The following is a 57,671-nucleotide window of genomic DNA, read 5'->3' on the forward strand; positions in this document are numbered from 1 at the left end:
CTTGCCGCGCCCGCCGTTGCGGTCGAGGTCGCCGCGCCGCCCGCGCCACCGGCACCGCCGGTGCCGCTGCCGGCTCCGCCGGTCGCGCCTGCAGCTGCCGTTCCGGCACCGCCCGCACCGCCACTCGCGGTACCTGCGCCGCCCGAACCGGTGCCTGCGCCAGCCGTGTTGGTACCGGCCGCTGCGCCGCCTGCGCCGCCTGCGCCGCCAGTGGTAGTGTCGCCACCCGCACCGTTGGCATTGCCGCTGCTACCACCTGAGCCGCCGGCCGAACCTGCCAAGCCGCCCAGGGCGCCGCTGGCACCCAGGCCACCACCGCCGATCGCGCCGGCACTGCCGCCGCGGCCGCCGGCGCCGAGCGATGCGCTCAGAGCGCCGCCGCCCTTGCCATAAGCATCGCCGCCGCTGCCGCCCTTGCTGCCCGCTGCGGAGAGTGCGCTGCCGCCATATGCCTTGCCGTCACCGCCACTGCCGGCCCAGCCAATCGCCTTGCCGCCGGCACCGCCATTACCAGCGTTGGCGCTGCCGTTGGTGGCGTCGCCATTGGTGGCGCTACCGTTGGTAGCGCTGCCACCGGAGCCGCCGCTGCCGCCGTTACCGCCGTTGCCGCCGTTGCCGCCGCGCCCGCCTTCGCCGGTACCGCCAAAGCCATTGCCGCCCCGGCCACCGGCTGCACCATTCGCGTTACCCCAGTTGGTGGCGTAATTGCCGATCGGGCCAATGCTGTTGTTGGAAACCGTGCCATTCAGCTTGCTGATCGCCAGTGCCTTGCTGGTGTTGAAGGCGTTGCTTACGCTGGAGGTTGCGCTGCCACCGTTGGAGCCCGCGTTGCCTACGCCATGGTCAAAGTCGATCCTGCTCCTGTTGTTCGAGTTGGTCGTGGTCTTAGTCTTGTTGACGCCAACCGTGGTGGTTCTGGTGTTGGTGCTGCTGTCATTGGCCTGGACTGCGGTCGAATATTCGTTTGCCGCCGCGCCGCTGCCACTCTGCGTCGAGGTCGCTGTGGCGGTTTGCGTGTTGTCGCCGCCACCTCTTACCACGTCGTTGTTATTGGTCGGATTTGCCCAGGCCTGTCCCGCAAATGCCATGGCGATAGCCGACGCCAGTAAGGTCTTTTTCATACGAAGCTCCCAGGAGAATTGCACAGTGTCACAGCGGCTCAGCCTCCGGCCGGCGCTCTTGCGAGGAACGACGGCTGGAGGTTCAGGTTCGGCACCCAGCCAAACCAGACTCCCCTTGCGCATAATCGGTGCCAGCTGCGCCACCTGCGGCGCCAACTCCTTGTATTACAAGGCCCGCCCGGCACTCTGGCGGGGACTTTCCGCGGCTTTGCGCGACGCTTGCCGCCCTCGCCGCTGTGCACGGCAGACGACATGTCACACCGCTGTGACACGGCCACTCCCGGCCCACCTGGGGGGGTTCCGGGGTGGTCGGAAAACGCCTTATTTTTCAGGGTCTTATGCAGGCAGCCAGAATTTGCCCGAGGCGCGACCTTACGTATCGGGACTGAAACACGGCATCGAGGGTGCCGTCGTCGCCGCCCGTGTGGGGCATCTCCACATTGCTGCGGCGGCGCCCCGATGTCCTGTTCTCGCCGCACGGCACAACCCGCTCCACCGCACCGGCGTTGTCCATCCCAGCAAGGCATGCAGCGGCGCCAGACCGACTTCACCCGCGCTGGCGCAGCCAGCCAAGGGTCTCGGCGCAGACGAGATGCATCGCTGCAACACCGCGCCGGCGCAGTTGTCCCGCAAGCGCCACTGCGGCTATCCATGCTAGGCTCTATGTCTGATTTAAAGTACATTAGAGGCATTACAGACTTGTCATCTCTCCGCAAGGGAAACCATGAGTGAAGCCGTCGTTCCCCTGTATCACCAGATTTACGTGGTATTGCGCCAGCAGATCGTGGAAGGCCGCTTCGGCCAGGGCCCCTTGCCGGGCGAGATCGACCTGGCCAAGCAGTTCCACGCCTCGCGCGTGACCATGCGGCGCGTGTTCGACCGCCTGGTGCAAGAAGGCCTGGTGCGCCGCCACCGCGGGCTTGGCACCTTCGTCAACCCGCATCCGGTGCGCCCGGCGACGGCGGCTGGCGAGGAACGCGGCACCAGCCTGCTCGACAACATCATCGACATGGGCCAGAAGACGTCGGTGAAGGTGATCTCGATCGACGAAGTCCATGCCACGCCCGATGTGGCCGAATCGCTGCAGATCGAGCCGGGCGATCCGGTGGTGAAGATCGTGCGCGTGCGCCACTACCGCAACCGCCCGCTGTCGCATATCACGGTCTACCTGCCCGCCGACCTGGGCCGGCCGATCACGCGCCAGTCCCTGGAAGAGCGGCCGGTGCTGCGGCTGCTGGAGGCCGGCGGCGTGAAGCTGGGCCGTGCCAGCCAGGTGCTGTCCGCGCGCCTGGCCGACGTGGTGGTGGCGCCGCTGCTGGACGTGCCGGTAGGCGGCGCGCTGCTGGCGGTGCGCCGCGTGGTCAAGGACGCGGCCGGACGCCCGGTCCAGTTGCTGCTCGGCCAGTACCGCCCGGACCGCTATGAATACCGCATGGAGTTGTCGCCGGCCGGCGTCGACAGCGCCAACGTCTGGGTGGAAAGCGAAACCCGCCCGGGCCTGCGCGACTGACCCCGCGGACCGCCGCCGACTTCCCGCAGGCGGCGCAGCCAGGGATGCGCCACGTAACGTTCCGGGCGATACTGCGCATCTCTGATCACATCAAGCGAGGAGCCGTCGCCATGCCCGTGTTCTGCCTGGTCCCGTCCAGCCCGACCCGTCTGCCTTCGATCCCCCGCCGCGCCGCGGTGCAGCGCCTGGCCATGGCCAGCCTGGCCGCGTGCGCGCTGGCCCTGCCGCTGTCCGCCGCGGCCCAGGGGCAACCCCAGGTGGCCGGCGGCAAGCCGATCCGGATCCTGGTGGGCGCGCCCGCCGGCGGCACCACCGACACGCTGGCGCGCACCATCGCCCAGGAAATGTCCCAGGAGCTCGGCCAGCCGGTGGTGGTCGAGAACCGCCCCGGCGCCGGCGGCAATATCGCCGCCGACCTGGTCGCCAAGAGCGCGCCGGACGGCAGCACGCTGCTGATGAGCTTCACCAGCCACACCATCAACGCCACCCTGTACAAGAAGCTGCCGTTCGACCCGGTGCAGGACTTCACCCCGATCACGCTGGTGGCCACCGTGCCGAGCGTGCTGGTGGCCACGCCTAAGCTGGCGGCCAGCAATGTGCCCGAGCTGATCCGCCTGGCGCGTTCCGAACCGGGCAAGCTGAACTTTGCCATCGGCTCGGTGGGGTCGTCGCTGCATATGGCCGGCGACATGTTCAAGATGATGACCGGCACCTATATCGTCAACATTCCGTACAAGGGCACCTCGCCCGCGCTCACCGACGTGCTGGCGGGCCAGTGCGACCTGATGTTCGCCAGCACCATCAACGTGCTGCCGCATGTGCGCGCGGGCAAGCTCAAGGTGCTGGGCGTGACCAGCCCCGCGGCCCTGCCGCAGTTCCCGGGCGCGGCGCCGATCGGCGCCACCGTGAAGGGCTTTGAATCGAGCGCGTGGTTCGGCCTGTTCGGTCCGGCCGGCATGCCGCACGAAGTCACGCAGGCGCTGTACCAGGCCGCGCGCAAGGGGCTGGAAACGCCCGCGGTGCGCAAGCGCCTGGAGAACGACGGGGCGCAGCCGATGGGCACGCCGCCCGACGCCTTCGCCGCCTTCGTGAAGCAGGACGTCAGGCGCTGGGCCGCCGTGGTCAAGTATTCGGGAGCCTCGCCGGAATGAGCCACACTCCCGCCACGCTGGCGCAGAAACTGGTGGCGCGCGCCGCCGGGCTGGCGCATGCGGAGATCGGCACGGTGGTGATCTGCCGGGTCGACCTGGCGATGTCGCACGACTCCAGCGGCCCGCGCCGCGTGGCGCCGCTGTTGGAAGAGCTTGGCACCGGGGTCTGGGACCCGTCGCGCTATGTGGTGGTGACCGACCATTTCGTGCCGGGCGGCGATGCCCAGGCCGAGTCGATCCTGCGCTTCACGCGCGACTGGACGCGCCAGTCCGGCGCCCACTTCATCGACGCCGAAGGCATCTGCCATGTGGTGCTGCCCGAGCGCGGCCATGTGCTGCCGGGCCGCCTGATTGTCGGCGGCGACAGCCACAGCCCCACCGGCGGTGCCTTCGGCGCCTATATGTTCGGCGTGGGCGCGACTGAGATGGCCGGGGTGCTGGCCACCGGCGAGATCTGGCTGCGCGTGCCCAATACCATCCGGCTGCAATGGGACGGCCAGCTTGCAGCGGGCGTCTGCGCCAAGGACATGATGCTGTTCCTGTGCGCGACGCTCGGCATGGGCGGCGGCCGCTATGAGGCGCTGGAGTACACCGGCAGCGCCGTCGCCGCGCTGCCGATGCAGGAGCGCATGACGCTGGCCAACATGAGCGCCGAGCTGGGCGCGCAGACCGGCCTGGTGGCGCCCGACGCGGCCACGCTCGGCTGGCTGGCCGAGGCCGGCGTGCCGGCGCAGACGCTGGCCGCAATCGACCTGGCCCACTGGCGCACGGACCCCGATGCGCCGGTGCTGGCCACACACCGCTTCGACGCCGCGGCACTGGTGCCGCAGGTGGCGGCGCCGCACTCTCCGGCCAACAGCGCGCCGGTAGACCAGGCCGCCGGCGAGCCCGTGCAGATCGCCTACCTGGGTGCCTGCACTGGCGCCAAGCTGGAAGACCTGCGCATGGCCGCGCGCGTGCTGCGCAGGCGCCGCGTGGCAGCGGGCGTGACCCTGCAGGTGGCGCCGGCCTCGCGCCGCGACCAGCTGCTGGCCGAGCAGGAGGGCACGCTTGGCATCCTGACCGACGCCGGTGCCACGCTGCTGCCCAACGCCTGCGGCGCCTGCGCCGGCTATGGCGCGGCGCGCTTCCCGGCGGGCAGCCGCGCGATTGCGTCGACGGCGCGCAACTTCTCCGGGCGCATGGGCGATGCCGGCAGCGCGGTGTGGCTGGGCTCGCCGATGACCGTGGCCGCCAGCGCCGTCACCGGCCGCATTACCGATCCGCGCACCCTGCTGGAGTAACGCTGCGGACCTGACTTCGTGCCCGCCTGGCGGGACAGACTTCTTGCATGACCCCTGCTATCGCCCCCGACCCCACTGGCCGCCTCTGGCGCTTCGGCGACAACATCGACACCGATGCCATGGCCCCCGCCGTGCTGATGAAATCGCCGCTGCCCGTGCTGGCCCGGCATTGCCTGGCCTCGCTGCGCCCGGAGTTCCCCGGCAGCGTGCGCCCCGGCGACGTGCTGGTGGCGGGTGCCAACTTCGGCATCGGCTCCTCGCGCGAGCAGGCGCCGCAGGCGCTGCGCGCGCTCGGCGTGGGCGCCGTGGTGGCGCAGTCCTTCGGCGGGCTGTTCTATCGCAATGCCATCAACCTGGGCCTGCCGGTGCTGGTCTGCGCCGACACCTGCCGCCTGGCCGACGGCGCGCACGCGGTGCTGGACCTGGCGACGGCACAGCTGCGCCTGGACGACGGCAGCCTGGTCGCGTGCGAACCCATCCCCGACTTCCTGCGCGCGATCCTGGCCGCCGGCGGGCTGGTGCCGCACCTGAAGGCGCGCCTGGGCAAGGGCTGAGCGAACCTCAGCGCGCAGGCGGCGGCGCCGCCGCGCGCAGCAGGGCCAGCGCCTCTTCATCGCTGGTCTGGGAGAAATCCAGGTAGAAGGCGCCAACCGCGCCGAAGCTGGGGGGCGTGTTCAGGCAGATCACCTCGTCGGCCGCGGCCAACAGGCTGGCCAGCCCCTGCTCCGACCCCACCGGCGTGGCCGCCACCACCCGCGCCGCCCCGGCCATGCGCACGCCTTCAAGCGCGGCGCGCATGGTGGCGCCGGTGGCCACGCCGTCATCGACCACGATCACCGTGCGCCCGGCGCGCTCCGGCACCGGCGCACCGCCGCGATAGCGCCGCTGGCGCCGCGCGATCTCGTCGAGCTGGCGGCCGCGCTCGGCATCGAAGCTGCCGCTTTCCACGGCGCGGCGCGCCCAGGGATCGTCATTGACCACCGTGTGCGGGCCGCCGCCGCCGGCATCGCCCTCCACCACCGCGCCCAGCGCCAGCTCGGGATAGCCGGCAGCGCCGATCTTGCGCACCAGCAGCACGTCCAGCTGCGCGTCGAGCGCGCGCGCCACCTCGAACGCCACCGGCACCCCGCCGCGCGGCAGCGCCAGCACCAGCGCGGGCTGGCCCAGTTGTGCGGCGCCAAAACCCAGTTCGGCCAGGCGGCGGCCCAGGTACTGGCCAGCCTCGCGGCGATCGGTAAAGCATGGAGGCAACGACATGGCACGCTCCGGAAGGTCAGCGGCACTCAGGCCCGCGCTGCCCGCAAAGCAAGCGGCGCAGGCAACCCTCAGCCAATATAGACCCTGCCGCGGACGGCGTTGGCGCAAGTCGCCGGCGGCAGCCAGGCGCTCGCAACGCCGGGCAAGTCGCCCCGATTGGGCGCGATTGCGCAACAGTGTGTTCAGGCTGGGGTGGCTGACTGCGCCGCGCTGCAGCATTAGGATGGCTGCACGCGTTGACAACGCCGATCCGCAGTTGCCGGGTGCAGTGCCCGACCCTTGAGAATGAGCCTGACATGACTTCGCCATCCAACACCCGCGCCGAGCTTGCGCGCCCCGACCATCAGTCCGCCCCCGAAGCCGGCCCCCTGGCCGCGCCCGACATCCCGTTCGGCTCGCTGGAAGCCGCGGCAATGGCCGAGCTGCCATACACCTTCCGCCCGGCCGGCACCTGCACCCGCTACTACAACGAGTTCTTCGGCTGATCCGCGGGCGGCGCGCCCGACCCCATCACGGTCTCGCATAGCGCGGCCAGCCGCGCGGCCATGTCGCGCGCCGCGGCCGGCAGGTCCGGCTGCGCGTGCAGGCTGAGCTCGACGTCGGGCACCGCGGCGGGCCAGCCGCCGTCCTCCAGCACCTGGTGCTGAGCCGTGGCCAGGCGCCGCGGCAGCAGGGTGACGCCCAGGCCGTCGGCCACCGCGGCCAGGATGCTGGCCAGGCTGGCACTGACAAAGGCCACACGCCAGCGCCGTCCGCCGGCGTCGAGCGCGTGCGTCATCTCGCCGCGGTACAGCCCGCCCACCGGAAACGCCACCAGCGGCACCGGGTCGCGCGCCACCGCCGGACGGCTGCGGCTGTCGATCCAGCACAGCGGCTCGGGCCAGCTGGCCAGCCCCGGCGCCTGCCCGACCCGCTGCTTGACCAGCACCAGGTCCAGTTCCCGGTCCTGGAAGCGCTGCCACAGCTCATGGCTCATGCCACTGGTCACCTCCAGCCGCATGCCAGGCCAGTCATCGGCAAACCCGGCCAGCACCGGCGTCAGCGGCCGCGCGGCAAAGTCCTCGGGCACGCCGATGCGGATCTCGCCCTGGCCGGCGCTCTGGCGCAGCTGCCCCACCGCCTCGGCCATCAGCTGCTGCAGGCGGCGCGCGTAGCCCAGCAGGCGCTCGCCCTCGGGCGTGGTGGTGACATAACGGCCGCCGCGGTCCAGCAGCACGCAGCCGAGCTGGTCTTCCAGCCGGCGCACCTGCTGGCTGACCGTTGACTGAGTCAGGTGCACGCGCTGCGCGGCGCGGGTAAAACTGCCGCTTTCCGCCACGGCGACAAAGCTCTGCAGCAGTACGGGATCGAGGCGAGGGTCCTGCATGGCCGGTTATCCATTAGTTTCTCCACTGCCGGCGATTTCATCATTTAATTTTCCAATTACCAAGCCCCGGCGTACAGTTGCACGCTGCCCCGGCCCGCGTCCCACAACTGCCGGGCAAGCCCCACGAAGACCCATGCTGCCCGACTCGCGAGCATGCACTCACTTCTTTGCCAACCATGACCACTCACCAGGAATTCATGCGCGAGGCGGTTCGCCTTGCCGCGGCCAACCGTGACCGTGGCGCGCGCCCTTTCGGTGCCGTGCTGGTGCTCGACGGCGAGGCCGTCGCCACCGGCGTCAACGACATCGTCCACAGCCACGACCCCACCACCCATGCCGAGATGGAGGCGGTGCGCGCCGCCGCGCGCAAGCTGGGCCGCCCCGACCTGCGCGGCAGCGTGGTCTATGCCAGCGGCCACCCCTGCCCGATGTGCCTGGCGGCGATGACCATGGCCGGCGTGCAGGCGGTCTACTACGCCTTCGACAACCACGATGCCGCGCCCTACGGCATGTCGAGCGAGGCCGCCTACCAGGCACTGCGCCTGTCGCTGAACCCGCCGCCGCTGCCGCTCACGCGGGTGGCGGTCGACCTCTCTGCGGCGCAGCTCTACGGCCCGCGCGCGCCCCGTGGCTGAGGGCGCGCGCGGCACCACCCCGCGCTGGCTGGTGCTGGCCGCGGTCGCGGGCATCGGCCTGAACCTGCGGCCGTTCCTGACCGCGGTGGGGCCACTGGCCCCGGCCATCCGCAGCGGCACCGGCCTGAGCTACCAGGGCATGGCCTGGCTGACCTTGCTGCCGATGCTGCTGATGGGCGCGGGCGCGTTCTTCGGGCCGGCCATCCGCGAGCGGCTGGGTGCGCGCACCGCGGTGCTGGGCGCGCTGGCCTTGCTCGGTGCCGGCTGCGCGCTGCGGCTGGGCGTGGCGGACGGCACCTGGCTGATCGCCTCGGCCGCGCTGTGCGGGCTGGGCGTGGCCGTGGTGCAGGCCGCCTGCCCGGGCCTGGTCAAGCAGGAATTCCCGGGGCGCGTGGCGCCGGTGATGGGGCTGTACTCCGCCGCGCTGATGGGCGGCGGCGCGCTCGGCGCGCAGCTGTCGCCCTACGTGACAGCATTGGCCGGCAGCTGGCGCGATGCGCTGGCGCTGTGGGCCGTGCCTGCGCTGGCAGCATTGGCGCTGGCCTGGGTGGCATTGCCGCGCACCGCGGCGCGCGGCCCCGCGGTGCCGGCAAGCCGCCCGGCGAGGGCAACGCGCGCGCTGTTGCGGCGTCCGCGCACCTGGCTGCTGATGGCCTGCTTTGGCGTGATGAACGGCGGCTATGCGTCGCTGGTGGCGTGGCTCGCACCGTTCTACCAGGACCACGGCTGGAGCGCTTCGGCGAGCGGGTCGCTGGTGGCGCTGATGGCGGTGGCGCAGGCCGCCGCGGCGCTGCTGCTGCCGGTGCTGGCCGCGCGCAGCCTGGACCGCCGCGCCTGGATGGCGCTGGCACTGGCCATGCAGGTGGCGGGCTTCGGTGGACTAGCGCTGTGGCCCGACGCCGCGCCGCACGCGTGGGCCGTGATCGGCGGCGCCGGCCTCGGTGGCTGCTTTGCCTTATACCTGGTGGTGGCACTGGACCACCTGCCGGACCCCGACAGCGCCGGCGCGCTGAGCGCCCTGATGCAAGGCGGCGGCTTCCTGCTGGCGTCGCTGGCGCCCTGGATCACCGCCATGCTGCACGAACGCACCGGCGGCTTCGCCGCCGGCTGGTGGTACCACCTGGCCTGCGCCGCGCTGGTGGGCGTGCTGACCATGCGCCTCGATCCGGCGCGCTATGGCGTGTCGCTTGCGCTGCCGCCCGTGCGCGCGGTCGCCCATCAGTAAGTCTTGTAGGGCAGGAACTTGCCCGACATCTCGATGCGCACCCGGTCCCCGTTGGGATCGGGCTCGCGCTGCAGGTCCATGCGGAAGTCGATCGCGCTCATGATGCCGTCGCCAAACTCTTCATGGATCAGCGCCTTGAACGTGGTGCCGTACACGCTGATGAGTTCGTAGAAGCGGTAGATCAGCGGATCGGCCGGCACCTGCGTCGGCAGCGAGCCCTTGTACGGCACCTCGCGCAGCCAGGGCTCGGCCTCGGGCGGCAGCCCGAACAGCTCCATCACCGCGCGCGCGCCGGCGGCGTCGAATGCCATCTGCCCCAGGCACGCCGCGGTTGTCCATTCCTTGCTGCGGCCGACGCGTTCGGCCACCTGCGCCCAGGCAATGCCGCGGGTGACCTTGGCTTCGATGATGAGGTCGGTGACGTCGCTGCGGTTCATGCTGACTCCATGACAGGGGTAGGTTGGATGGAACCACTCGGACTGCCACGGCGGCAGGGTAGTCATACCACCCCGGCGTCAGCCCATGTCAGCGTGTCAGCGCGGGTTCGACGATGGCCGCGGCATCCGCGGGCGCCATCTCCTGCGGCAGCGCGAACAACGCCGCGGCGGGCGGCGACAGCCCCTGCAGCCATTGCAGGGCAAGCACGATGAGCATGACCGGCATGACGCCTCCTTCAAGCACACGAGGCCACTTCCGACTGGTATAGCCCATGGCGCAAGCTTCATGCCATTTCCGCCCCACCGATTTGCGCGACTGAACGCACCGTGATGGCGCCGCGACGCCACCAGTGCGCCCCCAACCGGGCCATGCCGAGGCATCGCGCACCGTTGCAGCGTACCCGTTTCTGCGTGCCCGGCCAGGCCGCCCACAAAGGGTGCGGCGCCTGCTCCGGGATCCGTTGCCTTGCGAGAATCATTTCCCGTGTAACGTCACATTACCTCCAACCCGGCACGCGCAGGCCACGCCATGGGCCTGCCGCCATGCGCGCAACGCCTTGATACGCAAGGGCTTCCGGGATGCCGCGCGCCCGGTGCGGGGCTGCGCCCGCTGCAAAACCCCTTGTGAGACAGCCTTACAAGTGCAAGCACGCGCAGCGGGGCTGGCTCGCTACATTGAAGCCATGTCCAACGCGAACCCGCCAGGAGCCCATATGAAACGCGCCCTCTCGCTGCTGGTGCTGCTGTCCACCACGGCCGCACTGCTGTCCGCCTGCATCGTAGTGCCACCGCGCGGCGGCCCGCCGCCGCGCCACCACCACTACGACCGCTATTGACCGAGCCAGCGGCTTCGAACCGCTTCCAACCGCCCCAAGGAGAATCCACATGAAACGCCAGCTCCTGATTGCCGCAGCCGTCCTCGCCACGGTCGGCACCTTCGGACTGACCGCCCCCGCCGAGGCTCATCCGGTGGCGGTCGCCCACGGCTATGACCGTCCGCCCCCGCCGCCGCGCTATGAACCGCACCCCGCCGCGCGCCGCGGCCAGGTCTGGGTGCCGGGCCACTGGACCGCCACCGGCGGGCGCTACGACTGGCGCGCCGGCTACTGGAAGGCGCAGCGTCCAGGCTACCGTTATGTGCCCGAGCGCTGGGTGCGCGGTCCGCACGGCTGGGTCATGCGTCCCGGCCACTGGGCCCGCTGACGCCTGCGCGGACGAACCTGCCGGCCGGCCCCGGGCCCGCCACCCTGTCCTCCCGGCAGGCGGTGGCAAGTCCGGCGCAGGTCGGTGCAGCCGGCGCCGCAGCGCTCATCCCGAGGTGGGAGACGTCTCTCATCCAGAAGCACTAGGCCATGCGCCCGACCTGCCTGAAAATCAGGCAGGCCTATTTCGAAAACACATATGAAAGCGGCGTTTCATGATTGGAGCAATCCGCCGCAGATATATTACCGATACCCCACGATGGGGTTAAGAATACTACTTTCAGGGGGTACAGATAATGCTATCTGTTTCAATGCTGCAACCAAATTAAATCCCGATGTCACATCCGTGAAACCTCCTGGACCCCGCATCAGCGCGGCGTTTGCGGAACCTGGACCGGTGCGTTCGGATGATTTTTGAAAGGATTATGTATGTCCTTTCATTCCCACCCACACTCGTACCAGACCGGCTCGCTTGCATTCCATTCAACCAGCCCATAAGATGAATTTAAGCCGATTTAGGAGCGAGAATCTTTCGGGTTCGGGTTCGGGTCAACCTTCCAGCCACCGACAAGTTCCATCCAGAAAAACGGGACTGCCGGAGCATGGAAGCATGGGGGTCAGACAAGCAGCCAGTCGCCGCAGGTGACTGCTGTCCTGCAATGCCCTCCATACGCAAAGCGCCCCGCATTCCGCCCCCGAGTAACGGGGAGTGAAGTCAATGAACGCGTTGCTGATCGAGGAGCATCCACTGCTCCGGCTCGGGCTGTTGCAGATGCTCGAGAACATCCAGGAGTCTGCCCAGGTTGCCGCCATTGCGCCCGCGGACATCGCCAGGCTGGACACCCGGCACCACAACGCAGACCTGCTCGTATTCGGCATGCCCGCCGATGTGGGGTCTGGCTGGCCGCAGCTCGAACAGGCCCGCGAAGCACTGTCGCCGCAACGCATCCTGATCCTGGCAGACATCTTGCCATTGCATGTGCCCAACGCGGACAGCGCCCGCGGCGTCTGCGGCTGCCTGCCGAAATCCGCTTCGCTGGCGGTGATCGAGGCGGCCATCCGGCTGGCGGTGTCAGGCGTGCAGGGGCTGCTGTTCTCGGCCGAAACCGGCTCGATGCCGTCGGCGTCGCGTTCGGCCATGCCGGCCGTGCAGTCGCTGGCCTCGGCCGCGCCGCTTCCGCTGAACCCTGCGCACGCGCTCACAGGCGAGCAACTGTCGCTGGTGGCATGCGCCGGCACGCCCGGTGCCGCACGCACCACCGTGGCGGTGCGCGACCTCACCGGCCTCCGGCCGGGGCAGCCGCTGTCGGCCCCGGCTGCCACCAATGCAGCCCCGCTGGTCGAGGAAGAGCCCAGCTACGACGAAGCCGAAATGCTGAAGATCACGCCGCGCCAGTACGAGGTGCTGGTGCTGCTGGCACGCGGCTACCCGATCAAGACCGTCAGCCGCATGCTCAATATCTCGGTGGCAACTGTCAAGAGTCACGCCTGCACGCTGTACCAGCGCCTGAAGGTACGCAACAAGGGCGAGGCCGTCTATGCCGCCCTGCAACGTGGCGCGACGCTCGAGTGGGTCAGCGGCGATGAACGCTTCACGCGCGGCAGCACCGCGCGCCCTGTGGTTGCGTCCCGCACCGGCGAAGCCGCGCTCCAGGCCGCCAGCCCGGTGCTGTAGTTCAGGACCTTGCGCCGCGCCCGCACCAGACGGGCCGGCGCAGGTGTCTGCCATCTGCCGAACATTGGAGGGGTCACCATGCCGGCAAGCTCGTTCCTGCCCACCGTTTCGGTGTGCATCTACACGTGCGACCATCCCGAGCAGCTGCGGCACACGCTGCAATCGGTCGCTGATTCCACCATGCCGGCGCACCAGCTCATCGTCACGGATGACAGCAGCGGCTACGACACGCGCGAGATGATGCGCCGGGACTATCCGGACATCACCTATCTGGAAGGCCCGCGCCGCTCCAGGGCCGCCAACCGCAACCGCGCCCTGCGCGCGGCCACCGGCTCGCACGTACTGTTCCTGGATGACCAGACGCTGCTGGGCGCAACCTTCCTGCAGCAGATGACCGAGTCCGTTGCCGACGACCATCTCCGGCGGGCCACGGCCGGCTGCGCGACGCCGCTCATCCTGACCGGGACCGAGGTCTGCCAGGGGCGGCGCGGCGTTCCGCGCAAGCCGGCGTTCCTGGGCCACCCGACGCTGGACTACCGCCGCGGCGAGCGCCTGTGCTCGGTGCTGTTGCACAGCGCGGTGTTCCCGCGCGAGCTGTTCGAGAACCTGTCGTTCGACGAGCACCTTGCCGTCGGCTACGACGACCTGGAACTGGCCGGACGCGCGGTGCAGGAATTCGGCTACCGCATCGAGATGGTCCCGAGCGCAGTCAACCAGCGCTTGCCGTCGGTGTCGGCCGACCGGCCATGCTCCGCCAGCGACGCCTCACGACTGTATGTGGCCTGCCGGCGCTATGACCATGGCCCGCAGCACCCACTGAAGACGGCAGTGTTCCTGCTGTTGGCCCTGCCGCACGACCTTGCGCACCATCTGCGCGCAGCGGGTCTGCGCGGCGCCGGCACCTTCTATGACACGGCGACTTGCCTGTGGCAGCTGCTGCGCGGCCCGCGAGCCGCCGGGCGCCAGGGTGCCGCCGGTCTCGGCGCACCGCTGCCGCGCGACTGACAAGCGCACAGGCCCGGGGAGCGTACCCATTTCTGCGCTGCCCGCCCATGCGCGGCGGCGCACCTACTCGAGGGGTGAGGCGGCCAGCGCCGCGCTGGAATGGTTCAGGGTAGACGAATGCACGACACGCAGCGTGCGCTTCCGCGGAGGCAACCCCGCACGGCGCGAGGCGGTCAGCGGCCTGCCAAACGGCCGGCGCGGCGTTCTGCCCCGGGCACGGCAGGCGCCAGCCCGATACGGCCCCTTGCATATGCGGCCTACCTCATCTCTACCTGATTTTCGTCGGTGCAAAATACCAGATAATTAATGATACTAATGTGCAACCTGTTCTGCCCCACATCACCGCTGTTGTTAGGAATAAAACTGCCATTTTCTGTTTTTAAACTGATGATGAGAGTGCCCAATCATGTAGTTTGCGTCGAGAGCAAGCTTGGTGTCCGGGTAGATGTTCCTGTTTTCGATGGTGTGAGTAAACGCGGCGCCTGCCGGCCCCGCTTCGACAGGCACGACCGCTTGCGCACGGTGATGCGGGTCTCGCCCGTCACCGGATCGGCGTCGATCTGCCGGTAATGCCGCACTGTGCCGTCCTGCCACGGTGCCGCGTGCTCCCACATTGCGGCCTTGACCGGGTACAGCAACCCGCGCACATTGACAAAGACGAAGGCGCCGATGCCAAGCGCAGCCACCAGCACGATCTGCGGCGCCGGCCCGCGGATACGGATGCCCGCATTCAGCCACGCAACCACCAGCCCCACCGCACCACCCAGCAAGGTCTCGGACAGCGTGTGGTAATTGCCGGACACCAGTTTCACCGCCATCGCGAGCCCCAGCGCCAGTCCCGCAAACCAGCCGATGCGTGCCACGCGCGGGCTCAGCGCCGAACCCAGCAGCATCAGCAGCACCGGATACGTCGCCGCGGTCAGCATGGCGTGGCCGCTGACACTGTACAGGCCGAGCTGCGGCAGGTACCAGCCGCCGTAATCAAACGCGAACTTGGCAGCCCCCACCAGCGCGGAGCCAAGGCTGAACGACACCAGCCATCGCAGCGCGCTGCGCCATGCGCCCCCCACGGACAGCGCTAGCGCAATGACCAGCGCAACGGGCACCAGCAAGGTAATGGTGCCAAGCTGGATCAGCGACGGCCAGTGCATCATCGCCGCATGGCGCCCGCGCAGTCCTGCGCCAGGCCGGGCATCACCCCGCCGTCGGCGTCCCGCCCGGCACCGGTCGGCAGCGTTGCACGAAGCATGACCTCGCGCAGCACCTGCGCAGTCAGGGCAATCTCGGCGTCGGTCAGGGTGGGATGCACCAGCAGCATCAGGCTGTTTTCACCCAGCAGCCTGGCGTTGGGCAACCGGTGCGGCGGGCGCCAGCCCGTGTAATCGAACGCCTTCTCGAGATAAGCCTCCGAGCAGCCGCCCGCATAGCAGGGCACGCCGCCTGCCTGGATCTCGGCCACGATGCGGTCACGGCTCCAGCCATCCCTTAGCCATTCCGGGCGGACGAATGCATAGAACTTGTACCAGGCTGATTGTGCATCCGGTGGGCAGGCGGGCAACCAGACCGCAGCACATTGCCGAAGCGCGCCGGCAATGACCTCCGCATTGGCAGTGCGCTGCGCTGTCCATTGCTTCATGCGCGCAAGCTGGATGCGCCCGATCACCGCCTGCATTTCTATCATGCGCCAGTTCGTGCCGAAGGATTCGTGCAACCACCGGAATCCCGGGGGGTGCTGACGCTCATAGACAGCGTCCCAGCTCTTGCCATGGTCCTTGTACGACCACATGCGCAGCCAGAGGTCCCTCGCGCTGGTCGTCACCATGCCGCCCTCGCCGCCGGTGGTCATAATCTTGTCCTGGCAGAAGGACCATGCACCCACGTCCCCGATCGAGCCGACCGAACGCCCTTTGTAGCGCGCACCATGTGCCTGGGCACAATCCTCGATCACCTTGATGCCGTGCTCGCGCGCCAGCGCCATGATCGGGTCCATGTCGCAGGGTATGCCGGCAAGGTGCACGCATATGACGGCTCGCGTCCTTGGCGTCAGAACCTTGCTGATCGTCGCCGCGGAAAGATTGCCGCTCGCAAGATCGACGTCTGCAAATACCGGCTTTGCTCCCGCATTCACCACGCTTGAAATGCTGGCGATGAACGTTCGCGGCGTCACCACGACCTCGTCGCCAAGGCCAATGTCCAGCGCCTTCAGCGCGACATCGAGCGCAAGTGTCCCGTTTGCCAGCGCGATCGCATAGGGCGTCCCGGCCCACCTGGCGAATTCCTCCTCGAACTTCCGGCATTCAGAGCCGGTCCAGTAGTTCACCCGGTTCGACAGCAGCACCTTCTGCACGGCAGCCGCCTCGTCGGCAGTGAAACTTGGCCAGGGAGAAAAACTGGTATCCAGCATGGTGGTCCACCTCAGTAATGAAAGTCGGAGCGGGTGCCCTGCACGAACCCGACCGGGTACCGGGAACGCATCCATCTAACCAGACTTGCATGGGCAGGTGAAGGCCGCCATGTGGCCTGGATCACTCAACTAAGGCGCAAAGGGCGCGGCGGGCGCCACGCCCTTTGCGCCACCTGCCGCTGCGTACGCAAACCCACGTTGCTGCGTTGCCAGGGACGCACCAACAACAATAATTGTTTCAGTCGGGAATGGTGTCGAAAGCACCCAGTCGCTGACGGGTAAACGGGCAAATCGGAAGCCTCTGAAAGGGCATGTCCCTTCCAGAGGCCACCAGCCGGTGGAGCTGCCCATAGAAGAAGCCTTAAGACAATGCATAACCGTGCGCAACCTTCTTTGTCCGCCCCGCAAATGGGGCGTCCCTATCGCAGCCTGGTCGCCGCCAGGCCCCTGCCCGTTCTGGTGCGCGGAGGTTCCGGCCAATGACCAAACCGCTCTCGCGCTGGCTGATTGCCCTGCCAAGACGTCGCAAAGTCGCGCTGATGATTGCGGCGGACCTGCTTGCGCTGCCGCTGTGCTTTGCTTTCGCACTATTCCTGCGCGCCGGCAACTTCGAGTTGCTGGCACAGTACGGCATCACGCCGCCGCTGATCATTGCCGCCTGCACGATTCCCGTGTTTTCGCTCAGCGGACTGTATCGGACCGTCGTCCGGTATTTCGACCTGAAAGTCCTTTGGACCACCGGCACCAGCCTGGCCGGCATCGTCGGACTCACCTATGCGCTGTCGTTCCTCATGCACCTCGACCGGCTGCCTCGCACCGGCCTGCTGATCTACTGGTTCATCGCCTTTTCCTATGTCGTGATCTCGCGCTTCGTGGCGCGCGCCTTGCTGACGCGCACGCGGCAGAGCCTGCAGGCCCGCAACGAGCGCGCCAGCTTGCGCGTGGGGATATTCGGCGCCGGCGAGGCCGGCTTCCAGCTCGCCATCGCCATGCGCGCCAGCCTGGGCCACAAGGCCGTCTGCTTCTTCGACGATGACTTCGCGCTGGAGGGCAAGGTCGTTGCCGACCTTCCAGTCCATCACAGCAACCACGTGCGCAAGGAGATCCAGCGGCACGCCATCAATGAAGTCGTACTGGCCGTTCCGTCCCTGCCAATCGAGCGCCGTCGCCAGATCGTCGACAAGCTGCACCGCTATTCGGTCAGCGTGCGCACGTTGCCCTCTCTTCTCGAGCTTGTGGATCGCAAGATCACCGTGCAATCGATTCGGGATATCAGCGTGGAAGACTTGCTGGGCCGTGACATCGTCCCGCCACGGGTAGACCTGTTCGCCAAATGCACGCAACGCAAGACGGTCATGGTGACCGGTGCGGGTGGCTCCATCGGCAGGGAGCTGTGCCGTCAGATCGCTTCGCAGGAACCCCAGCGCCTAATTCTCTTCGACCACTCCGAATATGCCCTCTACGCGATCGAACAGGAACTGCGCCAGCGCTACCCTGACCTGCAGATCACGGCGCGGATCGGCTCTGTGTGCGACGCCACTGCCGTGTCAGCCGCACTGCGCGGCCAGCAGGTCGACACCATCTATCACGCCGCCGCCTACAAGCATGTGCCGCTGGTCGAAAAGAACATGCCCGAAGGGATCCGCAACAATGTGCTGGGCTCCCTGACCATTGCCGATCTGGCAGACCATTTCGGCGTTCAGACCTGCGTGCTGGTTTCCACCGACAAGGCGGTACGGCCCACCAACGTGATGGGCGCCAGCAAGCGCATTGCGGAACTCGTTTTCCAAGCCGCAGCCACGCGCCCCAACACGCGGACAACGTTCGCGATGGTGCGCTTCGGCAATGTACTGGGCTCATCCGGGTCCGTGGTACCACTGTTCCGCAAACAGATCCGTGAGGGCGGGCCCGTCACGATCACGCATCCGGACGTCATCCGCTTCTTCATGCTGATCCCCGAAGCAGCCCAGTTGGTGATCCAGGCCGGCGCGATGGCCAAAGGTGGGGAAGTCTTCGTGCTGGACATGGGCAAGCCCGTCCGCATCATCGACCTGGCCCGCACGATGATCGAGATGTCCGGCCTGACGGAAAAGACGCGCAAGAACCCCGCCGGGGACATCGAGATCAAGGTCGTGGGGCTGCGCCCGGGAGAGAAGCTGTTTGAAGAGCTCCTCATCGGTGGTGAGGTGACGGCCAGCGAGCATGAGCGCATCTTGTGCTCGAACGAACCGCTCATCGCGGAGGCAGAGTTGCACGAGATGCTTGAGCGCCTCTTTGCCGCCTGCGATACCCGTGACGAACTCGAGATCCAGACCGTCATTCAGAGCCTGGTAGTCGAGTACGCGCCGTACAGCTCACTGGAGTCGCCGGGCCGCAAGGTGGCGGCGCCCTCGCAGCGGGAGCCGAGCCAGCCGTTGCAGCATGCACTGCGCGGGGTTGCATCGCGCCAGCAGCCGCCCCCGGAGATCGGCACCGACCCGCAACTCGCAACACTGTCGAATTCAAGCAAGGCGAGCTGAAGCCGACCGGCATGAGCCAGTGCGAGCCAATCCTGCGTTCGCTGACACACGCGGGCCCGTTGCGACCGCACTACCACGCGGGAATAATTCCTTTAACGAAAAAAGGAAGGCCTCGCAGGCAAATGCTGGGGCCGCCAGGGGCAATATCTCAAGGCGAGTGTTTCTGAGAAACCAACTATGGAGCGTTGTGAGGAATCATGAGCCAAACCAAGCCCGTGCCAGCTATCACCGCTGAAAGCGAGACCAGGAAGGCATATCGCACCATATGCTCGGAAAATCCGCAGATAGCGATCTCATCCAAAGACTGGTGGCTTGACTCAGTCTGCCAGAATGGCGAATGGGACGCGGCGATTGTCATGAAGAATAACAAGCCAATTGCCGCACTCCCTTACTACACCGAACGCAGGGGGCCACTCATAATTCAAAGGATGCCAAAGTTGACGCAAAGCTTTCAGCTCTGGCTAAATTATCCGTCGAATATATCCGAGCACAATCGCATTGATTTTGAAATGGAGGCAGTCAGGGAAATCGTGGCACTGCTCCCAAAATCACATGTCGTTAGCTTCAATATTCATCATTCCCTCAGAAATCTATTGCCATTCTATTGGAAAGGATTTTCCGAGGCTGTACGTTACACTTACGTTATCGATGACATCGCCGATCTGGACGGTGTCTTCAGCCGGTTCAACAGCGCCGCGCGCAACAAGATTCGCAAAGCAGAGAAAATTGTCAAAACACGCTTCACCAATGATGTATCAGAATTCTACGCCATCAACAAAAAGACCTTTGATCGCCAGGGCATGAAAATGCCATATTCCTTTGGCTTTATAGAAAGACACGACCAAGCCTTGCTGGAAAGAAATGCAAGAAAGATTTTCACGGCCGTCGACGATGACAACCAGATACATTCCGCGCTTTATTTAACGTGGGACCAGAAGTCCTCTTATGTCCACATGGTCGGCGAGGACCCGAAGCTGCGCACAAGCGGTGCCGGAATAAAACTAATCTGGGATGCCATTCAATATACCCGGAACGAGTTGAAATTAAACTGCCTTGATTTCGAGGGCAGCATGATTCAGTCTGTTGAATCGGTGAGAAGAAGCTGCGGAGGACAGCAACGCACGTTCTCCAACATCTCAAACCGGTTGTTCGCAGCATTACATATGGCTCGCGGTGTATTTCGCCAGGCAAAATAACAGCCAGAACCGTTGCGCAGAACTCGTGGCCGCCAGGAGACGGATTGGCAAAAAGTCGCGCTACCTGACGCCGGGTGCCCCACGTGCCGCGCTCAGGCCTGCTTCGCCGCGCAGCGGTACTCGTTGAGATAGCGGTACTTGCCGTAGTGATTGTGCGAGCGATACCAGCGGCCCTGGACGTGGAGACCGTTGAACAGCACGCCCTCGACCTCGGCACCCGCCCGGCGGATCGCCTGTTGGGAGGCCCGCAGCTCGCCCGCGGTTGTCATTTCCGCGCGCGCCACCAGAAACACCGCGTCTGCCTTGCCGGCGAGAATGCCGGCGTCGGCAGCAGCCAGTACCGGTGGCGTATCGATCACAACCAAGTCATAGCGCGACCTCAGTGCATCGAGCAGGGCGCCCATGCCCGCGCTCTGCAGCATGTCGGCCGCGTGCGGTGCTTCCATACCGGTCGCGATGAAATCAAGGCCCTTCACCACCTGACGCCGCAACGCCCGGTCCGGCGGCATGCCCATCAGCACGTCGGCCAGACCGGGGCTGCGCTGCACGCCGAAGCAATGGTGCAGGCCACCGCGGCGCAGGTCGGCGTCGATCAGCACCACGCGGCAACCGCTGGCGGCAATGGCGGCTAGGTTGGCACAGATGAAGGACTTGCCGACGCCCGGCGACGGGCTGCTGATCACAACGACACGGTTGTCGCTGCCTGCCAGCGCGGACTGCAGTACGGTGCGGAAAATGCGCAGGCTCTCCATGGCAGGATCCTTAGGCATCACGCGCGCCAGCAGGCCCGCATCCTCCATGCCCGCCGACTGCACCTGTGCCTGCTGTGCGCTGAAGGGAATGGTCGAATAGACGGTCATGCCAGTCTGTCGCTCGACCTCGTCGGCGTCGTTGACGCCGCCATCCAGCGAGTGGCGCGCAATGATCACCAGTAGACCCGCAAAGAGGCCGAGTACTATGGATAGGCCGGTGATCAGTGGGCGGTTGGGACTCTCCGGCTTGACCGGCACGCCGGCGGGATCGACCAGGCGTGCGGTACCGACCTTGCTGGCCTTGATCAGCTTGAGGTGCTGGATGTCATTGAGCAGGGACTGCAGCATTTCAGTGCTGACCTTGACATCGCGCATGAGGCGCAGCACGTGCTGCTCGACGTCGGGAAGCTTCTGGATCTGCCCGGCAATGGCATTGATCTGTGCGTTGAGACGACCGATCTGGCCATCGATGGCTTCAAGTGCCGGGTGGCCGTTGGTAAAGCGCGTGGCCAGCTCCTGGCGCTGCCGGTGCAGCTCCTGCAGCCTGGTCTGGATCTGCATCGACTGAACCAGGACCAGCTTGGATTCCTCGCCCAGGTCGATCGTGCCGCGCTGGCTACGCATCGCGTTGTAGCGGGTTTCGGCTTCCTCCACCTGCTCTCGAAGCTGCGGCAATTGCTGCTCCAGGAAGGCGAGTGACTTCTCCGCTTCGGCGGCTTTGCGGCGAACGTTCTGGTCGACGTACGCACCGGCGATCTCATTGAGGATGGCCGCGATCATCGTCGGCGAATTGCCATTCAACGATACGCCGATCACGCCGCTCTCCTTTCCGCGCTCAGAGATCATCAACTGTTCTTGCAGCCTGGCAATGGCGGTGGCGCGTGGCAGGCGGCGCAGCACAAATTTGCAGCCGGCGCGGCCATCGAGATGGCTGACCAGCAGGGTAACCGTGCCGCGTCCCGTAGCAATCGTCAGGGGCAAGCCCACGGTGCCCGTCACCTTGGTATCGTCGCTGTCAAAGGTGACACGGAACTGGTTGCCCCCCAGCGCGGTGAGGTAGATCTTGCTCCCCTCCATCTGCGGCGGTACTTCGAGCCGGGCCACGCTGATCGATTCCTTGCCCCACGCGAAGCCGCCCCAGCCGAACAGGCCGGGCGTGGACAGGCCGGAACTGAAGCTTGCGAGGCCCCGGCCGATCAGGGGGAAATAGCGTGCTGCGGCCTCGATATCGAGGCGCAGGTCGTCAACCGCCTTTCCTACCACCATCCGGGACCGCAGCAGTTCAATCTCCGCCGCTGCAACCAGCTTGGCGTCGAATATCGGCGAGATGTTGGTTGCCAGCCTGCCAGCGCTGGCATCGCCATTGATGTCTTCCACTTGCACCAGGATGTCGGTGCGATAGAGAGGCGTCGCCAGGAGGGCATAGAGCATTCCGACACAGATGAACATGCCTGCCACAGCGAGAAAGGTCCAGCGGTAGCGCAACAGCACATCGACATGGACGGTCAAATCGAGCGGGTCGCGCCCCTCGTCCCCGGCATCCGGAACGCTGCCATGCATGTTAACGACTTTCATGTTCCCTTCCTGTGACGATGGCTGGCACTACCCCTTTGCTCATTGACCAGATAGTACGGATACACGCTGACGCTGGTGCGCTCTTGTTTACTGCGCATTGCGTCATGCAAGCTGCTCACGCATTCGCCGCAGCACCCATCCCACGATAGCCGCATCCTAGAAAGCCATGTCGCCGGCATCGGTGCGCCTTCGCACATTGATTGGAAGTGGCCCGTCGCATGCAGTCTGGTGCGGCACGGCTCCATCGATTGGACGATAGCCGTCAGAACGATGTCGCTTTCGACTTCGATTCCATTAGTGTTGGCAGCGACATCTGGGCACGCCGGAATTAGCGACAGGAAATGGTTCATGTAATTGCCCGCATATGTGTGGGTCACAACAGTCTTCACCCGTCTGGAGATATACGGACTCCTACAATCGATAACACGGGTCATCCGCCCAGCTCTGTCATCTCGTCGCCGGTCCGACCTTATCGTCCTCTTCGATTCACCACAACGAAGCAGATTCCACCATGCCGAGCCCAATCGCCAAAGACCTCATCGACCGGATCAAGAACCGGGAGTCCATTATCGGCATCGTCGGCCTGGGCTATGTCGGCCTGCCTTTGATGCTGCGCTACTGTGCGATTGGATTCCGCGTGCTGGGTATAGATATCGACGGGAACAAGGTCGACAAACTCAATGCCGGCGAGAGTTATATCGAGCATATCCCCGCACGCGGCATTGCCCATGCCCGCGAGACCGGATTTGAGGCGACTACGGATTTCGAGCGCGTGGGCGAGTGCGATGCAATCATCCTGTGCGTGCCGACGCCGCTCAACAAGCATCGCGAACCCGACATGAGCTTTGTCATCAATACGACGGATGCCATCAAGAAGTACCTGCGCATCGGGCAGGTGGTATCACTGGAAAGTACCACCTACCCCGGCACAACCGAGGAAGAATTGCTGCCGCGCTTGCAGGAAGGCGGGCTGGAGGTGGGCAACAACATCTTCCTGGTCTATTCGCCGGAACGCGAGGACCCGGGCAATGGCAAGTTTGAAACCCGCAGCATTCCCAAGATCGTCGGCGGACAGACGCCGGGCTGCCGCAAGGTCGGCATTGCGCTGTATGAAGCGGCGATCGACCGTGTGGTGCCGGTCAGTTCGACCAAGGCGGCCGAGATGACCAAGCTGCTTGAGAACATTCATCGCGCCGTGAACATCGGCCTGGTCAACGAAATGAAGATCGTGGCCACGCGGATGGGGATCGACATTTTCGAAGTCATCGATGCCGCCTCCACCAAGCCATTCGGTTTCACCGCGTACTACCCGGGGCCGGGCCTGGGCGGGCACTGCATTCCCATCGACCCCTTCTACCTGACCTGGAAGGCCCGCGAGTACGGCTTGCATACCCGCTTCATTGAGTTGTCGGGCGAAGTCAACAAGGCCATGCCAGAGTATGTCGTCGCCCGGCTGACGGAGGGGCTGAACCAGCAGGGCAAGGCGCTCAAAGGCTGCCGGGTTCTGGTGCTGGGCATTGCCTACAAGAAGAACGTCGATGACATGCGCGAGTCTCCCTCTGTCGAGATCATGGAACTGATCCGCGCTCGGGGCGCGACGGTCGCATACAGCGACCCGCATGTCCCCGTGTTTCCGAAGATGCGCGAACACCATTTCGAGCTATCGAGCGTGCCGCTTGACGGCGAATCGCTATGTGGCTTCGACGCCGTGGTGCTGGCCACCGATCACGATAGCTTCGACTATCTTCTGATCCGCCAGCATGCAAAGCTCCTCGTCGACAGCCGCGGCAGGTATCGCTCGCCAGAAGCCAATGTTGTCAAGGCCTGAGCATACGGGGAGCGCTATCGTGAAGCGATTCGCACTGATCGGCGCGGCCGGCTACATTGCGCCCCGCCACATGACGGCCATCAGGGATACCGGCAACCAGCTGGTGTCGGCCTATGACATCAATGATTCCGTGGGCATCATCGACAGCATCTCGCCCCAGAGCGAGTTTTTCACCGAGTTCGAGCGCTTCTATGACCATGCCTGGCGACTGCGTCGCCAGCCCGGCGCGGCGCTGGACTACGTCGCCATCTGCTCGCCGAACTACCTGCACCAGTCTCATATCTCAGCCGGCTTGCGCCTGGGATGTGACGTGATCTGCGAAAAGCCGCTGGTACCGACGCCCGAGTTGCTCGATGAGCTTGCCCTGGTCGAGCGAGAGACCGGTCGGCGCGTGTTCAACATCCTGCAGCTGCGCCACCACCAGGCCATCCTCGACCTCAAGGACAAGGTCGGCCGTGAGCGCAACGGGCACAAGCACGAGGTCGAGCTGACCTACATTACCTCGCGCGGCAAGTGGTATATGGAGAGCTGGAAGGGCGACACGCGCAAATCCTTCGGCCTGGCCACAAACATCGGCGTGCACTTCTACGACATGTTGCACTTCATCTTCGGGAGGGTGCAGCACAATGTCGTGCACCACAGCACGGACAACAAGGCGGCCGGCTACCTCGAGTACGAGAATGCGCGTGTGCGCTGGTTCCTGTCGGTCGATGCCGGCGACTTGCCCGCGGCGGTGAAAGGCAGGAAGCCGACCTATCGCTCGATCACCGTGGACGGCGCGGAGATCGAGTTCTCGGAAGGCTTCACCGACCTGCACACCGTCAGCTACCGGGAGGTACTTGCGGGCCGGGGCTACGGCCTGGATGACGCGCGCCACTGCATTGAAACTGTCAATGCGATCCGCTCGGCACGCCCGGCAGCGCCCCGCGACGGCGAAGCCCATCCTTTCCTGCAGCAACTTCTTGCCTGAGGCTCTAATGACCTACCAGATACATCCATCTGCCGTCATCGATGAGGGCGCACAGATCGGAGACGGATCGCGCGTCTGGCATTTTGCGCATGTTTGCGCCGGCGCGCGCATCGGCAGGCAGTGCTCGCTCGGCCAGAACGTGTTCGTTGGCAACCGTGTCGTCATCGGCGACCACGTCAAGGTGCAGAACAACGTCTCCGTCTACGACAACGTCACGCTGGAAGATGGCGTCTTTTGCGGTCCAAGCATGGTGTTCACCAATGTATATAACCCTCGCTCGCTGATCGAGCGCAAGGGCGAGTACCGCGACACTCTGGTGAAGCGGGGCGCAACGCTGGGCGCCAACTGCACCATCGTCTGCGGCGTGGCGATTGGCGAATATGCCTTCGTCGGCGCCGGCGCTGTCATCAACAAGGACGTGCCCGCCTACGCGCTGATGGTCGGCGTGCCGGCACGTCAGATCGGCTGGATGAGCGAATTCGGCGAGCAGCTCGACCTGCCGGTGCGTGGTGAGGGTGAGGCCGTCTGCCCGAACAGCGGGCAACGCTACGTCCTGGATGGCGCCACGCTGCGCAAGGCTGCCGCCTGAGGTGCCTGAGGTGCCTGAGGTGCCTGGGACAGTGGCCAGGCTTGCCCGAATGCCGTCTGCAGAGGAGATCAGCAATGATCGAGTTCATCGACCTCAAAACCCAGCAAGCCCGCATCAAGTACAGGATTGACGCCGGCATCCAGCGGGTGCTGGCGCACGGTCAATACATCCTGGGTCCGGAGGTCGAGGAACTGGAGCAGCGGCTGGCGGACTATACCGGCGCCAGGTATTGCATCAGTTGCGCCAACGGTACGGATGCGCTGCAGATCGCCCAGATGGCGCTAGGGATCGGCGCCGGCGATGAAGTCATCATGCCGGGCTTTACCTATATTGCCACCGCTGAAACCGTCGCGCTGCTGGGAGCAAAGCCGATCTATGTAGACGTGGATCCGCGCACCTGTAACCTGGACCCGGCGGCACTTGAAGCCGCTATTACGCCACGCACCAGGGCCATCGTCCCGGTCAGCCTGTATGGCCAATGCGCCGATTTCGACCCCATCAATGCCATTGCCGCGCGCCACGGCGTACCGGTCATCGAGGATGCCGCGCAGAGCTTCGGCGCCTCCTACAAAGGCCGCAGCAGCTGCAATCTGTCCACGATAGCCTGTACCAGCTTCTTTCCCAGCAAGCCGCTGGGCTGCTATGGCGACGGCGGGGCGATCTTTACCAACGACCACGAGCTGGGCAAGCGGATACGCCAGATCGCCCATCACGGCCAGGAGCGGCGCTACCACCATGTCCGCGTTGGCGTGAACAGCCGCCTGGATACATTGCAGGCGGCCATCCTGCTGGCGAAGCTGTCAATCTTCGATGAGGAGGTGGCGATGCGCCAGCAAGTGGCGGCGCGGTACGGAGAGCTGTTCCGCCGCGGGGGAATCGAGGCCACGCCGCATATCGAACCACACAACATCAGCGTGTATGCGCAGTACACGATCCGGGTGCCCGATCGCGAAACCTTGCAGGACCGGCTGAGGGCCGCCGGGATCCCCACCGTCGTGCACTATCCGCTGCCGCTGAACCGACAGCCCGCGGTGGCCACTCCCCATGCCCGCCTGCCGATCGGCGACGCATTGGCGCGGCAGGTGTTGAGCCTGCCGATGCATCCTTACCTCGACATGACGAGCCAGCAGGCCATCTGTTCGGCGATTCTCCAACATGTCATGTGCCAGCCGGAGCGAGTTTTGCCTTGAACAAACAAACGCTTGCCACTGAGCCCAACGCGGCGGCGAAGCCGCGCGTGGGCAGGAGCGTTGGCCTGCTGGTCGGCGGGCAGGCCACCGCGCAGATACTCACCCTTGCGGCAGCGCCGATTCTGACGCGCCTTTATGCACCGCAGGATTTCGGCGCCGCGGCGGTCTTCACGGCCCTGCTGGCATTCTTCGGCGTTGTTGCCTGCCTGCGCTACGACTTGTCGATCGCGCTACCCGCCAACGATCGCGATGCCGAGAACCTGGTGGTGTTGTGCCTGCTATGCGTTGCGTCGACTACCGCGCTATGCGGGCTCGGCGTGCTGTGGTTCGGCGATGCGCTGATCCTGGCCCTGAATTGGTCGATCGACACCAACGTTCTCTGGCTGCTTCCCTTCGGCGTTGCTTCGGCCGGCCTCTACACTGTGATTGAGAGATGGATGGTCAGGATGCAGTACTTCGGCCAGCTGGCGCAGACCAGGCTGCTGCGGTCCTTGATCGGGAATCTGGTTCAGCTGGGCGGCCACGGACTCGGCGTCCTTGCCTTGATGGGCGGAACGGTGATCGGCAATGGCACCGGCGGACTGTTCTTCCTGATAAGGGAAGTCCGGCGCAGGCAGGGCCGCAATATCAGGCTGGTCCGAATCATTGCCCTGGCTCGCCGCTACAAGGACTTTCCGCTGTATTCCACCTGGACGGCCGTATTCAATGTGGCGGGCCTACACCTGGTCCCGTTGATCTTCTCGGCATTGTTCGGTGCTGCCGTGGTGGGCCACTTTGCCTTTGCACTGCGCATGGTGTCAGCGCCGATCACGCTGATCGGCGCCGCTATCGGCAGCGTCTTCTTCGCCCAGGCCCCGGCCGCCAGGCGGGCAGGCCGCCTGCCGGAGGTGGCCGAGGAACTGCGCCGGAAGCTGGCCAACGCCGGTGTCCCGGCGCTGGTGCTGCTCATCTGCGCCGGACCGGACCTGTTCGGCACCGTGTTCGGTGAACGGTGGCGCATGGCCGGCCACTATGCGCGCTGGATGGCACCCTGGATCTATTTTCAGTTCCAGTTTTCCCCGCTGTCGTGCCTGCCTGATGTGATGGAACTGCAGAAGCTGGAGCTGACCGCGCAGTTCAGCACCTTCGCAGTTCGTCTGGCCACGCTGGCGGCGTGTTACGGATTCAGCGTTCCGGCGGATCAAAGCATCGCCGCGTTCTCGGTGGTAAGCGCCTTGGCCTATCTCTGGATGCTGGCCTTGTTCATGTCGCGAGTAGGGGTAGGTCTCAGGGCAATGGTGGCGCACGATACGAGGCGGATCCTCATCTTCTGCGCCTTGGCGCTGCCGTCGTTACTGCTGTACAGCGGCGCGCCCGACTGGCGCTCCCTTGCTTGCGCGATTTACTTCCTGGCGCTCTCGGCACTCTGGCTGCGGCGTGCCTTGCGCGCGCCGCACGCCGGCACCGGTCGGGCATGAAAGGGCGACAACGATGGACATAAGGCAATTGCCGCAACGCGATCTGGATGCAAGTGAGTGCGACGACGCTCCCATCTTCAGGCAAGCATGCCCGTTTGTTCTCGGGTAGGCGATGGCCGGCGTCAAGCCTCGACCCGCGAGCAAAACGGCCGCCCTTTTTTCAGAGGGTGTCGTGGCGATGTTAACGGAGTAAAAACGGAGCAGAAGAAGTGCAGAGTCCTAACGTAGCCCACCTCACCTCCGTTCATCCACGCTACGATGATCGCATCTTTCTCAAGCATTGCCGTAGCCTGGCGGCCAATGGCTATCGGGTCTCGCTGGTGGTGGCCGACGGCAACGGGGACGAAAGCCGCGATGGGGTGCTCATCACCGATGTTGGCACCTTGCCGGGGCGTGTGAACCGCGTCTTCAGGACCACCGCGCGCGTTCTGCGCCGGGCGATCAAGCTGAATGCTGATATCTACCACCTGCACGACCCGGAGCTGATTCCCATTGGCTTGAGGCTGAAGAGCATGGGCAAGCGTGTCATCTATGATTCGCATGAAGATGTGCCCAAGCAATTGCTCAGCAAGCCCTACCTGGGACCGAGGCGCTTACGAGCGCTTGCGGGTGCCTTTTCCATGTATGAGAGGCAGGTCTGTCGCAGATTCGACGGCATCGTGGCAGCCACACCCTATATCAGGGACAAGTTCCTGCCGATTAATCCATGCACGGTCGACATCAACAATTTCCCCATACTCGACGAACTGGGCGGTCCCGTGCGCTGGGAAGATAAGCGTGCAGAAGTGTGCTATCTCGGCGGCATAAACTCAAGTCGCGGTATCCGCGAGACCCTCATGGCGCTGGAGCTGATGCGATCCGGGGCCCGACTGAATCTGGCGGGACGGTTCGGCGACCGGGCCCTGGAGTCCGAGGTCAGGGCGACCACCGGCTGGTCCAGCGTCAACGACCTCGGGTACCTGGACCGGGCCGGGGTGCGGGCCGTGCTGGAGCGGTCAGTGGCCGGCCTGGTGACGCTCCACCCGATCATCAATTTTCTCGATGCGTTGCCGGTGAAGATGTTCGAGTACATGGCAGCGGGTATTCCGCCCATTGCCTCCAACTTTCCGCTCTGGCGTGAGATTGTCGAGCAGAGCGACAGCGGCATATGCGTGGACCCGCTGGATCCGAAGGCGATTGCCGACGCCGTCGACTATCTGGTGACGCACCCGCATGAGGCGCGCCGCATGGGTGAGAACGGCCGCCGCAACGTGGTCAGGAAATACAACTGGGCGATCGAGCAAGACAAGCTCCTGCAATTCTATGAACGGCTTCTGGCGTGAAGTCCGTCGCCGACGCGTCGTTGCCCATCTGTGTGCACTCCGGGCGGCGCGTCCTGCGTGTGCCAGCGGGCTTGCCCGCCTGCGCAACCGCGCTCGCCAGAGCGGACCGGATTTTCCGCCAGAAGCAAACCCTTCCAGTCCGGGCTGCCATACCGCTGTGTGTTGGGTTGGACACGCACTGCGCTACAAAAGTAGCGGCGACTTTGATTAGATGGATAGGACGGCAGCAGACATCCGTGGCCGGGCCTTGCATGCGGAAAGGCACTGTCCGCGGCTTGTACGCCAGCGACTTCCACTGGCTGATAAACCGCGACGGATGCAATAGCGATCGGGAATTCCGTCCGAATTGACGACCAACACGGGAGGCAACAGGGCAATCATGAAGCGCAGGTACCTCTCATTCTGCGCCGGCGTGGTCTTCGTCACCCTCTTTCCGGGTTACTTCTACTATCACACCGCGGTTGCTGGCGGTTTCTTTCCGCCGGTGCTGGGCGGCTTCTTCGGCCCGATGTCGGTCGTGCTCGGTGTCCCGCTGCTGGCACTCGGCGCCGGCGCGATGATAGTCGGGCGCGAACGGTCGCTTTTTATCGATCAAGCTTTCATGCTGTATTTGCTGTTTGCCGTGGCATGGTCAAGCCTGCATTTCCTGCTCGGCATGGGGGCGCAGGGATCCCCCGCCGTCTATTTGTATAACCTCGGCGCGATGTTCCTTTGGCTGGTGGTCTACGCGGCAGTACGGAGCCTCGATCTGGACGGGAAGTGGCTGCGCTGGATACTTTCCCTTTCACTGGTCTACTTCCTGGCGATCGCCGCATGGCAATCGAATGGCCAGTTCTACGATACCGAAAGGCTTGCTGGTGATGCGGTGCGGGTCTCGGGCTATCAGGGGCTGGCCCGTTCTGCCGCCGTTGTCGCCCTGGTCCTGCTCGCGATGAATGCGGGATTGCGAGCAGCACTGATTACAGTGATTGCCGTACCCCTATTGTTCCTGTTAGGGGCAAGGTCCGAGTTTATGGCATTCCTCGTGGTGGCCGCAATGCTCATGGTGGTTCGGGAAGGCGCGTCGCGGACCACGCTGATCTGGCTTCCGCTGGGCGTTGCTGGTATCGCCTATCTCGCCATCAGTTTCCAGATCCTTGAGGGCAACTCGCGCATTCTGCAGCTTCTGGCGATCAAGGAATCGGCTTCCTATCAGGCAAGAAGCGAACTGATGCAGTACGCCGTCAGGATAATCATGGAGCATCCGCTGCTTGGAAGCTATGCTTCCGAGATGGAGATCGGCGAAATGGGAAGCTATGCGCACAACGCACTTTCGGCCTGGGTCAGCTACGGGCTCGCGGGCTTTCTTGGCTTTGTACTCCTGCTGGGCTGTGCCTTGGTACAGTCGGCCTGGCTGGCCAAAAAGGGCGGCGCATCGGATCCGCAGGTTGCACTGGCGCTGGCCTTCAGCCTCTATGCAGTGACGTTGGCGGCCACCGCCAAATCCGTCAACGACCCGATCTTCGCCCTGGCGTGGGGCGCGACGGCTTGCGCACTAGACAAGCGCCGGCGCACAAGCACGCCATCCCTGACACAGGCAGGGGTGCGCAGCCGCGAAGCAGAGCTGACAAAAGTCCGCTCTCCATCCCTCTGAACGATATCGTCCTTCCGACGGCTGATCGCCATCCGCACGATGTTGCGCCTGCCATGGATCCGCTAGTCTGGAGACGGACAACGGAAATCAGGTATGCCGACACTTCTCGGCCGCCGATTCGGGTGTGCAACCAGCAGAAGTATAGAGAGCCCTGCGCGATCGAATGCTCTGCCCTTTTTCCAGTCAGGCGTGGTGGCTGGTCGCCACGATCGGCGCTGAACAGCCGCGCTTTCACAAGGAGATGCTGGCATGAGGCTCGTCCGCCGCCGTCTTGCGTCAGCGCTGCTGGGCGCCTGCGGCCTTGTTGTACTGCTGGCCAGCACTGTGCCGGCAGCGCAGGCTCAATCCGGCGGCCTGATGCCCGACGCGCTGAACTGCGACGGCCCGATCGAGTACGCCGTCTGGCGCCGCTGGAACCAAGGCGGCCTCGCCTTCGTGCGAGAGGAGCTGATCGCGCAACGACTGGCAGCAGGCGATACTTACGCGCTATACCATTTCGAGATCTACTTTCACAACTTGCTGGCCATGGCGCAACGTTGCCAGCGGATCGACCGGCTGTACCAGCTGGCCGAACTCGTCTCCAGCACGTACGCGAAGCTGGAGCCTGCGCCCGGCAACCGGCCGGGGCGAGCATGGATATGCCGTGGCGGTCCTGAGTGCAGCCACAACATCCGGCTCCGCAACACCGAGGTGATGCTCAGCAGCACGCAGTTCCTGGCATTCGCGACCAGCCTTGCCAACAGCTTGAGCCGGGCGCGGCCCGAGGCTCCCGGCGATTTTGTCGAGCAGACCGCGCGCATCGCGCGCGAGCACCTGGTGCGGTGGAGTACCCCTGCGGCGCAGGGTGCGTTGCGCAAGCAGATCGCCGCCCGGCCGGAAGATGTGAAGAATGGCTCGTCCGAGCTGTTCCTGACCGACAAGGAGCTTTGGCAGATCTCCATCTACGCGGATCTGGCCGGCATGCTGGCCGCGCGGCCTGGGCTTGCCCTGGACCAGGATGATGCCGGCTTTGCCACCATGAAGGCGCACCTGGACTTGCTGCTGGGCCTGGTTGCGGCGCGTATCACTGTACAGGTGCCTCCCGGAGCGAACGATAAGGCCGGCAAGAGCGCCATGGTGGCTGACCTCGACGCGGGATTCTGGCGGCTCTATGACGACAACCGGTACGCGGGCTACACCGGGCGCGACAAGCCGGTGGTGTGCAAGCGCGATCCGGCCAGGCCCGATGTTTTCGTGGCGCAGACGCAAATCCCTGCCGAGCGCTTCGCGCCGGTTGCCAACCTCGGCTGGGACATCAGCCATGCGCGCAGGCTGGTGCATTTCTTTGAAGCCATCGAGCGCAATCGCGCAGAGATGGTGCGGGTATACGGCATCTCCCCGTCGAGCCTGCCCTCGCACGACAGCATGGTCGCTTTTGCGCGCCAGCTGCGTCTTCACGTGTGGAACCAGGACTGGAACCGCCCGCTGTTCACCAATTACTTCAGCGGCGCCAATGGCTGGTATCGGGTGAACTACGACAATGGCACCGGCAATTGCTCGGAGGGCTACCCACCCTATGGCCAGGCGGAGTCATTCCCTACCGGTGGCTATGCGACATGGCCCGGACTGCATGCGCTGGGTGTGCGCTTGTACGAACTGACGCAGTCGGCAAGCGTGGACGACCGGGACTTCGTCGCGGCGTATTTTCCGAGCTTTATGGGGCGCTACGGTCCTAGCAAGCGTATGATTGCCGAGCTGATGTTCTGGCCTACGCTGGTTCGCCGTGGCGGCTCGCGCTGAAGGACAAAAGCATCGCGGCGCTGTTCGCCTGCGGGCGAGGGCGGCCCTGGCGGGTGCGGACCGGCTGCTTGCCAATGCGATGGCTGGTCAGTGCTCAAGCACCGCCTGGTACAGATCCCGTTCTTCGGCACTGCCGAGCGATGAGTTATGCCAGAGCATCGTGAAACAGCCGTTCACCGCCTTGCAGGTATCCTTCAGTTCCCGGAACTTCTTCCAGGCTGCTTCGCCGGTTCCAAGCCCCATATAGCCAATGACGCTGCCTTCCATCGCAATCAGCGGACGGATGCGCAGGTTCAGCGCCGTTCCCGCGACCGGGTCGAAGGCCGGATACTCGAAGCAGGTTCCGCAGCGGAATCCGGCGTGGTCGGCGTAGGTGAGCGTGCTGTCGTAGGTCATGCCTGCCTGCTCCCAACCAAGCATGGTGGTGGGGTGTTCCCAGCGCAGGTAATGCATGCGGCCGCCCCATGCTTCCTGTTCGATATTCTCCTGCTCGCATATCCGCCGCAGCCGCTTTGCCTCCGCCTGGAGCTTTTCGGGGGCGCGATAGGTATTGAAGCTCGGATGCAGGCCGATTTCGTGGCCGCGGGCATGGATGCGCTGCATCAGTCCACATATGGCGGGATGCTCGGGCTCGTAGTCGGCATCCTTGCTGGGGTCGGTACAGCCACAGATGAAGTAGAAAGCGCTGACCAGTCCATGGCGCTCGGAAACATCCATGATCCAGTCGAAGGTATTGACCCGATCCGTCGGATGCAGCGCGGTCCGGGTCTTAAGCCGTATCACGGGAGCCTGCAGCACGCTTTTCACGTCCCGGCGTATCAGTATGTCGCCCGCCATGCGGCGGATGATTCTCGCCGCAGAGGCAAAGCCATAGCGGCTGGGCACATCCACGTCATGCGACACCTTCATGCTGGCCCGCTGCTGCCTGAGCTGCAGTTCGGGCCATAGCCGGCTGATCACCTGGCCAAGGATATGCAGCCATTCGTCCACCACCGGCCGCTCCAGATAGCCATGTTTCCCGGCATGCGACGCGCTGGCCGGGAAACGACCGTAGCTGTCGAGGTCGGAGCGGCCGACCTCCTCCTGGCGCGACAGCATCCAGTAGCTTAGACCGAGAACGTCATAGTGGATGCGATAGCCGGTAGTGGTCGCCTCGATCAGCGGTGACGGTGCGCGCGCGAGGCCTGGCGCTGGCAAGGGACTGCCGAGGGCCGGCTGCCAACCCTCGGCAAGCGCGTCCCAGCTCGTGAAGGCGAGCTCAGAGTCGGCGCGCCGGAAGGTGCCGGGATCTGCGGCAATCTCAATCGACCTCTGGCCGGAACCAGCAAGGCACAGGTGGACAAAGTCCGCGCCAGCAGCTTGCAGGTGAAAGCCATGGCCGAATCGCTCGGCCAGAATCCGCTGTAGCCAGGAAAGGGCTTCCGGGGTCATATGCCTCATTCAGATTTCCAGTGTGAATATGCCAATGCTCCGATGGGAATGATGGCTGTCAGTTCCACGAGCCGGTCCTGGATCGGCGCCACGCAAGCCGAATGGCCGATACTCACAGGATTGGGCCAGTCGAGAAAATTATCGGGACTTCGCAGTGCACTAACAATGGCGCTGGGTGCGACGCCGAACGCAAAGCGAATACATTGACCTGGTGGACCAGCTGTCTTGAGCTTGCTACGGTGCGCCGTCGAGCAGTGTGGGCCGGGCCACGCTATGCGCTTCCCTTTAGCTGCGGACTTTGATTAGATGTATTTGACCGGATTGGCAAGTACGCCGCAGACGACGGCAAGGTATTCCAGTTTCCGGCCCGTGACCATGTCCTTGTGCGGCGACAAGTGGTCGCGAGGGGGGAGGTCCTTGGCGGGCCCGCATTGCTCTGCTGACCTACCAGACCGGGAGGGCAACTGGACGAGCTCTGCCGATGACATCCGCGCCAGCATCCAACGATCCCGTCCATCCATGAAGCATGTCTGGATTCTCAATCACTATGCCCAGGAGCCCGGCGGCACAGGCGGCACGAGACACTTCCATCTCGCAAAGCACCTGAGCTCGTCTGGCTGGCAGGCGACCGTCATCGCGGCCACCGCGATCGGCAGCGGCGAGAAGCGGCTGGAGGCGGGCGAGTTGTCGCGCCTGGACAGTATTCGCGATGTGCCCTTCCTCTGGGTACGCACGCCCATATACGAAGGCGATGGCGCCGGCCGAATGCTCAACATGCTGGCCTACAGTTGGCGTGTATTGCGTCGGTGCACCACGCACGGTCTGCCGCGCCCGGACGTGGTGATCGGCTCCAGCGTCCATCCCTTTGCCGCGGCGGCGGGCGCCCTGCTGGCGCGCCGCTTCAAGGTGCCATTCGTATTCGAGGTGCGCGACCTGTGGCCGCAAACACTGGTGGACATGGGCCGTCTGCGTGAAGGGGACTTCCTGACCTGGGCATTGCGCAAGCTGGAGACGTGGTTGTACCGACGTGCCGCTCGCATCGTTGTGCTGTTGCCGCATGCGTGGGAGTACATCACGCCGCTCGGCATCCCGAGGGAGCGCATCACCTGGATACCCAATGGCGTGGACCTTTCGCTGTTCCCGCCCACGCCTGAGCGCACTGGGGAACCATCCGGGCGATTCACGCTGATGTATTTCGGCGCCCACGGGCAGGCCAACGGCCTGGACAACTTGCTGCAGGCGATGAAGCTGGTGCAATCGCGTCCGGAGGGACGGCACATCGTGCTGCGCCTGGTGGGGGATGGCCGCATGAAGGCTGCACTGATTGAGCAGGCGCGGCAGCTCGGCTTGAGCAATGTCAGCTTTGAGCCCCCGGTGCCGAAATTCCGCATCCCTGCCGTGGCGATGGAGGCGGATGCCTTTGTCATCGCCGTGCGCGACCTGCCGCGGCTGTACCGGTACGGGATCAGCATGAACAAGTTGTTTGACTACTTGGCTGCGGCCCGCCCCGTCGTCATCGCCTCCAATGCCGCCAACAATCCGGTGGCCGATTCGGCGGCCGGACTGACGGTCGGCGCGGAGCAGCCTCGGGCACTGGCCGATGCCATCATCAACATCGCCGCGGCGCCGCTCGAGGCCCGCCTGCGCATGGGGCGCGCCGGGCGGGAGTACGTCGAACGCAACCACAGCTTCCAGCAGCTGGCGCAGCGTCTGGCTGTCGTGCTGGACGAAGCATGCGAAGCCACAGTTTAGTGATTGGGTCAGCGCCAGGAGCAAAAGCAATGGCGTGGTTGAGTTGGATGGCCATGCCGCGATCACCGGGAAGGGGTGTGTGCGAAGACCGGCGTGCAAGCCGGCGCGGAGCGGCCTGGCGCTCGCAGAAGCGCGGCTCTCACGTGCATGTACTGACTGTGCGCAACCGCACCGAAGCATGGAGCAGCCGCTCCTACTATGCATTCGTCGGGGGACATGGCATGTGCGGTGCGATGTCCGCTGCTATCAGCAAGGAGACCGCCGTGAGACCAGTCAATTGGCGCATTCAATCTCGGACCAGTCTGACAATACTTGTGGCCACCGGCCTGCTTGCGGCTTGCGCCGCATCGCCCGGCATGTACTTCGACAACAAGGCGGTAGTGAGCGCGATCGGGCCGGAAGTCGTGCCCAAGGTCACGCCGATCACCCTGGACCTGGTGAAAGCGCAACGCAACAAGGCCCGTACGGACAACGATCGGGTCCAGGAACTGTTCGCAACGCCGCAGCCTTATCGTATCGGCCCGGGGGACATCATCTCGGTCGTGGTATGGGACCATCCGGAACTGGTCTTTCCCACGCAGACTTACAGCATCGGCGCCTCCTTCGAAATCCCTTCGTCGAGCGGTGGCGCCAACGTGCCTGGCTATGTGGTCAGCGCACATGGCGATATTCAGTTCCCCTACGCCGGTGTCATGAAGGTGGCCGGAAAGACGGCAAACGATGTTCGCGACCAGATGGCGCGTGTGCTATCGCGAGTGGTCAGGAATCCCCAGATGACCGTGCGTGTGCTTGGCTTTCGCAGCCAGCGTGTCTATGTCGACGGCGAGGTCAAGCTGCCTGGCATGCAGCCCATCGACGACGCGCCCATGACTCTGGTGGAAGCGCTCAATCGCGCCGGCGGCGTGCTGAATCTGACCGGTGACAACAGCCGCATCCGTATCACCCGAGGCGAGCGCAGCTGGTATGTCAACATCCCCGCGCTGCTCGCCAAGGGCATCGATCCATCCCGCATTCTGCTGCGCTCCGGCGACATCGTCCGCGTGGAACAGCGCGAAGACAACAAGATCTTCGTCACCGGCGAAGTGGTGCGTCCGGCTTCCTTGCTGATGCGCAACGGGCGGATGACACTGAACGAGGCACTTGGCGATGCCGGTGGGGTCAATCCGAATTCCGGCAATGCGGAGCAGATCTACGTGATTCGGAAGGCGGTGGATGGCGAGCCCAATGTCTTCCACCTGGATGGCAACTCTCCGGCGGCGCTGGCTATCGCCGAGGGCTTCGAGCTGGAACCGAAGGACGTGGTTTATGTGAATGCACGCGAAGTGGTCCGCTGGAGCCGTGTGATCAACCAGTTGCTGCCGAGTACACAGCCCGTTTTCAGTTCGGCCACGGCATTCAAATAGTGGGATGCGAGAGATGGTTCACTCAATCCTGGTGGTGTGCATCGGCAACATCTGTCGCAGCCCGATGGCGGCTTGCCTGCTGGGCCATGTCCTGCCTGCTTGCGAGGTGGTTTCCGCCGGGCTCGCACCGCCGGTCGGCGCCCCCGCTGATCCGAACGCTGTCAGGCTGCTTGCACGCGAGGGGTTCGATATCGTCGGTCACCGCGCACGCGCCGTCGATGACGCACTGGTGGCGGCGGCAGATCTGATCCTCGTGATGGACAGCGAGCAACGCGACGAGCTCGAGCGGGTTTTCCCGCACGCGCGCGGGAAAACCCACCGGCTTTGCGAATATACGCACACGGATGTGCCGGATCCGTATGGATGCTCGCCGAAGATGTTCGGCATCGTGCTGGAACTGATCAAGCAGGGCATCGCATCATGGTCTATACGGCTGGGGGCTGCTGCTGCACCCGCACATGTTCAAGGAGAGGCATCATGAAACCGATCGGTACGCGATACCAGGCCCCCGCTGGCGCGGACGAGCGCGAGCCGGCAGTGGACCTCACCTCCTATCTCGATTTGCTGGCCCGCTATCGACGGACCTTCCTGTCCGTCGCCGGAGTCATCATCGGCCTCGGTCTCATCTACGCCATCCTGGCAAAGCCGGTCTACCGCACCGACATGACGGTACAAGTGGAGGACTCGAGCGGTAACTCGATAGGCAAGCTCGCAGCCGGCGTCTCGCCGGCTTTCGACGTCAAACCCGCGGCTTCTGCGGAGATCGAACTCCTGCGCTCACGGATGGTAGTCGGCAAGGCGGTCGACGACCTGCGTCTGTATATCGAAGCCGCACCGCGCTATTTCCCGCTGATTGGCCCGGCAATCGCCAATTTCAATCCTGAACTGTCGCACCCGGGGCTGTTTGGATGGGGCGGCTTCGCGTGGGGCCATGAATCGATCACCGTGGCCCAGCTCGACGTGCCAGCGCCCATGGAGGAACGCAAGATCACGTTGACCGCGCTGGGTGACGACGCGTACAGGGTGCGGTTTGCCAGCGACAATGTCGAGGCTACCGGCAAGGTGGGATCGCCATTGACGATCAGCACGGCCACCGGGACGGTCACCATGCTGGTCAGCCAGATCGACGGACGCCCCGGTGTCCAGTTCGTACTCCGTCGCCTGCCGCGCGGCGCGGCCATCACGCGATTGCAGGAGAAGCTGGCGATCAGCGAGCGTGGCAAGCAAAGCGGCGTGATCGGCGTGTCGCTGGAGGGAATCTCGCCGGACATGACGGCAGCTGTCCTCAACGAGATCGGTAACGCCTATGTTGACCAGAACATCCGCCGCAAAGCCGCTGAAGCCGAGAAGTCGCTGGCCTTTCTCGAGGGACAACTGCCGCTGCTCAGGCAGCAGGTCGATGTGGCCGAGACCCGGTATAACGCGATGCGCAATCAACGCGGCACCATCGACCTCAGCGAGGAGTCCAAGCTGATCCTGGGCCAGTCGGTACAGATCCAGACCAAGCTTCAGGAATTGCAGCAGAAGCGCCAGGAGCTGGCTGCACGCTTTACCTCCAATCACCCGGCGATCGCACTCATCGACAACCAGATTGCCGGCCTGAACGGCCAGCTGAACGGTGTATCCGGGCGGATCCAGAAGCTGCCGGATGTGGAACAGAATGTGCTTCGCCTGATGCGCGACGTCAAGGTCAGCACTGAGTTGCTTCAGACGCTGCTAAACGAGGTGCAGCAGCTGAAACTGGTCAAGGCAAGCAAAGTGGGAACCGCGAGGATTGTCGACCCGGCCGATGTGCCGCTCAAACCAGTGCGGCCTGATCGGGCGATGATTGCGGGGATGTCGCTGGCCCTGGGCTTGCTTGCCGGCCTGCTGGCGATCTTCATGCGCCATATGCTCGATGGCGGCGTGGCCGACGCGGACGAGATCGAGAGGCAGACAGGGATGACCGTCTATTCGACCATCCCCTTCAGCAAGCAGCAGTCAGAGCTGCCATCCGGCGGCAACCTGCTGGCACTACAGCAGCCGGACGACCCGGCCGTGGAGAGTCTGCGCAGCTTCCGCACGGCATTGCGTTTCGCCATGGCTGGGAGCAATAGTCGGACGGTGATGATCACCGGGCCCGCCCCGGGCGTCGGCAAATCCTTTGTCTGCGCGAACTTTGCCGCGATTGCCGCCGCTGGCAGCCGCGTGGTGCTTATCGATGCCGACCTGCGCCGCGGCAGCCTGCAGAGCCTCTTTGATGCCAGGCGCGGGCCAGGCTTGACCGAACTGCTGATGGGCGCGCCGCTGGAACAGGTTTTGCAGCGGCAAGTGGCGCCCGGCCTGGACTTTATCTCGACCGGCACGCAACCACCACACGCGGCGGATTTGCTGCTGACTTCCAGCATAGATTCCCTGCTTGAGCAACTCAAATCGCGCTATGACCTCGTGCTGATCGATACCCCGCCAGTGCTTGCCGCTGCCGACGCGAGCATCCTGGCGAGCAAGGCTGGCGTAGTGTTCCTCGTCGCGCGTGCCGAGAAGACCACCACCGACGAGTTGATCGCGGCGCAACGGGCCATCCAGCAGGCCGGCGCCGACATCAAGGGCGTGCTCTTCAACGGCCTTCTGATCGAGGGACGCTGGTACCGGTCCCACAACTACTTCGGCAAGTATCGCTATCTCGCCGAATACGGCAATGGACAGAGCAAGCGGGCCTAGCTAAAGCGGCGGTCGGTGTCGTCCCCGGCTGTCTCCCAGCCGTCGGCCGCCACCACCGCCGACTTTCACACGGCTTCACCGGAGGGCCCATCAGCCATGCCACTCGTTCACGCGTCTGCCGTCTCTTCAGTGGTCATCGCCGGCGCCGGCGGGCTCGGGGTGGAACTCTATGATTATCTGCAGGCAGAAGCATTGTGCGGCGGACCGGTTGTAGCGGGCTTCATCGATGACAGGCCGGGCAAGGTTCCGGACGGCATAGATCTGCCGCATCTGGGACCGATACGTCAGTTCCGCCCCGCGTCGCACCAGGCAGTGCTGGTCGCGATAGCTGCCACCCAGGCACGGCAGGACGTACTGTCTTGGCTCTTGCAAATCGGGATCGAGGTTCCGCTGTATGTACACAGCACGGCCCTTGTCTCGCCTTCCGCCCGCCTGGGCGTGGGTGCACTGATCTTTCCATTCACTGTCGTCAGTCGGGGCGCAGTGGTGGAGGATGGCGTGGTGGCCAATGTCTTCAGCGGGATCGGCCATGGTTCCCGGGCGGGCGCATGCTCTGTGCTGTCACCTCACGCGGTCCTCAATGGCAACGCCACCGTCGGACCGCGGTGTTTCCTGGGGACACGTGCAACGCTCTACCCAGGCGTGACAATCGGTGCCGATTGCGTTGTCGACTCTCACACCGGCGTTTCCGCCAACGCCAAGGACCGGCAGTTCATCACTGCCGGTACCTACCAGATTACGGCACGCCGGATCCGTGATCAGTGATGGTGAACTCCGTCGTCGCAGCTCAGAAGGTGTCAGAACATGCCCGGTAAGACGGCAAACGGCACTGTTCGACATTCACCACAGTCCGGCCGGAAACCGGATCGGTGTCGATGGATCTGAAATAGCGCTCGGTGACACCGAACCAAAGCAACCCATGGGACCACAAGCGAGTTTTGATAGGATGCAGCGCGGCCGGCATAATAAGGACCAGGAAGCCGCAAAGTGCCAGCCGGGCAAGCATCGGCGTCTGACCGGCGCGCGCAAGCGGACGAGAGGGATGTAGGTTGAGCCATGCCACGGTCAACCCCACAGCCATGCCGATCAGGGTTTCCGCCAGCGTATGATAGCGACCGACAATCAGGGCAACCGCCACCACGACCGCCACCCATACACCGGCAAACAGGCCGAACCTGGCTGTGCGCCTGCCCCATGTCGATCCCAGCATCGCACAGAGCGCCGGGTAGACCGAAGCCGTAAGCATGGCGTGCCCGCTTATGCTGTACACGTTCGCCGATGGTATTGACCATCCCCCAATTTCGAACGCGAGTTTCCCTGCAAGAATGACGGCCACGCCGGCCCCCAGCGACAGGAGCCAATAGCATGCCTGCCTCCAAAAGCCCAGGTAGACCAGCCGCAGCGCAATCATGGCAGCAAGGGGGAACGTGAGTGAAGCGCCGCCAATATGGACGATCAGCACCCAGGACAATCGCATTGGCGGCTCCAGATCATGGAATGGTCACTCGCCCTTGCGTCTCGAGCGAGCATCCGACATGTCATGCGGCATCGACATCCGGGGCACTCGGCTTGCTTCCCTTGAAGCGGGGGGCGGAGAATTCTCCCGCGGCACTGATCCCCTCGCGCGCCACGACCTTGGTGACGGTCTTCCACAAGATCACCATGTCCAGCCATACCGATACATGGTCGACGTACCAGACGTCCAACCGGAATTTCTCCTCCCAGCTGATAGCGTTGCGTCCACTGATCTGCGCGAGTCCGGTAATACCGGGACGGACCAGATGGCGGCGTGCCTGCTCCGGTGTGTAGAGCGGCAGGTATTCCATCAGCAGTGGCCGCGGCCCGACCAGACTCATATCGCCTTTGACGACATTCCAGAGCTCCGGTAATTCATCAAGGCTTGTGGCGCGCAGCAATGCTCCGAATCCTGTCAGCCGCTCCGGATCGGGCAGCAGTTCGCCGTCCGGGCCGCAAGCATCCGTCATGGTGCGAAACTTGACGATGTGGAATGGTTCGCCATGAAGTCCCGGCCGCACCTGCCGGAAGAAGACCGGTTTGCCCAGCCTCAGGCGCACCGCGCCCATCAGGAACAGGAGAGGAATGGCGAGCAGCAGGATGGCCAGCACGGCCAGGAGGATGTCAAAGATGCGCTTCATCACATTCGCTCCGAGAAATCCCGCCCGTCAGGGCGGCGGCGTAAGGAGCGCCACCGGCAGGCGGCATCCTTCCTGGAATGGCCGGCACGTAGGTCCAGAGGGGGTAAGCGTCGAATGGGGGAGGGAGCCTGCATGCCGCGCCGGCACTTGCCGGGCCGGGCAAGTCATTAGTGGCCGCCACACGCCACGCTGGCTCAGTATAGTTGCGGCGGAAAGCGAACGTTGCACTGCTATGTGGCGATGACCACAGAACGCACGCCACCTCCGCTATACCCCTCGGTCTCGACCTGCCGGCCGCGCCGCCGGCTCTTCCGGTCTTCCGCTACCGGAAGCAGGAACTCTCCGAAGACCCTGGCGAAGCTTGCCCAGTTTTGCGTCAATTCTTTTCTCGACAAGTCGATAAGTAAGCAACGAAACCATCATCGTCGCAATCACCAACAACACGCATGCAATGTCGCCTGGCAAGACCCTGTGCTTGTCCATCGCGGAGAACAGCCGGGCAAATGCCGGAACCGTGAAGGCCTGCAACAGATATAACGAGTATGAGGAATCGCCAATGCCCTGCAACCAGCTACCTCCTATCCAGCCCTCGGCGCTCTCCCAGAACACCATCCCGGAAACCAGCAGCGCCGCGGGGATTCCCGCAAAGACCACTCTGTCCTCCATCGAAGAACCGGGGGTCAGCACAAGGAAGCCGAAAACTCCGGCCGCGATCAGGGAGAAAGAAGCCCGCCTGGAGATCCGATAGCCGAATTTGTAGAGCCAGGCAACCAGGCAGCCGAGTACGAATTCCAGCAGCAGGGGGGAGGTCAGGAACCTGAAGATATATAGCGTTGGCCTGGTGAGCGACAGTACCGAAAGCCCTGCAAAGAAGGCGGGCAAGGCCCAACGCATGCATCGCTCCGAGAAGCAGATCGAGATGGCGAAAACCGCATAGAAGAACATCTCATAGACCAGCGTCCAGCCGACATAGAGAATCGGGTAGGCGTTACCGTGCTCTTTGACCTCGTATGGGATAAAGAGATAGGAGGTCACAATTTGCATCGCCGTGAACTCGGAATTCTTAAGACTCGGTACCACCCACACGACTGCCAGCATCAGGCTGGTGAGAATCCAGTACATCGGTGCGATTCGCATGAGCCGGGCAACCATGAAATCCTTTGCCGCCTGCGCTCCGCGAAGCCGGCCCGAGGTCGTGGCCACCATCACAAACCCGGAAATGAAGAAGAAAATATCGACGCCGCTCCATCCCCACTCGCTCGCATGGCTGAGAGCACCGGGCGTCCACCCGAAGATCCTTATCGTGGCGGCCGAATGATAGGCGACCACCGCCGTCGCCGCGATGGCGCGCAGCGACTGCACTGTTGATAGCTTTTGCCCCATGTCGTGCTCCCGGTGCGTTGCTCTTCGGCCCGCTGTCCATCCATTGGCACGCGAATCCGGATGGAGCTTTGAGCAATTCTGTCTGCAAGTGTGCCTTCGCACCGTTGGCTATCTCACATTTGGGCCGCCGCTCGAGGGAGCACTCCCTGCACCGCTCTCGACCCAGCCGAAAGGCCTCCGAGTCTGTTGGAGAGCGCACCGAAGAGCGAAGGCCAACTCGCTAGATTTGGAGTCCACACCCAGGCCGGCAGACCACGCCTTGGGACATGACAGATGTGGAGGACCGGACATGAAGGCAAGCACAGCACGCAGCGAGGGCGGCGGCGGATTCGGCGCCACCCTGCCGTCGATTGCGGATTCCCACCCGCTGCATAGCGCCGAGGCCATCTGGCAGGAAACCAACTGCTACATCGACTTGTGGGTCGAACTGCTCCACCGCTGGGGTCTCGAACCGCGCGCGGGACTGGCTTTTACCGTGGCGCAAGACTTTGAGGGTGATCACTTTACCTTCTTCAAGTATCCGCAGTTGGACCTGGAGACGCTGTACGGGACGGTTGTGCAAGAAATGGCGGTCTACGACACGCTCCAGGCGCACGTCATGGCCCAGGTCGAACGCGGTCACACCGTGCTGCTCGAAGCCGACAGCTACTATCTGCCCGACACGCATGCCACGGCGTACCGGCGCGAGCACGTCAAGACCACCGTCGCCATTGACCGCATTGACGGCCAGGCGCAGCGCCTCTGGTACTACCACGGCCTCGGCTATCACAGCGCGCAGGAGGAGAACTATCGCGGCCTGTTGCGGCTTCTCCCTGATCTCAGCGGCAACGGCAACATCTTGTTCCCCTATGCCGAATGCGCTAAGCGCGTGCGCCCGCCGCTCGCGTCATCCGCATTGGTCGACGCTTCGGTCGGCCTGCTGCGCTACCACCTGGGCAGACGCCCTGCAGCCAACCCGGTGGCCTGCTGGCGACAGGTGTTCGGCGAGCATATGGATACCCTGCTGGCGCGTGACGACGCCTATTTCCACCTGTACTCCTTCAATTTTCCGCGTCAGCTCGGCGCCAACTTCGAAATGCTGCACCACTGGCTGGCCTGGCTCAGCGAGCAAAAATACAATGCGCCCAAGGCTGTGGCTGACGCCGCACGCAGCATTGCGACCGAGAGTAAGGTCTTGCAGTTCCGGCTTGCTCGAGCGGTCGCGCGCCGGCGGGTGGACTCCTGCACGGATTGCCTGGACACGCTGGAGTCCTGCTATGACAGGACCATGGAGGGCTTGCTGTCGGCGTTCGGCACGTCCCACCAAGTCTGCGCATAGGGCCGGGGGTGCCCGCCATGTTCTACGGCGGGCATCCCGGGGCATGAGCGCCGCAACAGCAACGGCGCCCGGCTCGGCGGTCAGCCATCATAGCCAAGTGGATGCTCCGCATTGACCGCGTGGATCTCGCCGGAAGGAATCGCGGGAGCGTGCGCGCCAGCCTTCCCCGCCTCATGCACCAACCGCAGACGCCGGCTGCTGCCGGGCGCGAGATGGAACCAGTTATCGGTCGCTTGAAAGGCATGATCGTCGATGTGAACCCAACGTGCGAAGCGCTGCGCGGATACCGTCAGCCACCAGTCACCGTCGACTTGCTCGAGCCTGGCTCGCAACCCGGGGGGCTTCAGCGCGGCGGCACGGCGGTCAGGAAGGTAGACGGCCTGGCTCAGCGGCTCGCCGCTGTCGGCAGCATGCAGCGTGACCACGACCACATCGTGCGTCGGCGGGCCGAAGCGATACGCATAGGTGAAGTCGAAGAAGCGGTCCAGCAGCGCCGCTGCTTCAATGCGCGCCGCGCCACGCGCCGGCAATAACAGGCTGTGCCGGGCTTCGGCCACAACTGTCTCGCCGTCGCGCAGGCAGCGCAGCGTCAGCGACAGCGCGTGCGGTTGCGGCGTTTCGTTGATCGCATGCACGTGCAGTCCGTTGAGCCCTTCATCGGTAATCAATACCTGCAGCGGTTGCCAGACCTGCCGCAGGGCATGCCAGGCCGACTTTGGCCGCCCGCACGCATCGACGATGCCCCAGCCGGCTCCGGGCACGAGATCCTGCAATTGCCAGATCAGTCCGCCGGCACAGCTTGACCCGACCCGGCGCCATTCGCTGAAGACTTCTGTCATCACCTCCGCGACCACCGCACGGGACAGCACCAGGTAACGCTGCGGCTGCTCATATCGTAGGCGCGGTGGATCCACTTCGTACAAGGTTCGCAGGTAGTACTCACGTACATCCTCGAAATCCCACGGTGCGCCCGCGTCGCGGGGTATTGTGGCTTTCCAGCGGGGCGAATGCAGCGGCTGCGACAAACCGTGTTCCGCCAGCGTGCGCTCGCAGGGCACATTGGCAAATGCCAGACATTCGGAAGCAAAGCGCACTTGCGCCAAGCGCGCATCCGCCAACGGTCGCTGGTAGGCTCCAACGCCGTAGTAATGACTCACACCAGTGTCCGGCTGGAACGGCCACGCGCCGCCAGTTGGCGAATTGCCGACATACACTACGTCCGGCCGCTTGGCGGCAACCAAGCCCCGGATCAGTTCGTCGAACAGTGGCTGCTTCCAGTCGCTGCGCGAGACGCCCATCATTGCCGCCTGCTGCTCTGCCTCGCTGCCGCCACACAGCACGGCAATGCTCGGATGGGTTAGGGTGGCGCTTAGCCAGTCGCCAACTTCGCGCGTGATGTCCTCGGTGAGGCCGAGGCCCGGTCCGATGCTGCCATAATCAAAATTGGCGAACATGAAATCGTGCCAGACCAGCAAGCCAAGTTCGTCACATATCCGGTAGAAGGCCGCGCCCGGATAGCACGTGACGCCGCTGATCCGCACCATGTTCATCCCGCCCCGGCGCGCCAGCTCCAGCCAGTGCCGGGATGCTTCATCCGTGTCGGCAAGGCCGTGCAGATCATTGCTGGAGATGCACGCCCCCCGGCAGAACAGCGGCTCTCCGTTGATGCGCAGTGCGAAGGCCCCGGCATCGCTTGAACAATCCAATGATATGGTGCGAAAGCCAACCCGTCCGCAGTGGATGGCGCGTCCCTCGATGGTTGCATCCACACGGTAGAGGTGGGGTTCACCGTGCGTATGCGGCCACCAGAGCTTTGGACGTTCAACGCAGACTGTGCCTTCGAGTGTGAACCTGTCGGTACGCGACAGCGAGCCCGGATAGATGCATCCCTCGCCGTCGATGGCCTCGAACGATCCAGACGCTGGCGCGGATGCCGGGAAGTGCAGGTGCAGGCCAATCACACCGCGATCTCCTTGCACCCGCCCCCACAGATCAGCGCGCACGCCATGCAGGATGTCGTCACTGGCCGGGTCAAGCAGTTCCACCGGCCGCCAGGGCCCAACCGCATGGACCGGCGGGCACCAGCCCGGCATGTGGCCAAGCAGGGTCGTGCGAATCGCCCGCAGGATTGGTGGCACGATCATTCTTGGCTTCCACCGCACCGGGCCGCGCTGCTTGCGCAACCACGGATGGAGCGCACGGAAGCAGAGGTGCATCAGGTTGTCGCCGTCCAGGTCGACCTCGACTTCATGAGCGACAAACATATGCCGCGCGCTCAGCACAAGCTTTCCGTTCAGCCAGGCTTCGACCACCGTGGCGAGCCCGTTAAAGCGCAGCACGCGCCGGCCGCGGCCGGCAAAGTTCACACGATACCAATGGTCATACTGGTGCAATGGCGGCGGCATTGCGTCGTCCCATCGCCCGGCGGCGCGCAGCGCGCTGGCCACCGTGCCGGGCACTGGGGCCGGCAGCCAGCCTGCGGCAGGATCCAATGCAGCGGGGCTTTCGGCCGCGCCGGCGGGTGTCTGCACCCATGTCCACTCGCCGCCGAGCGCGGTACTGCCGATGGCAACGCCCGGGCGGCCGCCGGGGAGTGCTTGCTGACCGGACGCAAGAATGCTTGTGTCAGGATAAGTTTGCGACTTCATGGACTGCCTCTCCCGTGACAGCCTGCCCGTGCTGGAACGCTGGCCACGCGGAGCATGCCTCGCTGCTCCGGGCGGCTGCAGAAGTTCGATGCAGGGCGGACCACCAGGCGCATCGGTCGGCACTGCATCTGCATGGGCCGAATGGATGCGGCATCTGCTCACGTCTCAATGCCGCTCCGTCTCAGATGCCTCCGAGCACGTCACGCACCCGCTGGGGCCAGTTCGCCGGCTTGAAGCCGTGGTGACGCAGCAAGGCCAGCGTCAGGCGCTCGATGCCAAAGCCCACGCAGCCGGTGTGCGCCGGCGCGCCGTCCGCGGTACGCAACGGCCATGCGTGCGCGAAATGGTCCATGTGGTAGTTGAAACTCATGCAAGCCGTGGGCGGCGCGCCATCATTGATCGGCACCAGCAACTCGAACTTCAGCTTGAGCTCGCGCTGGCTGTCGGCCACGATCTTGCCGCCACGCCCAAAGAACGGATCGTTCGCCACGTCAACCTCATGCGGCAAGCCAAGCAGGCTGGCCAGTTGCGTGCCACGTTCCATCCAACGTTGACGGAATTCCACGATCTGCTCGGCCGTGCCGAGCCGGACATATTCGCGCTGGCGGAACATCTGCATGCGTGCAGGGTCGATCGAAGGTTCATGACGGAAGCAATACGTCAACACGTCAACCACCAGCCCTTCCCGAGGCATCGGACCGCGGCTGGCCACCACAGGGTAGACGGGATAGCACGCCGCGGGCGCCAGCACCACATCGGTGGGCTGCTGCTGATCGGCCCATTCCTCACCGCGCTCCAGGCGCGCCAGGAGTCGATGATGTTCGCGATCGCCGCCACAGAAGCAATGCACCGTCCCTGCCAGTTGGGGAAAGCCCTTGAGATACTCGCTCGCTTCGAAATCCTTGCGCGGCATGGCAGGAGGAAATCGCATCACCTCCGCGTCCTGGTCGGCGCCCAGTTTGCTGACGGCGTAGTTCAAGCCGTCGGCAATACTCTCGAACAGTCCGCTACGGCCATAAATGCCATCGACCGTCGAGGGAAAGAGCACGCGGGCGTCAATCAGCGCCTGCCGGTAAGCACGGCGGCCCGTGTCAGGATCCTGCGCCGGCCTGGCCATGGCAGAATGGTCACCCGGGGCAACGGATGCGTCGTCGCCTGGCACGTAAGCGTTGCTGGTATCGTCCATGGACGGCTCCTCAGGCGGACCGGTCCGCCAGTAGCAGATTGGCGGTATTGGTCAATATGCGATCGTTGTTGATCATCAAGGGGGCGGACCACAGATCCCGCAGGTGGCGTCCCAGGCTGAACGGCGTGCCATGCTTGTAGCCCGCCATGCCGCAGACCAGCATCGCGATTTGCACCGCTTCGAGCGCCAGCGACGACACGCTGGTCTTGAGCCCGTTCATTTCCGCCGCCAGGTTGAAAATTGCCGACACACTCTGGCTTGCATGACGCTGGCGTTGGTGAGCCAACGCCAGTTCCAGCCGCCCCTCGAGCATCTGGATAATGGCAACCGCTTCGGCCACGCGCGTAGCCGAGGGCGGAAGCGTGCCAGGCCGGGCGCGCGCCTGGCCCTGGAACAGCACCTTGGCGCGCTGAACCGCATCCGCGGCGATACCGGTCCACAGGGCAGACCACAAGATGTGCGACACGGGGGTCATGGTGACGTCGGCAATCTCGCCGAACGACACGGGCAGGATCTGATCGGTATGCCCGCGGGCTTCCAGCCGGAATCCATTGCTGCAGGTGCCGCGCATGCCCAGGGTATCCCAGGTGGAGAGACTTTCCAGTACGTAGTCTGGCTTGAGCACGCTTACCATGACCTGGTCCGATGGCGAGGCATCGGGATGGCGGCGTGCCGTGACGAGGATCCCGTCGGCATGGGCGCCATAGGAAATGGTCGGAGCCATCTTGAGCAAGTACAGGTTGCCGCCATCGGCGTTGACCGCGCAGCCGCTGCTGCGCAAGGCACCGCCAATCGCCTCTTCGGACGTGGCCGAAGCCAGCAGCAATTGTTCGCTGGCCAGGCGCTGCAATAGCTGCGCGTGCCACGAGCTGGTGCTCGCATGATTGACCAGGCATGCCACCTGTATCTGGTGCATGGCGTAGATCATTCCCGTCGAGGCACAGGCACCGCCCAGCACGCGGCAGACCGCTGCGATCGTTTCCAGCGACGCGCCATCACCGCCACAGGCTGGCGGCACCATGGCGCCCAGCAACCTCTGCTCACGCAAGACTGCAAACGCCTGGTGCGGAAAACACGCATCGGCGTCGACCTGGTCTGCATGCCTGGCTGCTTCTGCCGCGGCCAGGCGCGCTCCGGCCAGCAAGTGTGCGGCGTCAGCAGTCTCTGCGCGCGGAAAGGCCTGCTCGACGCTGGCGAGGACCGGGCTCATGCCGCCTCCTGCTCTTGTTTGATCTGCTCGGTCGCCGCAGCCAGTGTGCTGATGCTGCGGAACAGCTGGCGAGTCAGCATGCGGTCAGGTATCTCGATGCCGAAGGTATTTTCGATCGCGAGCATGACTTGCACCGTTGCCAGTGATGACAGTCCCGCTTCGTATAGATCGGCCTGGTCGTCCAGCGATTCAACTGGTACGTCAAGTCGGGCCACTTCCAAAAGTATGGTGCGTATCGCTGCTCGCATGCTGGGCTCCAGGTTGAGGTACAACGCCTTGGAGACCTATTGAGCCTGAGCGTCGCACGCGCATCAGTGCGTTTTCACACCAATGCGCGTGCTCAGAACGTCCGCCAAACGCCCGCAGAAACAGGTACACCCACACAAATGGCGGTGCGGTTTCTGGCGTGCTTTGGCATGCGTCAGTTTTTCCCTACCCGATCGGCTTGACCGGCCAATGCGGGAGGCTTCGCTACCGCTCGTGGCAACGGCATCCCCAGATAAGGATTGATGGTATTGAAGTCCGCCCGGTTGCTGCGCCGGGGCATGACACCGTTGAGGATGCCACCGGCCAGCCTGGCATTGGCGTGCGCCAGGCGCTTGAGGGTTTCATCGACCTGCGCCGTCGCCGTGACATCGGCGCGCACCACCACCAGCGTGGAACCCGCCAGGTTGGCCACCAGCGTGGCATCGGCCACCGCCATCACCGGCGGCGTGTCCACCAGCACCAGGTCGAAGCGCCCCGCGCACAGCCGCAGGGATTCCGCCAGCGCGGGCAGCATCAGCAGCTCGGACGGATTGGCCGGCACCGCGCCGCGGCTGAGCAGGAACAGGCCATTGACCACGCTCGGCTTGACCGCGTCGGCGATCGCGCTGCGGCCAGCGAGCACTTCTGCCAGCCCGGGCTCGGCAGGCAGGTCGAACCAGTCCGCCACGCGGCCGCGGCGCAGGTCGGCGTCGACCAGCAGCACGCGCTGGCCGGCTTCGGCGAACAGCACCGCGAGGTTAACCGCGGCGAAGGTCTTGCCGGCGCTGGCGGCGGGGCTGGTCACCGCAACCACGCAGTTGGGTGCATCGCGCAACGCGAAATGCAGCGCCGCCCGCAGCGTGCGCAGGCCTTCCACGGCAAGCGAATGCGGGGCGCGCCGCGCCAGCAGGAACTGGTCGTGCAGGCCCTGGCGCAGCAGCCGTTCGGCGCGCGCGCGTTCGTCCTCGGGCGCGGCGGCCGTGGCGGCGTCGATCACGCTGGTGACAGACTCCGGCCGGCCGAGGCGCACATTGGGCGGCAGCACAAAGCCGGAGGCGATGCCCAGGCGGCGCTTGGCTTCGACCAGCCGTTCCAGCTCGGTCTGCTCGTTGCTGAAGGCGATATCGCCCAGCATGGCCATGCCCAGGCGCTGTTCCGCATCGGCGGCGCTGGCCACCGACGGGCGCATGCGCTGGCGCAGGTTGATCGCGGCCACGCCCAGGCACAGGCCGAGCAAGGCGCCGGCGGAGGCGAACGGCCACGCGCCGAGACCGACCGGTGTGACCGGCGCGATCGCGGCATCGACCACGCGCATCTGGGTAGAGCTGTCGGACAGCATCAGCGACAGCTGCTCGACCTTGCTGCGCAAGGACATGTACATGTCCTCGGCCACCTTGACGTCACGCGTGAGCGCCACCGATTCGCGCTCGGAGGCCGACAGGGTCTGCATACGCGCGTCGATCTCCGCGCGCTCGCGAGTCATCTGCTGGATCTGGCTGTCGACGGTGCGGACCTCGTTGGCCTCGGGCGTGAAGCGCTGGAGCAGCCGCGTGCGCTCAAGCTTGAGCGCTGCGATCTGGCGCTGGTACTCCATGCTGTTGCTGAGGAACGACTGCGCGTCGCGGCTGGGCTGCAGCGAACCCGTGCGCGCGCGGTAGCGCGTGAGCGCCTCTTCGGCGCGCGTGAGTTCGCTCTGCACGCGCGGCAGCTCGCCCGAGAGGAACGCGAGCGTGCCGGCCGCGTCCTGGCGGCGCTTGTCGGTCTGGCCGTCGATATAGGCGCGCGTGACCCCGTTGACAAGTTGGGCGGCAAGCTGGCGGTCCGGGTATTGCCAGCTCACGCGCACGGTGCCGCCCGGCGCGGTCAGGGGGTCGGCCGCGCCGCCCAGGCTCGCCGGGGTTTCACTGCGTTCGCTTTCCACCGTGAGCCCGCGGCGCACGGACTCGGCGGTGCGGGCCAGGTCGTGCCGCGTGAGCTGGAAGCGCGTACCGGGCCCGGCCTCGATCTTGTCCACGCGCAGCACAATGCCGTTGGCCATCGCAGTCTCGCCGGCCCGCCCTTCCAGCAGCAAGGTGTCCTGCTGCATCAGGCGGTAGCGGCCGTCGCTGCGCACCTCGAAGGTGAGTGGCTGGTCTACCAGCGCCTCGGGCACGGTCATGCTGGCGATTACCAGACGCTCGCCGCCCCAGGCATAGCCCAGGCTGGCAGGCCAGGTGCCGCGCGGCTGGCCGGGTGTGGAAAAGCGCTGGACCAGCGCGCCCAGCAGCGGCGCACGCAGCGGCTGCGCGGTGATATCGAGCCGCAGCCGCTCCACCACCGGACCGACCACGGCGCGGCTCTTGAGCAGGCCTGCGTCGAAGGCCGCCGGGCCCTGCATCTGGGCGACGCTGCGCATGCCGCCATCGCGCCCCTCAACCTGCACCAGCGCCTGCGCGCGATACTGCGGCGGCGCCGACAGCGCCACCAGCAAGCCTGCGGCCGCACCGGCCACGCCAGCCGCGGCAATCCAGCCGAGGTGGTCCATCAGCGCGCGCGCCTGCGTGACGCCCGGCTGGGCCTCACGGCGCGGGGTGGCGCTCTCAGCCGGGCCACCGGCATATGACAGTCTGCTCACGACTACAGCTCCTCAAATGGGATCGGCGCGGCGTATACACGCCGCGCTTCGCAGGCCACACGCGCCGAAGCGTGCCGCTCAGGCGCTGGCCAGCGCGGGCAGCAGGCGGTCATACTCGCGCTTGACCAGCTTGTAGCACTCGCACGAATGCTTCTCCAGCCCGCAGCGGTCAAGCACGGTGATATGGCCGCGGCTGTGGTGGATCAGGCCCAGGTCTTCCAGCTTGCCGGCCGCTTCGGTCACGCCTTCGCGGCGCACGCCGAGCATGTTGGCGATGACCTGCTGGGTAATCACCAGCTCGTTGGAGCTGAGCCGGTCGATGGCCAGCAGCAGCCAGCGGCACAGTTGCTTGTTCAGGGAGTGGTGGCGGTTGCAGGCCGCGGTCTGTGCGATCTGCGTGAGCATGGCCTGCACGTACAGCAGCGTCACGCGCTGCAGCGTGGGCAGGCGCGGCAGGTCGCCGCGCAGCAGGCGCGCGGGAATGCGATAGGCCATTCCGGGGCTGCGCACTTCCACCCGGCTGGGCATGGTGTCGCCGCCGGTGACCACCGGGATGCCGACCAGCCCTTCGTTTCCGACCGCGGCGATCTCGACCGTCGCGCCGTCCTCCAGCAGCGACAGCAGCGATACCACCGCGGTGGTCGGGAAATAGACATGGACGATGCGCTGGCCGGAATCAGTCAGGAGTTCGCCGGCGCGCAGACGGACCAGCTCGAAGTGCTGCGCCAGCGTCTCCCACTCGCCGCGCGGCAGCGCGCTGAGCAGGTGATTGACATGCAGATCCGATCGATGCGTAATCATTTTCGTACCCCCTGTCCAATCCCGAGTCCGGGAACAACGCTCTGCCGGCCTGGCTCGGCACGACTGCTTTCCGAGAACCGGCTGGCTGCGCCGCCGACCCAGGTGCGGCGCTCTTTGCAAGCCAGTGCCTCTATTTAGCGTCATGGCAGCGCGCTCCGACAGTAGGCGAACGGCTGGGGAACGGTCATCCATCGGGAGGTTGGACGGAAAGGCGAGAGTGAAGCGGGCGCTGACAAGGGCTCCATGCGCCGCGGCGGCTGCGATGTCCGCCGCCGCCATACGAGGCGAGGCGGCACGGCAGATGGAAGCTGTTACGGGCTAGTCAGTCACGGCAGGCACGCAAGGCTGGATGCATGGCATGCCCTCCGCTGTCGGCATGAGACCCGGGATATCGTGCAAAAGGCGGATGCACCGGGTTGCCCCCGGCGCCGGATCGAACCGGTTCTGTGCCAGACGCCGGAGGCGGCACACCAGCCAAGTGTTGCCCGCTGCAGGCAGGATCTGCCGACTCATGGCTTGAACTCGCCGAAATGCGCGGCCAGCAACGGCACGCTGGCCAGGTATGAGGCTTCGAGCTGGTCCAGGCAGTCTTCGCAACGGTCCGGCTTGCGGCTGATGACCGCGCGCATCAGGCGGAACTGCATCACCATCGCCTCCGAGGCCATGGTGTAGCAGGCTTGTGCCGCCTTCTCGGGCACCTCCTGCCCGTGCATCACCAGCCAGCGCAGGTAGCGCGCCAGCAGCTCGAAATTGGCGCCGAGCTGGCGCAGCACGCCCGACGCGTAGTGGTGAAAGCCCGGTTCCCCGCGCGCCATCAGCCGCTCGAGATGCTGGGGAAATACCGCGCGAAACATTGTGACGGGGTTCTCGCGCGGACGGTTGCCCAGGTGAAAGCGCAGCAATGCCAGCGAGGCCTCGAGCAGCGTCTCGGCAGCGTGCGGATGCCCGTTGCGGCGGACCACATCGGCGTGCATGAAGGGCAGCGCGTCGGCACTGCGCACGCCCGGTGCCAGGCGAATGATGGCGGCGTAGTCCTCGCCGGTCGCGGTGTGGTAGCCGTCGGAGTGGTAGTAGCCGACAGCGCCGGCTTCGGGGATCAACACATCGATGGCAATGCAGGTGGGCATGCAATGGCGCAGGTAGCCGGCGCCGCGGGGTGGCGGCAGCTGGCTGCTGTCCAGCTCCATCACGACGATATGGCCGCGCGAGGTCTGTGCCGCAACGTGCGACTCGAGCGAGTCGTAGAACGTCAGGGCGTGCACGGTGAGGCCGTACAGCCGCTCCAGGTCGGCATCCGGAAAGCGGCACTGCGTGAAGTGGTCGGCCTCGAAGTCCTGCCGCACCGCGCAGGCCAGTGCCGCGACCGGCGGCAGGTCCAGCCCGTGCAGCAGCTCGATCCAAAGGTCGATATGGCAGTTGACGTGCGACCACACCGGATTGCCGCCGCGCAATCCTGGTCCGCCCCGTCCACGCATCCTGGTGTCGCCGTGCACTAGTGACCTCCGCGCCTGCCATGCCGCTTCATGAGCGGGTACGGACGGCCCATGCCGGGCCCGCGCGCGTGCCTGACGAGCGATACGGCAGGCCGAGCGCTGACACCAGTCATTTTTCCGTCTCCCCCTGAACCCGAGCCAGATACTTGCTGCCATTGGCCATGATGGCGATCTTGGCGCGCGCGGTTCTGGCCAGTCTGTTGGACGGCGCACAAACCCGCAAAGGGTTCAGGGGGTTCAGGGGGGCACTCAGCCGCAAATATGCGCGCATGGTGCTTCTGGTTGATGGAGGACTGCGAACTGATTGGTTATCGTCAAGGAGACGTGTGGGCGGGCAGTATGGCCCGCACGCCTTCAAAGCCCGCATGGTCCCCCGGTCGGCGGGCTTCTTTTTTGGCTCGCCGGCTGGTGTCCTGTTCCGCAAATACCTTGCCATGAAATCGCCCCAACTGGGCGATTTTCATTTTGGCAAGCTGCGCGACGACGAAGAGAATGACAAAGGCACAGTGGCACCCGGCGAGGCCGCCGGGTGCCACTGTGCCTGATTCTCGCTGGATGCCTGCTGGTTCAGGCCACGAGTGGTGGCGGCACGCGATGCCGATGCTGAGCAATGATCAGCGCCCTCAGGCTTTCCACACGCAGCCGCGCTTCGCGCTCGCCGGCCGCGCGGGCCGCGTCGGCGGCGGCCAGCTCGCAGTCAAACTGACGCCCGTGCAGTTCACCGCGATAGAGCAGCGGCTCATCGCTGCCCTCGTTGGCACCCGCGTGGCAACCATGGTCAAGGCTGGCAGCCAGCCTGATCTCGAAGCAGCACGCCCACTTGCCTCTGCCTTCGCGCACAGCAAAGCCGCGAACGACGAGGAATTCCAGTCCGGCCTCCATATGACCCCCTTACTTCCCCAGGGCGGCCTGCCTGCAAACTGGGCTGGCTTCTGCCTCCGGGCGAATCAAGCATAGGCAATCAGGTGCGATGCGCACTCCTACGGTGGATGTAGGTCTGCTCGCTCAAAGGAGGGAGGCGGTGGCCCCGTTGGCGCCCGTCAGTGACAGCGCCATGCGCGGAAAGCACTGGCCGCCGGCCCACACCAGCGCGGTGGCGGCGCAGACCAGTTCAACCGGTGCCGGCAGCGCGAGACACCCGCTGGCACCGAGCAGCGCGGCATGCAGCATCAGCGAGGCATCGAGGCGATCGGACAGCACCAGCCAGCGCCGTGGCGCCAGGCGTGCCTGCAGCTGGTCCAGCAACGCACGCGGGTCGCCCTCCAGTGCGCTGCAATCGATCAGCGCGATATCGGCCGGGTCCGGCGATGGCTCCGATGACGAAGCCTGCGTCGATGCGCGCGCCGATTCATGCAGCCACTGCGGCGTGCGCCACGTGATCGGCTGCGGCACGTCCAGTGCGTTCAGGCGACGCGCCAGGACACGGCACATCATTTCATTGCTGGCGATGAGATAGGTCGGCATTGACTCGGTCTGGCAGCTGGCCCGGGCCGCAGATGCGCTTGCCACCGGGTCGGGATCCGGGCCGCGGGGCGGCCCGCCTTGCAGGGCATCAGGGCAGCGCCGGCCGCCGGAAAAAGTGTCTGCAGATGCCTTTCATCACAAGGTAGCAAGCCGCCGCCGCCATTGCCTCATGCTTTTGGCCGAGAGCCGCACGCCAGAAGGATGAGGCGCGACCCGTGAACGCCGCGCCGCCACCCGTCACGCAGCCTGGCAGGTGGGATCAGGTGCCGGCACCCGGGTCACCGGATTGACGGGCGTGGCGGGCCCGGCCCAGTTGAGCGTGGCACCCTTCTGCAGGGCAACGTAGACGGCTTCGCCCTTGTTGCGTACGTGCAGGCGCTGGTACAGCGTGCAGGCATGCGTCTTCGCGGTGGCCACCGAGATATTCAGCATGCGGCTGACCGTCTTGATGGGATAGCCCCGAGCCAGCAGCGCCAGCACTTCGTACTGGCGTTCGGTGATGTTCAGCAGGTGCGCGCCGGCCGACGGGGTTTCGTGGTACGTCGCGTGCGCCTGGAAATGGCGCTGGGGCGCGGGCACCGCATGCTCGAGCACGGCCTCGCCGATGCCTGCGCGCAGCGCCACGACCCGGGCCTCGCCCTGCCCTGCGCTGCTTGCCACCGGGGTATGGCCGGCATCGAGTTCCGATTGCCAGGCATGGTGGCTGCCCTGGGCACGCGCCGGGAAGCACTCGCCGCCGGCCAGCACCAGGCGCACCGCGGCATCGAGCGCATCCGCACTGCAGC

50 protein-coding genes (1 of these 50 running past the window's edge) are annotated in these 57,671 nt (G+C 65.0%); 28 read left to right on the forward strand and 22 right to left on the reverse strand.

From position 1 onward, the window contains the following. A partial coding sequence (locus tag C265_RS32575; protein WP_010811094.1) for a hypothetical protein occupies positions 1–1,121 on the reverse strand: 1,121 nt, incomplete at its 3' end. Positions 1,122–1,845: 724 nt separating this feature from the next. On the opposite strand from C265_RS32575, the gene C265_RS21420 reads away from it, so the two are divergent. The 4 genes from C265_RS21420 (at position 1,846) to C265_RS21435 (ending at position 5,619) form a co-directional block, all read left to right on the forward strand. Beyond that, positions 1,846–2,631 carry a GntR family transcriptional regulator gene (locus C265_RS21420; protein WP_010811095.1) on the forward strand — a complete coding sequence of 262 codons (786 nt, stop codon included), beginning with the start codon at positions 1,846–1,848 and terminating at the stop codon, positions 2,629–2,631. Positions 2,632–2,741: 110 nt separating this feature from the next. Further along, complete coding sequence (locus C265_RS21425; RefSeq protein WP_010811096.1) at positions 2,742–3,782, forward strand: tripartite tricarboxylate transporter substrate binding protein; 1,041 nt, start codon at positions 2,742–2,744, stop codon at positions 3,780–3,782. Next, positions 3,779–5,065, forward strand: coding sequence for a 3-isopropylmalate dehydratase large subunit (locus C265_RS21430; RefSeq protein ID WP_010811097.1), 1,287 nt, complete (start codon positions 3,779–3,781; stop codon positions 5,063–5,065). Before C265_RS21425 ends, C265_RS21430 begins: the two co-directional genes overlap by 4 nt. 47 nt (positions 5,066–5,112) lie before the next feature. Further along, positions 5,113–5,619: a 3-isopropylmalate dehydratase small subunit gene (locus tag C265_RS21435; protein WP_010811098.1), complete on the forward strand. Its 507-nt coding sequence runs from the start codon at positions 5,113–5,115 to the stop codon at positions 5,617–5,619. A 7-nt stretch (positions 5,620–5,626) separates the two neighbouring features. Here C265_RS21435 and C265_RS21440 read toward each other — a convergent pair whose 3' ends face one another. After that, positions 5,627–6,322 (reverse strand): phosphoribosyltransferase, encoded by a 696-nt coding sequence (locus C265_RS21440; RefSeq protein WP_010811099.1) that lies wholly within the window; start codon positions 6,320–6,322, stop codon positions 5,627–5,629. A gap of 296 nt (positions 6,323–6,618) precedes the next feature. Here C265_RS21440 and C265_RS21445 point away from each other — a divergent pair, with 296 nt between their 5' ends. Next, positions 6,619–6,807: a hypothetical protein gene (locus tag C265_RS21445; protein ID WP_010811100.1), complete on the forward strand. Its 189-nt coding sequence runs from the start codon at positions 6,619–6,621 to the stop codon at positions 6,805–6,807. Here C265_RS21445 and C265_RS21450 read toward each other — a convergent pair. Next, positions 6,786–7,688, reverse strand: coding sequence for a LysR family transcriptional regulator (locus C265_RS21450; protein ID WP_010811101.1), 903 nt, complete (start codon positions 7,686–7,688; stop codon positions 6,786–6,788). The two genes, C265_RS21445 and C265_RS21450, sit on opposite strands and share 22 nt — an antisense overlap. Positions 7,689–7,864: 176 nt before the next feature. On the opposite strand from C265_RS21450, the gene C265_RS21455 reads away from it, so the two are divergent. Both C265_RS21455 and C265_RS21460 read left to right on the forward strand, forming a co-directional pair. Beyond that, positions 7,865–8,323: a nucleoside deaminase gene (locus C265_RS21455; protein WP_081225744.1), complete on the forward strand. Its 459-nt coding sequence runs from the start codon at positions 7,865–7,867 to the stop codon at positions 8,321–8,323. After that, positions 8,316–9,548, forward strand: coding sequence for a cyanate transporter (locus tag C265_RS21460; RefSeq protein WP_010811103.1), 1,233 nt, complete (start codon positions 8,316–8,318; stop codon positions 9,546–9,548). Before C265_RS21455 ends, C265_RS21460 begins: the two co-directional genes overlap by 8 nt. On the opposite strand, the gene cynS is transcribed toward C265_RS21460, so the two are convergent. After that, a complete protein-coding gene (gene cynS / locus C265_RS21465) occupies positions 9,542–9,985 on the reverse strand; it encodes a cyanase (RefSeq protein ID WP_010811104.1) in 444 nt (147 codons plus the stop codon). The genes C265_RS21460 and cynS overlap by 7 nt on opposite strands. An 88-nt stretch (positions 9,986–10,073) precedes the next feature. Then, complete coding sequence (locus C265_RS32580; RefSeq protein WP_010811105.1) at positions 10,074–10,211, reverse strand: hypothetical protein; 138 nt, start codon at positions 10,209–10,211, stop codon at positions 10,074–10,076. Positions 10,212–10,698: 487 nt separating this feature from the next. On the opposite strand from C265_RS32580, the gene C265_RS33095 reads away from it, so the two are divergent. The 4 genes from C265_RS33095 to C265_RS21485 all read left to right on the forward strand — a co-directional run bounded on the left by C265_RS33095 (position 10,699) and on the right by C265_RS21485 (position 13,867). Beyond that, positions 10,699–10,821 (forward strand): hypothetical protein, encoded by a 123-nt coding sequence (locus C265_RS33095; RefSeq protein ID WP_010811106.1) that lies wholly within the window; start codon positions 10,699–10,701, stop codon positions 10,819–10,821. 49 nt (positions 10,822–10,870) lie between these two features. Continuing rightward, positions 10,871–11,188 carry a YXWGXW repeat-containing protein gene (locus C265_RS21475; protein WP_010811107.1) on the forward strand — a complete coding sequence of 106 codons (318 nt, stop codon included), beginning with the start codon at positions 10,871–10,873 and terminating at the stop codon, positions 11,186–11,188. Between the two features lie 717 nt (positions 11,189–11,905). Continuing rightward, entirely contained in the window at positions 11,906–12,862 is a 957-nt protein-coding gene (locus tag C265_RS21480; protein WP_010811108.1) for a LuxR C-terminal-related transcriptional regulator, read from the forward strand. Positions 12,863–12,940: 78 nt separating this feature from the next. After that, entirely contained in the window at positions 12,941–13,867 is a 927-nt protein-coding gene (locus C265_RS21485; protein WP_010811109.1) for a glycosyltransferase family 2 protein, read from the forward strand. A gap of 404 nt (positions 13,868–14,271) precedes the next feature. On the opposite strand, the gene C265_RS31050 is transcribed toward C265_RS21485, so the two are convergent. Together C265_RS31050 and C265_RS21495 are read right to left on the reverse strand one after the other, a co-directional pair. Further along, the gene (locus C265_RS31050; RefSeq protein ID WP_010811110.1) at positions 14,272–15,021 is read right to left on the reverse strand and encodes a membrane-associated phosphatase; all 750 of its coding nucleotides are present in this window, start codon (positions 15,019–15,021) and stop codon (positions 14,272–14,274) included. Next, positions 15,018–16,271: a DegT/DnrJ/EryC1/StrS aminotransferase family protein gene (locus C265_RS21495; protein ID WP_010811111.1), complete on the reverse strand. Its 1,254-nt coding sequence runs from the start codon at positions 16,269–16,271 to the stop codon at positions 15,018–15,020. The genes C265_RS31050 and C265_RS21495 overlap by 4 nt, the downstream gene beginning before the upstream one ends. A 479-nt stretch (positions 16,272–16,750) precedes the next feature. Between C265_RS21495 and C265_RS21500 the strand changes: the two genes are divergently transcribed. Further along, positions 16,751–18,790: a nucleoside-diphosphate sugar epimerase/dehydratase gene (locus C265_RS21500; protein ID WP_010811112.1), complete on the forward strand. Its 2,040-nt coding sequence runs from the start codon at positions 16,751–16,753 to the stop codon at positions 18,788–18,790. Between the two features lie 197 nt (positions 18,791–18,987). After that, positions 18,988–19,986, forward strand: coding sequence for a GNAT family N-acetyltransferase (locus tag C265_RS31720; protein ID WP_081645147.1), 999 nt, complete (start codon positions 18,988–18,990; stop codon positions 19,984–19,986). Between the two features lie 92 nt (positions 19,987–20,078). On the opposite strand, the gene C265_RS21510 is transcribed toward C265_RS31720, so the two are convergent. Further along, a complete protein-coding gene (locus C265_RS21510) occupies positions 20,079–22,313 on the reverse strand; it encodes a polysaccharide biosynthesis tyrosine autokinase (protein WP_037024992.1) in 2,235 nt (744 codons plus the stop codon). A 511-nt stretch (positions 22,314–22,824) separates the two neighbouring features. Between C265_RS21510 and wbpA the strand changes: the two genes are divergently transcribed. The 8 genes from wbpA (at position 22,825) to C265_RS21550 (ending at position 33,081) form a co-directional block, all read left to right on the forward strand. Then, positions 22,825–24,141, forward strand: a complete 1,317-nt coding sequence (wbpA, locus tag C265_RS21515; RefSeq protein ID WP_010811115.1) for a UDP-N-acetyl-D-glucosamine 6-dehydrogenase — start codon at positions 22,825–22,827, stop codon at positions 24,139–24,141. A 19-nt stretch (positions 24,142–24,160) separates the two neighbouring features. Beyond that, on the forward strand, positions 24,161–25,111 hold the full coding sequence (locus C265_RS21520) for a Gfo/Idh/MocA family protein (RefSeq protein WP_010811116.1): 951 nt from the start codon (positions 24,161–24,163) through the stop codon (positions 25,109–25,111). Positions 25,112–25,118: 7 nt separating this feature from the next. Next, the gene (gene wbpD, locus C265_RS21525; protein WP_010811117.1) at positions 25,119–25,700 is read left to right on the forward strand and encodes a UDP-2-acetamido-3-amino-2,3-dideoxy-D-glucuronate N-acetyltransferase; all 582 of its coding nucleotides are present in this window, start codon (positions 25,119–25,121) and stop codon (positions 25,698–25,700) included. A 74-nt stretch (positions 25,701–25,774) separates the two neighbouring features. After that, positions 25,775–26,890 (forward strand): DegT/DnrJ/EryC1/StrS aminotransferase family protein, encoded by a 1,116-nt coding sequence (locus C265_RS21530; protein ID WP_010811118.1) that lies wholly within the window; start codon positions 25,775–25,777, stop codon positions 26,888–26,890. Then, entirely contained in the window at positions 26,887–28,347 is a 1,461-nt protein-coding gene (locus tag C265_RS21535) for a lipopolysaccharide biosynthesis protein (protein ID WP_010811119.1), read from the forward strand. Before C265_RS21530 ends, C265_RS21535 begins: the two co-directional genes overlap by 4 nt. Positions 28,348–28,556: 209 nt before the next feature. Beyond that, positions 28,557–29,669 carry a glycosyltransferase family 4 protein gene (locus tag C265_RS21540; protein ID WP_010811120.1) on the forward strand — a complete coding sequence of 371 codons (1,113 nt, stop codon included), beginning with the start codon at positions 28,557–28,559 and terminating at the stop codon, positions 29,667–29,669. Between the two features lie 379 nt (positions 29,670–30,048). After that, positions 30,049–31,302, forward strand: a complete 1,254-nt coding sequence (locus C265_RS21545; protein ID WP_010811121.1) for an O-antigen ligase — start codon at positions 30,049–30,051, stop codon at positions 31,300–31,302. Positions 31,303–31,551: 249 nt separating this feature from the next. After that, a complete protein-coding gene (locus C265_RS21550; protein ID WP_010811122.1) occupies positions 31,552–33,081 on the forward strand; it encodes a hypothetical protein in 1,530 nt (509 codons plus the stop codon). Between the two features lie 87 nt (positions 33,082–33,168). Here the strand turns inward: C265_RS21550 and C265_RS21555 are convergent, their stop codons facing one another. Next, positions 33,169–34,521, reverse strand: a complete 1,353-nt coding sequence (locus tag C265_RS21555) for a polysaccharide deacetylase family protein (protein ID WP_037024995.1) — start codon at positions 34,519–34,521, stop codon at positions 33,169–33,171. A gap of 510 nt (positions 34,522–35,031) precedes the next feature. On the opposite strand from C265_RS21555, the gene C265_RS21565 reads away from it, so the two are divergent. The 5 genes from C265_RS21565 (at position 35,032) to C265_RS31725 (ending at position 41,132) form a co-directional block, all read left to right on the forward strand. Beyond that, complete coding sequence (locus C265_RS21565) at positions 35,032–36,264, forward strand: glycosyltransferase family 4 protein (RefSeq protein WP_010811125.1); 1,233 nt, start codon at positions 35,032–35,034, stop codon at positions 36,262–36,264. Positions 36,265–36,620: 356 nt separating this feature from the next. Continuing rightward, positions 36,621–37,667, forward strand: coding sequence for a polysaccharide biosynthesis/export family protein (locus C265_RS21570; protein ID WP_051398585.1), 1,047 nt, complete (start codon positions 36,621–36,623; stop codon positions 37,665–37,667). Positions 37,668–37,680: 13 nt separating this feature from the next. Continuing rightward, positions 37,681–38,148, forward strand: a complete 468-nt coding sequence (locus tag C265_RS21575) for a low molecular weight protein-tyrosine-phosphatase (protein WP_037025038.1) — start codon at positions 37,681–37,683, stop codon at positions 38,146–38,148. Continuing rightward, on the forward strand, positions 38,145–40,367 hold the full coding sequence (locus tag C265_RS21580; protein ID WP_010811128.1) for a polysaccharide biosynthesis tyrosine autokinase: 2,223 nt from the start codon (positions 38,145–38,147) through the stop codon (positions 40,365–40,367). The genes C265_RS21575 and C265_RS21580 overlap by 4 nt, the downstream gene beginning before the upstream one ends. A 96-nt stretch (positions 40,368–40,463) precedes the next feature. Continuing rightward, positions 40,464–41,132, forward strand: a complete 669-nt coding sequence (locus C265_RS31725) for an acetyltransferase (protein ID WP_010811129.1) — start codon at positions 40,464–40,466, stop codon at positions 41,130–41,132. A gap of 22 nt (positions 41,133–41,154) precedes the next feature. Here the strand turns inward: C265_RS31725 and C265_RS21590 are convergent, their stop codons facing one another. The 3 genes from C265_RS21590 to C265_RS21600 all read right to left on the reverse strand — a co-directional run bounded on the left by C265_RS21590 (position 41,155) and on the right by C265_RS21600 (position 43,906). Then, a complete protein-coding gene (locus C265_RS21590) occupies positions 41,155–41,844 on the reverse strand; it encodes a hypothetical protein (protein ID WP_010811130.1) in 690 nt (229 codons plus the stop codon). A gap of 61 nt (positions 41,845–41,905) precedes the next feature. After that, entirely contained in the window at positions 41,906–42,523 is a 618-nt protein-coding gene (locus C265_RS21595) for a sugar transferase (protein WP_010811131.1), read from the reverse strand. Between the two features lie 267 nt (positions 42,524–42,790). Beyond that, positions 42,791–43,906 carry an acyltransferase gene (locus tag C265_RS21600; protein WP_010811132.1) on the reverse strand — a complete coding sequence of 372 codons (1,116 nt, stop codon included), beginning with the start codon at positions 43,904–43,906 and terminating at the stop codon, positions 42,791–42,793. A gap of 289 nt (positions 43,907–44,195) precedes the next feature. Between C265_RS21600 and C265_RS21605 the strand changes: the two genes are divergently transcribed. Beyond that, complete coding sequence (locus C265_RS21605; protein WP_010811133.1) at positions 44,196–45,224, forward strand: DUF1839 family protein; 1,029 nt, start codon at positions 44,196–44,198, stop codon at positions 45,222–45,224. A gap of 80 nt (positions 45,225–45,304) precedes the next feature. On the opposite strand, the gene C265_RS21610 is transcribed toward C265_RS21605, so the two are convergent. From C265_RS21610 to C265_RS21640, 7 genes are all read right to left on the reverse strand, one after another. Then, positions 45,305–47,872, reverse strand: coding sequence for a glycoside hydrolase family 2 protein (locus C265_RS21610; protein ID WP_010811134.1), 2,568 nt, complete (start codon positions 47,870–47,872; stop codon positions 45,305–45,307). A 181-nt stretch (positions 47,873–48,053) separates the two neighbouring features. Next, positions 48,054–49,058: an amino acid--[acyl-carrier-protein] ligase gene (locus tag C265_RS21615; protein WP_010811135.1), complete on the reverse strand. Its 1,005-nt coding sequence runs from the start codon at positions 49,056–49,058 to the stop codon at positions 48,054–48,056. Between the two features lie 10 nt (positions 49,059–49,068). Continuing rightward, complete coding sequence (locus tag C265_RS21620; RefSeq protein WP_010811136.1) at positions 49,069–50,268, reverse strand: acyl-CoA dehydrogenase family protein; 1,200 nt, start codon at positions 50,266–50,268, stop codon at positions 49,069–49,071. Continuing rightward, positions 50,265–50,516, reverse strand: coding sequence for an acyl carrier protein (locus tag C265_RS21625; RefSeq protein WP_010811137.1), 252 nt, complete (start codon positions 50,514–50,516; stop codon positions 50,265–50,267). Before C265_RS21625 ends, C265_RS21620 begins: the two co-directional genes overlap by 4 nt. Positions 50,517–50,689: 173 nt before the next feature. Then, entirely contained in the window at positions 50,690–53,128 is a 2,439-nt protein-coding gene (locus C265_RS21630; protein ID WP_010811138.1) for a polysaccharide biosynthesis tyrosine autokinase, read from the reverse strand. Positions 53,129–53,206: 78 nt separating this feature from the next. After that, positions 53,207–53,929, reverse strand: coding sequence for a Crp/Fnr family transcriptional regulator (locus C265_RS21635; protein ID WP_010811139.1), 723 nt, complete (start codon positions 53,927–53,929; stop codon positions 53,207–53,209). A gap of 509 nt (positions 53,930–54,438) precedes the next feature. Next, on the reverse strand, positions 54,439–55,422 hold the full coding sequence (locus tag C265_RS21640) for a DUF1839 family protein (protein WP_011616301.1): 984 nt from the start codon (positions 55,420–55,422) through the stop codon (positions 54,439–54,441). A gap of 161 nt (positions 55,423–55,583) precedes the next feature. Here C265_RS21640 and C265_RS32305 point away from each other — a divergent pair, with 161 nt between their 5' ends. Continuing rightward, on the forward strand, positions 55,584–55,967 hold the full coding sequence (locus C265_RS32305) for a hypothetical protein (RefSeq protein ID WP_144062264.1): 384 nt from the start codon (positions 55,584–55,586) through the stop codon (positions 55,965–55,967). A 22-nt stretch (positions 55,968–55,989) separates the two neighbouring features. Here C265_RS32305 and C265_RS21650 read toward each other — a convergent pair whose 3' ends face one another. The 3 genes from C265_RS21650 to C265_RS21660 form a co-directional block, all read right to left on the reverse strand. Further along, positions 55,990–56,304: a hypothetical protein gene (locus tag C265_RS21650; protein ID WP_010811142.1), complete on the reverse strand. Its 315-nt coding sequence runs from the start codon at positions 56,302–56,304 to the stop codon at positions 55,990–55,992. A gap of 123 nt (positions 56,305–56,427) precedes the next feature. Then, positions 56,428–56,886 carry a response regulator transcription factor gene (locus C265_RS21655; protein WP_010811143.1) on the reverse strand — a complete coding sequence of 153 codons (459 nt, stop codon included), beginning with the start codon at positions 56,884–56,886 and terminating at the stop codon, positions 56,428–56,430. Positions 56,887–57,123: 237 nt separating this feature from the next. After that, positions 57,124–57,671, reverse strand: partial view of a response regulator transcription factor gene (locus C265_RS21660; protein ID WP_010811144.1) — the 3' portion only. The gene runs 313 nt beyond the window's last position; only the last 548 of its 861 coding nucleotides appear in the window; its start codon lies beyond the right edge, outside the window; it ends in the stop codon at positions 57,124–57,126.

Origin of the sequence: Cupriavidus sp. GA3-3 (assembly GCF_000389805.1) — a bacterium.
GTDB classification, from domain to species: Bacteria; Pseudomonadota; Gammaproteobacteria; order Burkholderiales; family Burkholderiaceae; genus Cupriavidus; species Cupriavidus necator_D.

Coding starts and splice junctions, on each gene's coding strand:
- C265_RS21420 (WP_010811095.1), top strand. CDS start 1,846: ATGAGTGAAGCCGTCGTTCCCCTGTATCACCAGATTTACGTGGTATTG.
- C265_RS21425 (WP_010811096.1), top strand. CDS start 2,742: ATGCCCGTGTTCTGCCTGGTCCCGTCCAGCCCGACCCGTCTGCCTTCG.
- C265_RS21430 (WP_010811097.1), top strand. CDS start 3,779: ATGAGCCACACTCCCGCCACGCTGGCGCAGAAACTGGTGGCGCGCGCC.
- C265_RS21435 (WP_010811098.1), top strand. CDS start 5,113: ATGACCCCTGCTATCGCCCCCGACCCCACTGGCCGCCTCTGGCGCTTC.
- C265_RS21440 (WP_010811099.1), bottom strand. CDS start 6,322: ATGTCGTTGCCTCCATGCTTTACCGATCGCCGCGAGGCTGGCCAGTAC.
- C265_RS21445 (WP_010811100.1), top strand. CDS start 6,619: ATGACTTCGCCATCCAACACCCGCGCCGAGCTTGCGCGCCCCGACCAT.
- C265_RS21450 (WP_010811101.1), bottom strand. CDS start 7,688: ATGCAGGACCCTCGCCTCGATCCCGTACTGCTGCAGAGCTTTGTCGCC.
- C265_RS21455 (WP_081225744.1), top strand. CDS start 7,865: ATGACCACTCACCAGGAATTCATGCGCGAGGCGGTTCGCCTTGCCGCG.
- cynS (WP_010811104.1), bottom strand. CDS start 9,985: ATGAACCGCAGCGACGTCACCGACCTCATCATCGAAGCCAAGGTCACC.
- C265_RS32580 (WP_010811105.1), bottom strand. CDS start 10,211: ATGCCGGTCATGCTCATCGTGCTTGCCCTGCAATGGCTGCAGGGGCTG.
- C265_RS33095 (WP_010811106.1), top strand. CDS start 10,699: ATGAAACGCGCCCTCTCGCTGCTGGTGCTGCTGTCCACCACGGCCGCA.
- C265_RS21475 (WP_010811107.1), top strand. CDS start 10,871: ATGAAACGCCAGCTCCTGATTGCCGCAGCCGTCCTCGCCACGGTCGGC.
- C265_RS21480 (WP_010811108.1), top strand. CDS start 11,906: ATGAACGCGTTGCTGATCGAGGAGCATCCACTGCTCCGGCTCGGGCTG.
- C265_RS21485 (WP_010811109.1), top strand. CDS start 12,941: ATGCCGGCAAGCTCGTTCCTGCCCACCGTTTCGGTGTGCATCTACACG.
- C265_RS31050 (WP_010811110.1), bottom strand. CDS start 15,021: ATGATGCACTGGCCGTCGCTGATCCAGCTTGGCACCATTACCTTGCTG.
- C265_RS21495 (WP_010811111.1), bottom strand. CDS start 16,271: ATGCTGGATACCAGTTTTTCTCCCTGGCCAAGTTTCACTGCCGACGAG.
- C265_RS21500 (WP_010811112.1), top strand. CDS start 16,751: ATGACCAAACCGCTCTCGCGCTGGCTGATTGCCCTGCCAAGACGTCGC.
- C265_RS31720 (WP_081645147.1), top strand. CDS start 18,988: ATGAGCCAAACCAAGCCCGTGCCAGCTATCACCGCTGAAAGCGAGACC.
- C265_RS21510 (WP_037024992.1), bottom strand. CDS start 22,313: ATGAAAGTCGTTAACATGCATGGCAGCGTTCCGGATGCCGGGGACGAG.
- wbpA (WP_010811115.1), top strand. CDS start 22,825: ATGCCGAGCCCAATCGCCAAAGACCTCATCGACCGGATCAAGAACCGG.
- wbpD (WP_010811117.1), top strand. CDS start 25,119: ATGACCTACCAGATACATCCATCTGCCGTCATCGATGAGGGCGCACAG.
- C265_RS21530 (WP_010811118.1), top strand. CDS start 25,775: ATGATCGAGTTCATCGACCTCAAAACCCAGCAAGCCCGCATCAAGTAC.
- C265_RS21545 (WP_010811121.1), top strand. CDS start 30,049: ATGAAGCGCAGGTACCTCTCATTCTGCGCCGGCGTGGTCTTCGTCACC.
- C265_RS21550 (WP_010811122.1), top strand. CDS start 31,552: ATGAGGCTCGTCCGCCGCCGTCTTGCGTCAGCGCTGCTGGGCGCCTGC.
- C265_RS21555 (WP_037024995.1), bottom strand. CDS start 34,521: ATGAGGCATATGACCCCGGAAGCCCTTTCCTGGCTACAGCGGATTCTG.
- C265_RS21565 (WP_010811125.1), top strand. CDS start 35,032: ATGAAGCATGTCTGGATTCTCAATCACTATGCCCAGGAGCCCGGCGGC.
- C265_RS21570 (WP_051398585.1), top strand. CDS start 36,621: ATGTACTTCGACAACAAGGCGGTAGTGAGCGCGATCGGGCCGGAAGTC.
- C265_RS21575 (WP_037025038.1), top strand. CDS start 37,681: ATGGTTCACTCAATCCTGGTGGTGTGCATCGGCAACATCTGTCGCAGC.
- C265_RS21580 (WP_010811128.1), top strand. CDS start 38,145: ATGAAACCGATCGGTACGCGATACCAGGCCCCCGCTGGCGCGGACGAG.
- C265_RS31725 (WP_010811129.1), top strand. CDS start 40,464: ATGCCACTCGTTCACGCGTCTGCCGTCTCTTCAGTGGTCATCGCCGGC.
- C265_RS21590 (WP_010811130.1), bottom strand. CDS start 41,844: ATGCGATTGTCCTGGGTGCTGATCGTCCATATTGGCGGCGCTTCACTC.
- C265_RS21595 (WP_010811131.1), bottom strand. CDS start 42,523: ATGAAGCGCATCTTTGACATCCTCCTGGCCGTGCTGGCCATCCTGCTG.
- C265_RS21600 (WP_010811132.1), bottom strand. CDS start 43,906: ATGGGGCAAAAGCTATCAACAGTGCAGTCGCTGCGCGCCATCGCGGCG.
- C265_RS21605 (WP_010811133.1), top strand. CDS start 44,196: ATGAAGGCAAGCACAGCACGCAGCGAGGGCGGCGGCGGATTCGGCGCC.
- C265_RS21610 (WP_010811134.1), bottom strand. CDS start 47,872: ATGAAGTCGCAAACTTATCCTGACACAAGCATTCTTGCGTCCGGTCAG.
- C265_RS21615 (WP_010811135.1), bottom strand. CDS start 49,058: ATGGACGATACCAGCAACGCTTACGTGCCAGGCGACGACGCATCCGTT.
- C265_RS21620 (WP_010811136.1), bottom strand. CDS start 50,268: ATGAGCCCGGTCCTCGCCAGCGTCGAGCAGGCCTTTCCGCGCGCAGAG.
- C265_RS21625 (WP_010811137.1), bottom strand. CDS start 50,516: ATGCGAGCAGCGATACGCACCATACTTTTGGAAGTGGCCCGACTTGAC.
- C265_RS21635 (WP_010811139.1), bottom strand. CDS start 53,929: ATGATTACGCATCGATCGGATCTGCATGTCAATCACCTGCTCAGCGCG.
- C265_RS32305 (WP_144062264.1), top strand. CDS start 55,584: ATGATGGCGATCTTGGCGCGCGCGGTTCTGGCCAGTCTGTTGGACGGC.
- C265_RS21650 (WP_010811142.1), bottom strand. CDS start 56,304: ATGGAGGCCGGACTGGAATTCCTCGTCGTTCGCGGCTTTGCTGTGCGC.
- C265_RS21655 (WP_010811143.1), bottom strand. CDS start 56,886: ATGCCGACCTATCTCATCGCCAGCAATGAAATGATGTGCCGTGTCCTG.